At 68.8% G+C, this 56,068-nt stretch carries 53 protein-coding genes and 1 pseudogene (2 of these 54 running past the window's edge); 23 read left to right on the top strand and 31 right to left on the bottom strand.

Annotated elements, in window-relative coordinates; translation table 11 throughout:
* The 11 genes from BLV94_RS37955 to BLV94_RS37905 form a co-directional block, all read right to left on the bottom strand.
* Positions 1-1,587 carry the 5' portion of an FAD-dependent monooxygenase gene (locus tag BLV94_RS37955; RefSeq protein WP_072940322.1) on the bottom strand. Its footprint begins 360 nt before the window's first position, so the window shows 1,587 of its 1,947 coding nt (coding positions 1-1,587); it begins with the start codon at positions 1,585-1,587; the stop codon falls past the left edge of the window.
* A gap of 1 nt (position 1,588) precedes the next feature.
* Entirely contained in the window at positions 1,589-2,902 is a 1,314-nt protein-coding gene (locus BLV94_RS37950; RefSeq protein WP_072940320.1) for an MFS transporter, read from the bottom strand.
* Between the two features lie 134 nt (positions 2,903-3,036).
* Positions 3,037-3,948 carry a LysR substrate-binding domain-containing protein gene (locus BLV94_RS37945; protein WP_072940317.1) on the bottom strand — a complete coding sequence of 304 codons (912 nt, stop codon included), beginning with the start codon at positions 3,946-3,948 and terminating at the stop codon, positions 3,037-3,039.
* A 22-nt stretch (positions 3,949-3,970) separates the two neighbouring features.
* A complete protein-coding gene (locus tag BLV94_RS37940) occupies positions 3,971-4,798 on the bottom strand; it encodes a sugar phosphate isomerase/epimerase family protein (protein ID WP_072940314.1) in 828 nt (275 codons plus the stop codon).
* Positions 4,795-6,519 carry an FAD-dependent oxidoreductase gene (locus BLV94_RS37935; RefSeq protein ID WP_072940312.1) on the bottom strand — a complete coding sequence of 575 codons (1,725 nt, stop codon included), beginning with the start codon at positions 6,517-6,519 and terminating at the stop codon, positions 4,795-4,797. The genes BLV94_RS37940 and BLV94_RS37935 overlap by 4 nt, the downstream gene beginning before the upstream one ends.
* Positions 6,516-7,607: a Gfo/Idh/MocA family protein gene (locus BLV94_RS37930; RefSeq protein ID WP_072940309.1), complete on the bottom strand. Its 1,092-nt coding sequence runs from the start codon at positions 7,605-7,607 to the stop codon at positions 6,516-6,518. The genes BLV94_RS37935 and BLV94_RS37930 overlap by 4 nt, the downstream gene beginning before the upstream one ends.
* Entirely contained in the window at positions 7,607-8,404 is a 798-nt protein-coding gene (locus tag BLV94_RS37925) for an aldo/keto reductase (protein WP_072940306.1), read from the bottom strand. The genes BLV94_RS37930 and BLV94_RS37925 overlap by 1 nt, the downstream gene beginning before the upstream one ends.
* Positions 8,401-10,350 (bottom strand): oxidoreductase, encoded by a 1,950-nt coding sequence (locus tag BLV94_RS37920; protein WP_072940303.1) that lies wholly within the window; start codon positions 10,348-10,350, stop codon positions 8,401-8,403. The genes BLV94_RS37925 and BLV94_RS37920 overlap by 4 nt, the downstream gene beginning before the upstream one ends.
* A complete protein-coding gene (locus tag BLV94_RS37915; protein WP_072940300.1) occupies positions 10,347-11,249 on the bottom strand; it encodes a shikimate dehydrogenase in 903 nt (300 codons plus the stop codon). The genes BLV94_RS37920 and BLV94_RS37915 overlap by 4 nt, the downstream gene beginning before the upstream one ends.
* 24 nt (positions 11,250-11,273) lie before the next feature.
* The gene (locus BLV94_RS37910) at positions 11,274-12,638 is read right to left on the bottom strand and encodes an MFS transporter (RefSeq protein ID WP_072940297.1); all 1,365 of its coding nucleotides are present in this window, start codon (positions 12,636-12,638) and stop codon (positions 11,274-11,276) included.
* 152 nt (positions 12,639-12,790) lie between these two features.
* Positions 12,791-13,684: a LysR family transcriptional regulator gene (locus BLV94_RS37905; protein ID WP_072940294.1), complete on the bottom strand. Its 894-nt coding sequence runs from the start codon at positions 13,682-13,684 to the stop codon at positions 12,791-12,793.
* Positions 13,685-13,818: 134 nt separating this feature from the next.
* Here BLV94_RS37905 and BLV94_RS37900 point away from each other — a divergent pair, with 134 nt between their 5' ends.
* Complete coding sequence (locus tag BLV94_RS37900; RefSeq protein WP_072940292.1) at positions 13,819-14,511, top strand: SDR family NAD(P)-dependent oxidoreductase; 693 nt, start codon at positions 13,819-13,821, stop codon at positions 14,509-14,511.
* Positions 14,512-14,514: 3 nt separating this feature from the next.
* Here BLV94_RS37900 and BLV94_RS37895 read toward each other — a convergent pair whose 3' ends face one another.
* The 4 genes from BLV94_RS37895 to BLV94_RS37880 form a co-directional block, all read right to left on the bottom strand.
* Positions 14,515-15,228 carry a maleylpyruvate isomerase family mycothiol-dependent enzyme gene (locus tag BLV94_RS37895; RefSeq protein WP_072940289.1) on the bottom strand — a complete coding sequence of 238 codons (714 nt, stop codon included), beginning with the start codon at positions 15,226-15,228 and terminating at the stop codon, positions 14,515-14,517.
* A gap of 11 nt (positions 15,229-15,239) precedes the next feature.
* Positions 15,240-16,067 (bottom strand): fumarylacetoacetate hydrolase family protein, encoded by an 828-nt coding sequence (locus BLV94_RS37890; RefSeq protein WP_072940285.1) that lies wholly within the window; start codon positions 16,065-16,067, stop codon positions 15,240-15,242.
* 6 nt (positions 16,068-16,073) lie between these two features.
* Entirely contained in the window at positions 16,074-17,153 is a 1,080-nt protein-coding gene (locus BLV94_RS37885; RefSeq protein ID WP_072940283.1) for a cupin domain-containing protein, read from the bottom strand.
* Between the two features lie 64 nt (positions 17,154-17,217).
* Entirely contained in the window at positions 17,218-18,024 is an 807-nt protein-coding gene (locus tag BLV94_RS37880; RefSeq protein WP_072940280.1) for an IclR family transcriptional regulator, read from the bottom strand.
* Between the two features lie 48 nt (positions 18,025-18,072).
* Here BLV94_RS37880 and BLV94_RS37875 point away from each other — a divergent pair, with 48 nt between their 5' ends.
* From BLV94_RS37875 to BLV94_RS37865, 3 genes are all read left to right on the top strand, one after another.
* Complete coding sequence (locus BLV94_RS37875) at positions 18,073-19,302, top strand: MFS transporter (protein ID WP_072940277.1); 1,230 nt, start codon at positions 18,073-18,075, stop codon at positions 19,300-19,302.
* A 68-nt stretch (positions 19,303-19,370) separates the two neighbouring features.
* The gene (locus BLV94_RS37870) at positions 19,371-20,573 is read left to right on the top strand and encodes an FAD-dependent monooxygenase (RefSeq protein ID WP_072940274.1); all 1,203 of its coding nucleotides are present in this window, start codon (positions 19,371-19,373) and stop codon (positions 20,571-20,573) included.
* A 37-nt stretch (positions 20,574-20,610) separates the two neighbouring features.
* Positions 20,611-21,633, top strand: coding sequence for a magnesium transporter CorA family protein (locus BLV94_RS37865; protein ID WP_072940271.1), 1,023 nt, complete (start codon positions 20,611-20,613; stop codon positions 21,631-21,633).
* 5 nt (positions 21,634-21,638) lie between these two features.
* Here the strand turns inward: BLV94_RS37865 and BLV94_RS37860 are convergent, their stop codons facing one another.
* Positions 21,639-22,244, bottom strand: a complete 606-nt coding sequence (locus BLV94_RS37860) for a TetR/AcrR family transcriptional regulator (protein WP_072940269.1) — start codon at positions 22,242-22,244, stop codon at positions 21,639-21,641.
* Between the two features lie 83 nt (positions 22,245-22,327).
* On the opposite strand from BLV94_RS37860, the gene BLV94_RS37855 reads away from it, so the two are divergent.
* Both BLV94_RS37855 and BLV94_RS37850 read left to right on the top strand, forming a co-directional pair.
* Positions 22,328-23,263, top strand: a complete 936-nt coding sequence (locus tag BLV94_RS37855) for a patatin-like phospholipase family protein (protein ID WP_072940266.1) — start codon at positions 22,328-22,330, stop codon at positions 23,261-23,263.
* Positions 23,260-24,741 carry a flavin-containing monooxygenase gene (locus BLV94_RS37850; protein WP_072940263.1) on the top strand — a complete coding sequence of 494 codons (1,482 nt, stop codon included), beginning with the start codon at positions 23,260-23,262 and terminating at the stop codon, positions 24,739-24,741. Before BLV94_RS37855 ends, BLV94_RS37850 begins: the two co-directional genes overlap by 4 nt.
* Positions 24,742-24,851: 110 nt before the next feature.
* On the opposite strand, the gene BLV94_RS37845 is transcribed toward BLV94_RS37850, so the two are convergent.
* From BLV94_RS37845 to BLV94_RS37830, 4 genes are all read right to left on the bottom strand, one after another.
* Positions 24,852-26,033: a thiolase family protein gene (locus tag BLV94_RS37845; protein WP_072940260.1), complete on the bottom strand. Its 1,182-nt coding sequence runs from the start codon at positions 26,031-26,033 to the stop codon at positions 24,852-24,854.
* 93 nt (positions 26,034-26,126) lie between these two features.
* On the bottom strand, positions 26,127-27,683 hold the full coding sequence (locus BLV94_RS37840) for a GMC family oxidoreductase (protein ID WP_072940258.1): 1,557 nt from the start codon (positions 27,681-27,683) through the stop codon (positions 26,127-26,129).
* A complete protein-coding gene (locus BLV94_RS37835) occupies positions 27,680-29,239 on the bottom strand; it encodes an APC family permease (protein WP_072940255.1) in 1,560 nt (519 codons plus the stop codon). Before BLV94_RS37835 ends, BLV94_RS37840 begins: the two co-directional genes overlap by 4 nt.
* Positions 29,240-29,266: 27 nt before the next feature.
* Complete coding sequence (locus BLV94_RS37830) at positions 29,267-30,769, bottom strand: aldehyde dehydrogenase family protein (protein WP_072940252.1); 1,503 nt, start codon at positions 30,767-30,769, stop codon at positions 29,267-29,269.
* Between the two features lie 226 nt (positions 30,770-30,995).
* On the opposite strand from BLV94_RS37830, the gene BLV94_RS37825 reads away from it, so the two are divergent.
* On the top strand, positions 30,996-31,943 hold the full coding sequence (locus BLV94_RS37825; protein WP_072940250.1) for an aldo/keto reductase: 948 nt from the start codon (positions 30,996-30,998) through the stop codon (positions 31,941-31,943).
* A 2-nt stretch (positions 31,944-31,945) separates the two neighbouring features.
* Here BLV94_RS37825 and BLV94_RS37820 read toward each other — a convergent pair whose 3' ends face one another.
* Positions 31,946-32,863, bottom strand: coding sequence for a tyrosine-protein phosphatase (locus BLV94_RS37820; protein ID WP_072940247.1), 918 nt, complete (start codon positions 32,861-32,863; stop codon positions 31,946-31,948).
* Between the two features lie 224 nt (positions 32,864-33,087).
* Here BLV94_RS37820 and BLV94_RS37815 point away from each other — a divergent pair, with 224 nt between their 5' ends.
* The 4 genes from BLV94_RS37815 to BLV94_RS37800 are packed head-to-tail and all read left to right on the top strand — an operon-like array spanning position 33,088 to position 35,993.
* A complete protein-coding gene (locus tag BLV94_RS37815) occupies positions 33,088-33,864 on the top strand; it encodes an SDR family oxidoreductase (protein ID WP_072940244.1) in 777 nt (258 codons plus the stop codon).
* Between the two features lie 34 nt (positions 33,865-33,898).
* Complete coding sequence (locus BLV94_RS37810) at positions 33,899-34,690, top strand: SDR family NAD(P)-dependent oxidoreductase (protein WP_072940241.1); 792 nt, start codon at positions 33,899-33,901, stop codon at positions 34,688-34,690.
* A 45-nt stretch (positions 34,691-34,735) separates the two neighbouring features.
* A complete protein-coding gene (locus tag BLV94_RS37805) occupies positions 34,736-35,548 on the top strand; it encodes an SDR family NAD(P)-dependent oxidoreductase (RefSeq protein ID WP_072940238.1) in 813 nt (270 codons plus the stop codon).
* 34 nt (positions 35,549-35,582) lie between these two features.
* Positions 35,583-35,993 (top strand): hypothetical protein, encoded by a 411-nt coding sequence (locus BLV94_RS37800; protein WP_072940235.1) that lies wholly within the window; start codon positions 35,583-35,585, stop codon positions 35,991-35,993.
* A gap of 6 nt (positions 35,994-35,999) precedes the next feature.
* On the opposite strand, the gene BLV94_RS37795 is transcribed toward BLV94_RS37800, so the two are convergent.
* Complete coding sequence (locus BLV94_RS37795; RefSeq protein WP_072940232.1) at positions 36,000-36,611, bottom strand: maleylpyruvate isomerase family mycothiol-dependent enzyme; 612 nt, start codon at positions 36,609-36,611, stop codon at positions 36,000-36,002.
* Positions 36,612-36,737: 126 nt separating this feature from the next.
* Here BLV94_RS37795 and BLV94_RS37790 point away from each other — a divergent pair.
* A pseudogene (locus BLV94_RS37790) lies at positions 36,738-37,942 on the top strand (HNH endonuclease).
* Between the two features lie 23 nt (positions 37,943-37,965).
* Here the strand turns inward: BLV94_RS37790 and BLV94_RS37785 are convergent.
* Complete coding sequence (locus BLV94_RS37785; RefSeq protein ID WP_072940450.1) at positions 37,966-39,141, bottom strand: hypothetical protein; 1,176 nt, start codon at positions 39,139-39,141, stop codon at positions 37,966-37,968.
* 95 nt (positions 39,142-39,236) lie between these two features.
* Between BLV94_RS37785 and BLV94_RS50065 the strand changes: the two genes are divergently transcribed.
* On the top strand, positions 39,237-39,896 hold the full coding sequence (locus BLV94_RS50065; RefSeq protein WP_174705475.1) for a hypothetical protein: 660 nt from the start codon (positions 39,237-39,239) through the stop codon (positions 39,894-39,896).
* Between the two features lie 6 nt (positions 39,897-39,902).
* On the opposite strand, the gene BLV94_RS37775 is transcribed toward BLV94_RS50065, so the two are convergent.
* Both BLV94_RS37775 and BLV94_RS37770 read right to left on the bottom strand, forming a co-directional pair.
* Positions 39,903-41,138: a type II toxin-antitoxin system HipA family toxin gene (locus BLV94_RS37775; RefSeq protein ID WP_072940229.1), complete on the bottom strand. Its 1,236-nt coding sequence runs from the start codon at positions 41,136-41,138 to the stop codon at positions 39,903-39,905.
* Positions 41,138-41,386, bottom strand: coding sequence for a helix-turn-helix transcriptional regulator (locus BLV94_RS37770; protein WP_072940226.1), 249 nt, complete (start codon positions 41,384-41,386; stop codon positions 41,138-41,140). The genes BLV94_RS37775 and BLV94_RS37770 overlap by 1 nt, the downstream gene beginning before the upstream one ends.
* A gap of 199 nt (positions 41,387-41,585) precedes the next feature.
* Here BLV94_RS37770 and BLV94_RS37765 point away from each other — a divergent pair, with 199 nt between their 5' ends.
* Entirely contained in the window at positions 41,586-42,356 is a 771-nt protein-coding gene (locus BLV94_RS37765) for a deoxyribonuclease IV (RefSeq protein WP_072940223.1), read from the top strand.
* Here the strand turns inward: BLV94_RS37765 and BLV94_RS37760 are convergent.
* Positions 42,353-43,816, bottom strand: a complete 1,464-nt coding sequence (locus BLV94_RS37760) for a SulP family inorganic anion transporter (RefSeq protein ID WP_072940220.1) — start codon at positions 43,814-43,816, stop codon at positions 42,353-42,355. The genes BLV94_RS37765 and BLV94_RS37760 overlap by 4 nt on opposite strands.
* Positions 43,817-43,915: 99 nt before the next feature.
* On the opposite strand from BLV94_RS37760, the gene BLV94_RS37755 reads away from it, so the two are divergent.
* From BLV94_RS37755 to BLV94_RS37745, 3 genes are read left to right on the top strand one after another with little or no spacing between them, the layout of a single operon-like run.
* On the top strand, positions 43,916-44,704 hold the full coding sequence (locus BLV94_RS37755) for an amino acid ABC transporter substrate-binding protein (protein ID WP_072940217.1): 789 nt from the start codon (positions 43,916-43,918) through the stop codon (positions 44,702-44,704).
* A 10-nt stretch (positions 44,705-44,714) separates the two neighbouring features.
* Complete coding sequence (locus tag BLV94_RS37750) at positions 44,715-45,383, top strand: amino acid ABC transporter permease (RefSeq protein WP_072940214.1); 669 nt, start codon at positions 44,715-44,717, stop codon at positions 45,381-45,383.
* A complete protein-coding gene (locus BLV94_RS37745; protein ID WP_072940212.1) occupies positions 45,380-46,141 on the top strand; it encodes an amino acid ABC transporter ATP-binding protein in 762 nt (253 codons plus the stop codon). The genes BLV94_RS37750 and BLV94_RS37745 overlap by 4 nt, the downstream gene beginning before the upstream one ends.
* Positions 46,142-46,145: 4 nt before the next feature.
* Here the strand turns inward: BLV94_RS37745 and BLV94_RS37740 are convergent, their stop codons facing one another.
* A complete protein-coding gene (locus tag BLV94_RS37740; protein WP_072940209.1) occupies positions 46,146-46,640 on the bottom strand; it encodes a GNAT family N-acetyltransferase in 495 nt (164 codons plus the stop codon).
* A gap of 120 nt (positions 46,641-46,760) precedes the next feature.
* Here BLV94_RS37740 and BLV94_RS37735 point away from each other — a divergent pair, with 120 nt between their 5' ends.
* The gene (locus tag BLV94_RS37735; protein WP_072940206.1) at positions 46,761-48,008 is read left to right on the top strand and encodes a lipase family protein; all 1,248 of its coding nucleotides are present in this window, start codon (positions 46,761-46,763) and stop codon (positions 48,006-48,008) included.
* Positions 48,009-48,011: 3 nt separating this feature from the next.
* Here the strand turns inward: BLV94_RS37735 and BLV94_RS37730 are convergent, their stop codons facing one another.
* The 3 genes from BLV94_RS37730 to BLV94_RS37720 are packed head-to-tail and all read right to left on the bottom strand — an operon-like array spanning position 48,012 to position 51,194.
* Positions 48,012-48,863: a patatin-like phospholipase family protein gene (locus BLV94_RS37730; protein WP_072940204.1), complete on the bottom strand. Its 852-nt coding sequence runs from the start codon at positions 48,861-48,863 to the stop codon at positions 48,012-48,014.
* A gap of 17 nt (positions 48,864-48,880) precedes the next feature.
* Positions 48,881-50,680: an AMP-dependent synthetase/ligase gene (locus tag BLV94_RS37725; protein WP_072940202.1), complete on the bottom strand. Its 1,800-nt coding sequence runs from the start codon at positions 50,678-50,680 to the stop codon at positions 48,881-48,883.
* On the bottom strand, positions 50,673-51,194 hold the full coding sequence (locus BLV94_RS37720; RefSeq protein ID WP_083395797.1) for a MarR family winged helix-turn-helix transcriptional regulator: 522 nt from the start codon (positions 51,192-51,194) through the stop codon (positions 50,673-50,675). The genes BLV94_RS37725 and BLV94_RS37720 overlap by 8 nt, the downstream gene beginning before the upstream one ends.
* Before the next feature lie 193 nt (positions 51,195-51,387).
* Between BLV94_RS37720 and BLV94_RS37715 the strand changes: the two genes are divergently transcribed.
* Together BLV94_RS37715 and BLV94_RS37710 are read left to right on the top strand one after the other, a co-directional pair.
* On the top strand, positions 51,388-51,891 hold the full coding sequence (locus BLV94_RS37715) for a GNAT family N-acetyltransferase (RefSeq protein WP_072940199.1): 504 nt from the start codon (positions 51,388-51,390) through the stop codon (positions 51,889-51,891).
* Between the two features lie 69 nt (positions 51,892-51,960).
* Positions 51,961-52,317, top strand: coding sequence for an antibiotic biosynthesis monooxygenase (locus BLV94_RS37710; protein WP_072940196.1), 357 nt, complete (start codon positions 51,961-51,963; stop codon positions 52,315-52,317).
* 10 nt (positions 52,318-52,327) lie between these two features.
* On the opposite strand, the gene BLV94_RS37705 is transcribed toward BLV94_RS37710, so the two are convergent.
* Positions 52,328-52,843 (bottom strand): SRPBCC family protein, encoded by a 516-nt coding sequence (locus BLV94_RS37705; protein WP_072940193.1) that lies wholly within the window; start codon positions 52,841-52,843, stop codon positions 52,328-52,330.
* 127 nt (positions 52,844-52,970) lie between these two features.
* On the opposite strand from BLV94_RS37705, the gene BLV94_RS37700 reads away from it, so the two are divergent.
* The 3 genes in view from BLV94_RS37700 to BLV94_RS37690 are tightly spaced (each overlapping or abutting the next) and all read left to right on the top strand, a layout consistent with a single transcriptional unit that may run on beyond the window.
* Positions 52,971-54,287 (top strand): SWIM zinc finger family protein, encoded by a 1,317-nt coding sequence (locus tag BLV94_RS37700; protein ID WP_072940190.1) that lies wholly within the window; start codon positions 52,971-52,973, stop codon positions 54,285-54,287.
* Positions 54,284-55,759, top strand: a complete 1,476-nt coding sequence (locus BLV94_RS37695) for a DUF5691 domain-containing protein (RefSeq protein ID WP_072940185.1) — start codon at positions 54,284-54,286, stop codon at positions 55,757-55,759. Before BLV94_RS37700 ends, BLV94_RS37695 begins: the two co-directional genes overlap by 4 nt.
* Positions 55,756-56,068: the 5' portion of an ATP-binding protein gene (locus BLV94_RS37690; RefSeq protein ID WP_072940182.1), read on the top strand. 791 nt of this gene lie beyond the right edge of the window; the window shows 313 of its 1,104 coding nt (coding positions 1-313); it begins with the start codon at positions 55,756-55,758; its stop codon lies beyond the right edge, outside the window. Before BLV94_RS37695 ends, BLV94_RS37690 begins: the two co-directional genes overlap by 4 nt.

Below are 56,068 nucleotides of genomic sequence, written 5' to 3'. Positions count from 1 at the left end.
CCCCGCGGACGCGCCGAGGGCCGTCGCCAGCGTGCCGTCGGGGTCGTCGAGGACCGTCAGGTCGTCCGCCGCGTCCACCGCCACACCCGGCGCCGGGACGACGACCGCGCGCACCGACTCGGGCGCCAGCGCCATCGACATCGCAGCGGCGTGGGCGGCGACGACGTCGGCACCGGCGGCGTCGACCCCGATGCCCAGCACCGCGAAACCCGTTCCGCGGACACGGTTCAGCGAAGACTCCACCGATCCCCCGGCGGTGACGACCCGAACGCGGCGGTCCTCCATCGGATCCCCGGGCAGCACACCGGTCGTCCCCTCGGCCACCGGCCAGGTGAGCGGCGACAGGTGCGCGTGCGTGGCACTCGACTGCCGCGGGTTGATGAGGTGACCGAACTCCGGGCGGGTCGTGGCCAGCGCCAGGACGGCGTCACGGGTGGTGCGGTAGCCGTGGCTGCCGGGCGACATGATGAGCGTCGACTTGCCCGCGTTGTCGACGTTCTGCTGCCAGGCGCCGCGCCGCTCGGCCGAATATGCCTGCAGCAGTGCGTGGTCCGCCGTCCCGTTGACGACGGCAGCCAGGGTCCAGGCGAGGGTCTCGGCGTCCTCCATCCCGGAGTTCAGCCCGCGGACGCCGAAGATCGGAACCAGGTGGGCGGCGTCGCCGGCGAACAGGATCCGACCATGGGTGAAGTCGTCCAGTGCGAGCGCATGCGCGCGGTAGAAGCCGTGCCATTCGAGGGTCCACGGCACGTCGTTCTCGAGCCAGTCGAGGTGCCGGGTGATCCGGTCGCGGATGCGGTCTTCCTGCGTCTCGAGTTCGGCGTCGTCGGAACTGTCCAGTTGGTAGTCGATGCGCCAGATGTCGCGGGGCTGCCGATGCATGATGATCGTCGAGCCGGGGTTGCTCGGCGGGTCGAACCACACCATCCGCTCGGCGGGCAGCGCCGATTCCCAGTGGATGTCGGCGATGACGTAACTGCCCTCATAACTGTTTCCCTGCAACCGGATTCCCGCCAGTTCGCGCATCCGGCTGCGACCGCCGTCGGCGGCGACGACCCATCGTGCGCGGAGCCGGCGCACACCGAACGCGGTGTCGACGTCGAGGGTCACGTCCTCGTCCGACCGCAGGACCCCGGCGACACTCGACGACCAGTGGAACGTGATCAGCGGGTGCGCGAGCAGGGTGTCGGTCATGATCTGCTCGATCTCGGACTGCGACACGTTGACCATGGGCCCGCGGACGTCATGCTCGCCGTGCGCCATCTCGAAGTGCAGCACCTGCTCGTCGCGGTAGAAGCTGCGCCCTCCCACCCACGGGAGCACGATCTTCTCGAGTTCGGGTCCGAACCCGAGCCGGGCCGCGACCTCGAGGCTGTGCCGGGAGATACAGATGGCGCGGCTGCCGAACGACACCTGGTCGGCGGCTTCGAGCACGGTGACGGGGATGCCGCGCTGCGCGAGGCCGAGCGCGACACCCATGCCGACCGGGCCGGCGCCCACGACGACGACGGGCAGGGCCTCGTCGGTTGCGGTGGTCGACGCGAAGTCCGTCGCCGCGTATTTCCGGGGTTGGAAGTAGGTGGACATGTCAGGCTGCCTCCGTATTTCGTGTGATCTTGTTCGTTTCCGGCAGCATCAGGATCGAGCCCAGGCTGACGACCGCGATCACCACGAAGTACGCGCTGATCGCGACGGAGGTCCCGAAAGCCCCGAACAGCCACGTAGCCAGGAACGGTGCGAGCCCGCCGCCGAGGATGGCGCCGATCTGGTAGCCGAGCGACGCACCGCTGTAACGGATGTGGGCGGGGAAGAGTTCCGCGAACAGTGCCGACTGCGGCCCCGCGGTGGTGCCGAGCACCGCCGCCATCACGATCATCGCGAGCAGCATGACGGGAATCGACGCCGTGTCGATCAGCGGGAAGAACACCGCCGCGACGATCACCAGCGCGATCGAACTCCACGTGTACACGCGGCGCCGGCCGAGGACGTCGGACTTCCAGGCCGACACCGCCATGCCCGCCATCCAGACCGGGCACGCGACGATCAGCAGGGTGAGCATCGTGGCGCGGCTGTAGCCGAGTTCCGTGGTGCCGTACGTCAGGACGTACACCATGAACACGTAGGCGATGCCGTTGGTCGCGATGAACGTGCCCGCCGCGAGCAGCACCGTCCGCCAGTTCTTCGTCAGCACCTCGACGATCGGCATCTTCACGATCGTGTCGCTCTCCTTGGCCTCCGCGAACGCCGGGGACTCGAAGACGCCGAGGCGGATCCACATCGCGACGCCGACGAGCACGGCGCTCATCAGGAACGGCACCCGCCAGCCCCACGTCTGGAACGCGTCGTCGGACAGCAACTGGGTGACGGCGAGGAACACGACGTTCGCCATGATCACTCCGGCCGGAACGCCCATCTGCGGCGCGGCGCCGTACAGTCCGCGCTTGCCTTCCGGGGCGTGTTCGGTGGCCATGAGCACCGCGCCGCCCCATTCGCCGCCGACGCCGATGCCCTGCACGAACCGCAACGCCACCAGCAGGATGGGTGCGGCCACCCCGATGGCCTCGAAGTTCGGGAGCAGTCCGATGCCGACGGTCGCGGCGCCCATCATCGTCAGCGACAGCACCAGCATCGACTTGCGTCCGATGCGGTCACCGAAGTGACCCATGACGACGCCGCCGATGGGGCGGGCGACGAAGCCGACCGCGAAGGTGGCGAAGGCGGCCAGGGTTCCGGCGAACGTCGACGCGCCGGGGAAGAACTGCGGTCCGATCACCAGGGCTGCGGCGGTGCCGTAGATGAAGAAGTCGTACCACTCGATCGCGGTACCGACGAAGCTCGACAGGACTGCCCTGCGTGCTTCCTTGTGAGACACCGGCGGTGTCGCCTCGGTGATTGCCGTCATCGTCTGCCTTCCCGGTTCTGCTGCGCCACACTCATCGCGCTACGGAAAACAATGACCCCACTCACATACGTCTGAAAAGCGGGACTATCCCCACATGAATTGCAGAAAATCCGTGGAAGACACGAAGGCGCAGTTCAGGCCGTGACGAACCGGATGAACGCCCGCGCGACCCGGCTCAGCGTCGTTTCCTGATGCCACGCGACGACGACGGCCACCGACGCCGGTTTCGGTTCGGCGATCGGTTTCACGACGACGGGCAGGCCTTCGTACGTGACGTCCACCCGGGGCCGTTGCAGCAGCAGCGTCCACCCCAGGCCGCGCCCGACGAATGCCCGCGCCGTCTCGAAGTTCGCGGTGCGGTACGCCACCCGGGGCGCGAACCCGGCCTGCCGGCAGACGTCCATCGCATGGTTGGTGCTCGGCGGCGCGTCGAGGAGCACCATCGGGTGCTCCGCGAGATCCGCGAGGCGTACCGGCCCGTCGACGCCCGCCAGCGGATGTTCCGCCCCGAGCACCACCATCGGCTCCCGGGTCATCAGCGGCACGGTCTGCCAGTCCGGGGGCAGGTCGAGGTCGTAGACGATGGCGACGTCCAGTTCGCCGCCCTCGAGCTGCGTCCGCAACCGGTTCTGCGTGTCTTCCCGGAACTCCACCGACGCGCGCGGGTACTCGGTGGTGAACGCGTACAGCATCGACGGCAGGATCGTCGGGCCGAGTGCCGGGTAGCAACCGACGGCGATCGGCCCCGCGACGACCCCGCCCGCACCGGATGCGTCGGCCTGCAATTCCCCCGCCTGCTGCAACAGGGCGCGCGCCCGCGACAGCACCGCCTCCCCCGTCGGGGTCAGCTGCACACCGCGGGCCCGCCGGCGGACGCACAACTGCGCCTTCAGTGCCTTCTCCAGATCCGTCACCGCAGCGGACAACGCCGACTGCGACAGGTGCATCCGCTCGGCCGCACCACTGATCGTCCCGGTCTCCGCCACCGCGACGAACGCCGCCAGCTGGCGCATCGTGTACACGGGGACGTTGTCGGGGCGCGGCATGCAAGAACGGTAGCGCGGACGATCAGCCGCCGGTGGCCGCCGGAACCTGCGCGAGCACCTCCCGGGTGGCGGTGACCAGTCGCGCAAGCCACGCGTCCGTGCCGACGGCCCGCCGGAGCGGCTCGTTGGGGAGTTCGATGCTCACCGGCAGGCCTGCCGGCAACGTCGACCAGATGTCGGCGAGCGGGATACCACCAGCCCCGGGAACGAGGCGCTCCTCGCGCGCCTGACGGATCAGTTCGGCGTCGTCCGTGGGCGCGGGCACCGAGCCGTCGCACATCTGCGCGTAGTGCAGCCACTCCCGCGGGATCGCCGCGAGGTCGGCCGCAGTGGTGCTCGACCGTCCGACGTGCAGGGCGTCCACCAGCACGCTGCGGGCAGGCCCGTCGGCCTGCGACACGATCTCGACCGCGGCGGTCGCGTCGGGCACGGCCGTCCACGGCATGAACTCGAGGCTCGCGACGATGCCGTAGTTCGCGCACAGTTCCGCCAGCCGCGCGTAGGAGTCGGTGAGCCGCGAGCGGTCGCGGTCGTCGCCGCCGACGAGCACGGCCTTCGCGCCGAGCCGTGCGCCCGCCTCGAGCAGAGGAACGTACGACTCCGGAGCGAAATCGGTTCCCAGCCGGATGATTTCGAGGTCGAACACCTCGATCGGCGAGTCGTCGAGACGGCGCACCAGCGCGTCGAGCGCGGCCGGGTCCTCATGCAGCGGGTAGGCGGTGGTGCCGGGTGCGGCGGGCAGCAACCGGATGCCGATCGTGTCGAAACCGTGTTTCTCGGCGAGGTCCACCTGCTCGAGCGGCGCGGTGTCGAGCACCGTGAGCGCGGCAAGGCCGAGTGGGGCGGTCATCGCAGTTCTCCTGTCGTCGAGGCGAGGCGGCGACCGGTGAGGTAGCCGAAGGTCATGGCCGGGCCGAGGTTGATGCCGCCGGACGGGTAGTGACCGCCCATGACGCTGGACTGGTCGACGCCGACGGCGAACAGTCCGCCGATCGGCTGGTCGTCGTCGTTCAGCACCCGGGACGTCGAATCGGTGACCAGGCCCGCGAATGTGCCGAAGCTGCCGGGGACCACCTTGACCGCGTAGAACGGGCCCTCCTCGAGCGGTGCGAGGGCCGGGTTGGGCCAGGGGTTGTCGGCGTCTCCGGACCCGACGGTGAACGGTGTGGTGCCACGGCCGAATTCGGGGTCGACGCCGTCGCGGGCGCCCTCGTTGAACGCCGCGACCGACTTCTCCAGGCCGTCCGGGTCGACGCCGATCTTCTCGGCCAGTTCGCGGACCGTGCGGCCGCGGGTGAGGTAGCCCGACTTCAGGTACGGCCACGTGGGGATCGGCAGCGGCTTGGCCATGCCGAGCGGGAAGTACCGCAGGTACCGCTGGTCGGCGATCAGCCAGGAGCACACCTCCTCGCCGTCGGGCACCTGCTCGACCATCGCGAGCGTGTAGTCGTGGTAGCCGAGCCCCTCGTTGACGAAGCGTCGTCCGTCCGCGAGAACACCGATGGCGCCGGGCTTTCCGCGGTCGAGGATGTGCGGGAACACGCCCTCCTTGCCGTTGCGGTACCGGATGATCGACACCGGGCAGTACGCGACCGGGGAGGCGACCGAGTCGTCGAGTCGGCCGCCCGCGGATTCGCCGAGCGTGATGCCGTCGCCGGTGGTCGTGGACGGGGTCAGCGTCCAGTGCTCGTGTCCGGTGGGGGTGCGGGGGAACAGTTCGCGGCGCCGGTCGACGTCGTGGGAGAAGCCGCCGGTCGCGAGGACGACACCGCGTCGGGCGTGCACGGTGTAGGCGCCGTCCGGGCCCGCCAGCCGGACACCGGTGACTTTGCCCGCGGAGTCGGTGGTCAGTGCGGTGGCCGCCGTGCTCACGCGGATCTCGACGCCGGCGTCGAGCGCCGACCGCAGCAGCCTGCCGACGAGCGCGGTGCCGTTGACGAGTTGCTGCCCGCGACGCTTGGTGGCGAGGTCGAGTAGGTGGGTGGACACCCGTTTCGTGCAGTGGAGAAACGCCTTCGCCGACCGGGTCGAGTGCAGGAACGCCTGCAGGTCGGGGCCGGCCATGATGCCCATGCCGAGGAACGAGGTCTCGTAGAGTTGCCGCCGGAGCAGGGCCGCGACATCGGGTCCGAGTGTCCGCAGGCTCACCGGTTTCGGTCCGACCGAGCGGTGGCCCGTTCCGGCACCGGGTGTGTCGCCGTGGATGTCGGCGATCTTCGCGCCCGGAACGAACTGCAGCGCCGTCTTCTTCTCGAAGAACTCGACCATCTCGGGCGCGCCGTCGAGCAGGGCGTCCACCTTGGCGGCGTCGAAGTTCTCGCCGAGCCGGTGTTCGAGATACGTGCGCGGCGCCGAGCGGTCCTCGTTGACACCGTCCGCGTGCGCGAACAGATTCCGCGGCGTCCACATCCACCCGCCCGACCACGCCGTGGCGCCGCCGCACGTGTCCGCCTTCTCGACGACGAGGACGGACGCTCCCCCGTCGGCGGCGGCGACGGCGGCGGACAGGCCGCCCGCGCCGGAGCCGATGACGACGACGTCGTAGGCCGGGGTGGAAGGGTCGGGGGTCATGCGTTCTCCTTGGTGGTGACGGGGGCCGGGGCGGGCGTGAGGTCGACGACCCGGCCGGTGCGGGACGACTCGTAGACGGCGGCGACGATCGCGAGCGAGGCGCGGGCGTCGCGTCCGGTGACGGCAGGCGCCCGGCCGGTCAGGACGGCGTCCGCGAAGTCCTGCACCTGGAGGGTGTGGAAATCGGCGAGTCCGGCGTTGACCTCGGTGACGTCGAGATTGGCGCGGACGTCAGAGGTGAAGGGCGCCCGGAACTCGGTGTCGCCCGGCACGGTCCAGATCTCGTTGACACCCTCCTGCCCTTCCGGGAATTCGAGAACGCTCGCGACCGCACCGGTCTGTCCGAGCACGGTGACCCGGTTGCCGAGGTTGTGGTTGGCGCCGGTGGTCGCGGTGACGGTGGCGGTGCCGCCCGACGCGAACGACACGACCGCCGACGCGCTGTCCTCGGTCTCGATGTGCTCGCCGTGCGTGTGGGTGCGGATGAAGCCGCTCACCTGGACGGCCTCGCCCATGAACCACTGCAGCATGTCGATCTGGTGCACGGCCTGCGTCATGAGGACACCGCCGCCGTCGGTGTCCCACCGTCCGCGCCACGCGTCGGCGGAGTAGTAGGACGACGGGCGGTGCAGGATCACCGACGCCTCACCGAGTACCGGAACACCGATCCGGCCGTCGTCGATCGCATCCCGGATGCGGCGGGCGGCGGGCCAGAAGCGGCGCTGGAACAGCACCCCGAACGTGATGCCCGCGCGGTCCGCGGCCTCGACCATCCGGTCGGCGGCGGCGACGTCGACGGCGATCGGCTTCTCGCACAGCACGTGGATGCCCGCCTGCGCGGCCGCGACGACAACCTCCTCGTGGACGGGATGAGGCGTGCACACGGTGCACGCGTCGAGCCCGAGGGTGAACAGTTCCGCGACCGACCCGACGGCCCTCGTGATGCCGTGCGCCGCAGCGAATGTCCGGGCCCGTTCCAGGTCGGGGTCGCAGCACCCGACGACCTCGACGCCGGGCACCTGCTGCAAGGCCCGGGCGTGGTTGCCGGCGATCTTGCCGCAGCCGACGATGCCGATTCGTAGTGCCATCAGAAGTGCTCCTCGGTTTCGACGTCCCGGGCGGCGGACTCGCCGCGGTCGAGACGGTTCAGGGCGTCGACGTCCCCGGCCGTGAGCCGGACGTCGAGGGCAGCCAGGTTCTCGGCCTGACGTGCGGGATCGGCCGACCGGACGATCGGGACGACACCCTGCGCGCGATGCCAGGCCAGGACCACCTGCGCGGGCGAGTGGCCGAGGCGTTCGGCGATCGCGGTGACCGCGGGTGCGCCGAGCACGTCGCCGCGGCCGAGCGGACTCCACGACTGCGTGGACACCCCGAGTTCGTCGTTCGCGCGGCGGACGGGCAGCCGGGCGAGCGAGGGGTCCATCTGAATCTGGTTGACGGCCGGGGCCTTTCCGGTCTCGGCGACGACGCGGCGCAGGTGCGTGCCCAGGAAGTTGGAGACGCCCACGTGCCGCACCAGCCCGGCGTCCCGGCAGGCGAGCATCGCCTCGAACGCCGCGACGTATGTGTCGTGGCGTGGCAGCGGCCAGTGGATGAGGAACAGGTCGAGCCGATCGAGCCCGAGACTCTTCAGGCTGCGTTCGACGGCACCGCGGATGTCACCCGACACGTGATCGCTCCCGCGCAGTTTGGTGGTGACGAACAGTTCGTCGCGGGGCAGACCGCACTCCGCGAGGGCGGCGCCCACGGCGTCCTCGTTCCCGTAGATGGCGGCAGTGTCGATCAGCCGGTAGCCCGCCTCGATGCCGGACAGCACGGCCCGGGTGGCGTCCGGACCGGTCAGCGGCCAGGTCCCGAGACCGAGGGGCGGGATCGCCATCATGCGCTGACCACCTCGCGGGCCTCGGCGGCCGCCGTGATCTTCGCGGCGACGTCGGCCGCGGTCACCAGAGCGGTATGGATGGAGCCGCCGTCACCGCTCGCGTCACCGACCGGGTGGACGCCGAGCCGGGGTGCCAGCCCCCTCAGCGCGGCGAGCAGGTCGGCGCGGGGCTCGACGCCGTGCGAGATCAGCAGTTCACCGGGAGCGTCGACCACCCGCTCCTCGCCGCCGGTCGAGATCACCACCCGGTCTTCCTCGATCCGCGTCACGATCGACGACAGATGGGTGGTGAGGTTCTCGCTCGCGGCGAGCCGCGGCAGCAGCACGATCTTTCCGCGCCGGCCGACGTCGTGGGCGATGGTCTCCTGCGGGCCGATCATGACGACCGTCGTGCCGTGCTGGAGCAGGTCGTCGGCGACCGCGGCCGCTTCCCGGTCGGCGCCGAAGATCGTGATCGCCTCGGGGGCAGGGTCACCGGATGCCAGGAACTCCCGGACGTCGCGGACCCTGCGGGTGCCGGCCCCGGGGAGGTCGACCGCGGGTCCGCGGCCGCCGGTCGCGAGCACGATGGCGTCGAAATCCAGGCCGGCCAGTGCGGCGGCGTCGACCCGCGTGCCGGGGTGGCAGGTGACGTCGAGGTCGGTGAGTTCGGCGAGGTACCACTCGACGATCCGCGAATACTCGGGGTACTCGTGGAGCCGGGACGCCAGCGCGAAATCCCCACCGAGGCTGCCGCGTTCGTCGTAGAGGTCCACGCGGTGCCCGGCGAGGGCGAGGTCGCGGGCGGCCGCCATGCCGGACGGTCCGGCCCCGACCACCGCGACGCGCACGGGCACGTCCGCCGGCGTCGACGGCTGCTCGAGTTCGCGGCCCACCCACGGGTTGACCGAGCACGGGACGGGTCCGGCGGCGAGGCTGTCGATGCAGTAGTTGCAGGCGATGCACGGCCGGTACCGGCCGCCGTCCAGCGCGCGGTTCGGGAAGTCGGGGTCGGCGTGCAGCGTGCGGGCCATGCTCACGAAGTCGGCCTGCCCGGATTCGATGATCTGCGCGGCGATCTCGGGTGAGCTGATCCGGCCCGCGACGCCGACCGGGATGTCGAAGTCCCGCGTGTACTGCCGGGAGTAGGGGGCGAGGAGGCCGCGCGGCCACTCACCGGGCTGGATGATCCACTGCCCGGATTCGTAGTTGCCGGCGGAGACGTCGAGGAAGTCGAGGCGGTCGGTGTCGATCGCGTCGATGCGGGCGCGCGTCGTCTCGGCATCGAGTCCGCCGTCGATCGCCTCGAACGCCGAGAACCGCAGTCCGAGAGCGATACCCGGGGCCATGGTGCGGACGGCGTCGATGACGCGGTTGACGAACAGCGTCGGGTCGGCCCACTCGTCGTCGCGGTGGTTGTACGCCGGTGAGAGGAATTGGTGGATGAGGTAGCCGTGCCCGCCGTGCAACGAGATGACGTCGATTCCGGCTTGCTGACAGCGCGCGGCGGCCTCGCCGAAGCATTCGACGATGTGCTCGATGTCGTCGCCGTCGAGTTGCTCGGGCATGTCACCGCCGACCACCGCGCACGGAATCGGTGACGGTGCGACGGGGACGAATCCGCTGACGGCGCCCTGCGCGGTGCGGCCGCCGTGGTTGAGTTCGACACCCACCAGCGCGCCCTGCGCATGGATCGCGTCGGCCAGCTTCGCGATGCCCGGGAGGCGTTCGTCGACGTCGACGCCCATCTGCCGGATGCGGCCCTTGCCGTCGGCGCGCACGTAGCTGGCCTCGGTGAACACGACAGCCGCGCCGCCCGCCGCGCGGCGTTCGAGATACGCGATGTACTCGTCGGTCATCGTGCCGTCGACCTCGCAGTAGTTGCGTTCCATCGGGGCCGACACGAAGCGGTTGCGCAGTCGCACGTTGCCCAGGTCGAGGGGCGCGGCGAACGGGTGCGCGGTCATCGGGACTCCTCCAGGACGGTCGGGGCGGACTGCTCGGCGAGCAGGTCGCCGAGGTGGCGTCGCATGCGGTCGGGGTCGGGGGTGACGCCGGTGAGGAGGGCGAATGTGTCGGCCGCCTGCGCGACGAGCATCTGGCCGCCGTCGAGGACAGCGCAGCCGAGAGCGGATGCCGCCAGAACGAGTTCGGTGCGCAGCGGGCGGTAGACGATGTCGGCGACCCACAGCCCGGGATGGAGCGCGCCGGTGTCGAACGGCGTTCCCGGATATCCGACCATGCCGATCGGGGACGCGTTGACGACGCCGTCGCAGCGCGCCAGGTTCGCTTCGATCGCGTCGAGTCCGATGGTCGTGACCGTCGTCTGCGGGAACGCGGCCTCGAGGCGGGCGCAGACGTCCGCGGCACGGGACGGGTCGACGTCGGCGATCCGCAGGTCCCGCACCCCGGCGGCGGCGAGCGCGTAGGCGACGGCCGAACCGGCACCGCCGGCACCGGCGAGAACGACGCGTCCGAGCGCGGCGTCGGGCAGTCCGCGGCGCAGCGCCGAGAGGAATCCGCTGTGGTCGGTGTTGTGCCCGATCAGGCGGCCGTCGCGGACGACGACGGTGTTGACGGCACCGAGAAGACGTGCGTTGTCGGACAATTCGTCGAGGGACTCGACGATCGCCTGCTTGCACGGGTGGGTGATGTTGAACCCGGTGCAGCCTGCCGCGACGGCACGCCGCAGTGTGTCACCGGACCTGTCGACGGGGATGCCCTCAACGGCGACGTCGATCAGGTCGTAGCGGTAGTCGGGGAGGCCGAGCGCGGCGGCCTCGTGTTCGTGCAGCGCCGGGGACAGGGACGTGGCGATCCCTGCCCCGACGAGGCGGATCCGGTGCCGGGTGGATTCGGGGTGCATGAAGATCTCCTGCAGAGGTGTCGGTCAGGCGTCGTTGCGGACGAGCGCCTGCTCCCGCGTGCCGGCCGTCGTCGCGTCGGGTTCGCCCAACTGCTCGGTGGGGGTGCGGTAGGTCTCGGGACCGGTGAGCGCGGCGGCCGAGGACAGCAGGGCGAAGCCCAGGCACATCCAGGCGACCGGCGTCCAGTTCGCGGTGTCGCCCGCCGACAGCCACTGCGCGATGGCCGGGGTGAAACCGGCGACCAGCAGTCCGAGCATGAGGCTCACGGCCATTCCGGTGTACCGGACCTTGGCAGGGAACTGCTCGGGGAAGTACGCCGGGTACACGCCGTTGGGCATCGCGTAGAACAGGCCGATCAGGACGATGCCGGCCGCGAACACCATGGGCGCACTGCCGGTTCCGATGGCGTGGAAGAACACGAACACCATGCCTGCGGCGCCGACGGCGCCCGTCACGAACACCGGCTTGCGGCCGATCCGGTCGGCGAGGATGCCGAACAGTGGCTGGGTGAGCACCGCGACGAAATTGGCGGTGGCGATCGCCCACAGCATGGTGGAGCGTTCGAGCCCGGCGACCTGCACGGCGTACGCCAGCGCGAAGACGTTGACGATCGTGTTGATCATCGCGAATGTCGCGCTGAGGCTGATGCGGATCACGGTGCGCCAGTGCGAGCGGAACATCTCGACGACGGGAATGCCTGCCGTGTCGTCCTGTTCCTTCAGCTCCTCGAAGACTTCCGGCTCGTCGAGCTTGCGACGCAGCCAGACCGCGACGCCCGTCACGACGATGCTCAGCAGGAACGGCACCCGCCAGCCCCACGAGTAGAGCGCGTCGTCCGGCAGGGCCGCCACGGGAATGAACACCAGACTCGAGATGACGATGCCGAACATGATGCCGCTCATGGTGAAGGAGGTGAAGAATGCGCGGCGACCGTCGGGCGCGTGCTCGAGGGTCAACGCGGAAGATCCGGGAGATTCTCCGCCCGCGGACAGGCCCTGCAGCAACCGCAGGAGCACCAGGATGATGGGCGCGGCCATTCCGATCTGCTCGTACGTGGGAAGGCAGCCGACGACGACCGTCGCGATGCCCATGAGGAGCAGGCAGGCCAGTAGGGAATTCTTGCGGCCGTATCGATCGCCGAGGTGCCCCCACAGCACGGCGCCGAGCGGACGCGCGATGTACGCGACGCCGAGCGTGCCGATCGACAGCAACGTCGCCGTCGCTCCTCCGCCGGGGAAGAAGATCTTCGGGAAGACGAGCGCTGCCGCGGACCCGTAGATGAAGAAGTCGTAGTACTCGAGCGTGCTGCCGAGGAATCCCGAGACGGCGGCCCGGCGGGCGTTCTCGTTCGGTTGTCCCCCGGTGTCGCGTGTAGACGTGCTTGCCATGGTGTTCCTTTCGTCCCAGGATCCGGTGTCGCCGCGAGGCGTTCTTCGGAGGTGACTCACCTCACACGAAGTTCCGGACCGTGACGAGCGTGTCATGGCGGACTATGCGCAGTCCAGCGCAAAAAAAGTCTTAGATATAGATCGAAAACGTCCTAATCGGGAGTCGGCAGGATCTCCTCCGACACCGCGAGCGCCACCCGGAGCGCGTCGGAGACACGACGGGGCGACCAGGCGAGGCCGTGGTTCATGTAAATGGGCTCGCCGGTGAGGGGAACGAACACCGTGCCCGGGGGCGTGATCGCGGCGATGCCCGACGTCATCAGCGCCACGCCGACACCCGTCGCCACCAGCATCAGGATCATGTACGGGTCGGTGATCTCCTGAACGACGCGGGGACGGAACCCCGCATCGACGCAGGCGCGCATCGCCACCTCCTGCAACGCCGAACCGGCCGACAGCGGCGTCGTCACGAACCCGTCCTCGGCGAGGTCGCGCAGGTCGATCTCCGACTCCGACGCGAGCGGGTGATCCGCGGGCAGCACAGCACCGAACGGCTCCCGGCGGATCAGCCGCGTCGACACCGATGCCGTCTCGACGGGAAGCCCGACGAACGCGAGATCGAGTGCACCACTGTCCAGTTGGGTGATGGCGTCGCGGGTCATGATTCGCCCGACGAGGGTGAGTTCGATGTCGGGGTAGCGTTGCCGGAGCGCGCGGGTGAGCGGCGGCAGAGACAGATGGTTGAGCACACCGGTGAAGCCGATCTTGATGCGGCCGTACACACCCCCGGCGGACGCGCGGGTGGCCTGACGCGCGATGTCGACGCTCTCGAGAATGCGGTAGGCGTGTGGCAGGAACGTGTGGCCCGCCGACGTGAGCGCGACGCTGCGGGTGCTCCGCTCGAACAACGGCACGCCGATGTCCTTCTCGAGTTTGCGCACCGTCTGACTCAGCGGCGACTGCGCCATCTGGAGTCGCGCGGCGGCCCGGCCGAAATGCAGTTCTTCGGCGACGGCGACGAACGCCTGCAGCCAGCGAATCTCCATCGGATTCCCTTCGGCGAGTTTGACGAGTGTGGCTCAGCCCATATATTCCAATTCGTACACAGTGCGAAATAGATCATTCCGATTTCGCACATAGAACAAGACTAATGCGCACACAGTCGCGAGGAGAAACCACCATGGTCACGTATCCCGAGGGCGCGACCGCGCTCGTCACCGGCGGCGCGAGCGGAATCGGTGCGGCGTGCGCGAAACGCCTCGCCGGCGCCGGGGTCCGCGTCGTCACCGCGGACGTCGCCGCCGGGGCCGACGAGCGCCTCGACGTCACCGATGCCGACGCCGTCGAGAACCTCGCCGCACGCCTCGGCCGCGTCGACATCCTCGTCAACAGCGCCGGTGTGGTGGGACCGTCGGCGCCACTGGTCGACGTCGAACTCGAGGACTGGCGCCGCACGTTCCGCATCAACGTCGAGGGGACGTTCCTCGTGTGCCGCGCGTTCGTGCCCGCCATGACCGACGCCGGCTGGGGACGGGTCGTGAACATGGCGAGCATCGCGGCCAAGGATGGTAATCCCGGGCAGAGCGCCTACTCGGCGTCCAAGGCAGCGGTGATCGCGTTGACGAAATCGCTCGGCAAGGAGGTCGCGACGACCGGCGTCCTCGCCAATGTGGTCGCCCCGGCGGCGGTGGAGAGCCCGATGAACGCCGGCACCGACCCGGCGATCCTCGCGCGCTCGCAGAGTCTCACCCCGATGGCCCGGATGGGACGGCCCGAGGAGATCGCCGAACTCGTCGCATGGCTGTGCTCGGAGGCGCTCAGTTTCTCGACCGGTGCCGTCTACGACGCCAGCGGTGGCCGGGCGTCGTACTAGCGCTCACAACCAGTGCGGCGGCTCGGGGATGTCCGGGCCGAGCCCGACCGCGCCGCGGCCGGCGGCCCACCGCACCACTGCGGCGAGAGGGCCGGACACCTTGCCGGCGGGTGCCGAATCCGGCTGCACCGCAACCGGTTCACAGCCGTCGACCGTGAGCACGAGGCCCGCGCCGAGGTCCTTGCGACGCCACATGCCGGTGATGTCGGTGAGCAGCGACTCCAGCACGACGTCGGGGAAGTCGCCGAACCGGCCACCGTTCCCCAGGTCCACGGCATGGATCCACACCTCCCGGGTACGCATCCACGCCGTCTCCGACACCGGCACCGTACGGCCCTGCGCGGTCCGCACCTGCGCCTCCCACGCCGAGTCCGGCAGGTTCCGCCACTTCTCGTCCAACCGGGCGACGGTGTGGTCGAACAGGTTCCGCAACGCCGCCGCCGACAGGGTGGCGCCCTCGGCGATCTCCCGCCCCCGCTGCTCCGGCGACGCATACATCGGGGTCTCGATCCCGGTGGCCGCCCACTCCAGCAGCCGGCACAACGCGGCCGCGTTGTAGCCGACGTGCGCCACCAGGTGCGCACGCGACCACCCGGACAGCGCCGTCGGCTCGTGCAGTTGCTCATCGGTCAGCTCGGCAAGACGCTGCGCGAAATACGCCGTGCCGCGGCGCGCGACCAGCAGCCGCTCGGCCAGGGGAAGGTCGTGTAAACCCACTGGGTGCGTCCTTACTTGACGATCGTCTTGTTACGCACCGAACCGAGGCCCTCGATGGTGACCTCGACCGTCTGCCCGTCCTGAATGTAGAGACCGGGCTTGCGGGCGTGCCCGACGCCGCCCGGGGTTCCGGTGATCACCACATCACCCGGCTGCAGCGTCACGATGTGCGAGATGTACTCCACCAGCTTCGCCGGGGTGAACACCAGATCGTCGGTGGTGGTGGTCTGCACGACCTGCCCGTCGAGCTTCGTGACGAGTGCGCCGCCGAACGTGTAGGAGTCGGTGGTCGTCAGGAACGGCCCGAAACCGCTGGTCTTCTCGAACGTCTTGCCCTGATCCCACTGCAGCGTCCGGTACTGGTAGTCGCGCATCGTGTAATCGTTCATCACCGAGTACCCGGCGATATACTGCTCGGCGTCCGACTCGGACACCTGGTATGCCTGCCTGCCGACGACGAACGCCAACTCCCCTTCCCAGTCCAGCTGGGCGGCGGCGTAGGCGGGGACGATCACGTCGTCGTACGGGCCGGTCAGCGCCTCCCGGAACTTCGCGAACAGGGTCGGGAACTCGGGCAGCTCCCGGCCCATCTCCTGGATGTGGTTGGCGTAGTTCAACCCGACGCAGATGATCTTCCCCGGATTCGGGACCACCGGGGCGTAATCGGCGTCGTCGAGATTCACGGTGTCCCCGGACGCGTTCTCCGCGATCGACTTCCAGTCCGGGTCGTTCAACAGCACGGACAGATCCGGGTAGCCGTCGATGACGGTGGCGGCGGTGTCGGAATCGACACGGACGGCGACGGTCGCACCGGCGCGGCGCAGGGTGGCAAGCTTCATGAGATTTCAGGCTCCTTCGGAAATGTACGTGCGATGAAAGTGCAGGCGCTCGACGATGGGGGCGTCGGAGAACGCGAACAGGTCGAACTCGGTGTCGGCCTCGATCGACCACTCCGTCCAGGACGGGACCACCACCATGTCGCCCTTGCCGACGGTGCGGGTCTGCCCGCCGAGGACGAACCGGCCGGACCCCTCGAACACCTGGTAGACGGTCGATCCGACGTCGCGGCGGGGCCTGGTGCGGGCGCCGGCGCGCAGGCGGTGGAACTCGGCCCGGATGGTGGGCATCACGTCGCCGCCGGTGGTCGGGTTGGTGTAACGGACCGCGGCGTGACCGGGTTCGGTGGTCGCCGCGTAGCCCTCGTCCTCCAGCGCCAACTGCTCACGCAGCGCCGCGTCGGTGTGCTCCCACCGGTACGCCGCGATCGGCGACGACGTCTTCGCGTCCAACCCCACCAGCGGTCGCAGTCCCGGATGCGCCCACAACCGCTCCGAGCGGGACACGTCCGGGGTCGAATCGTCGGTGACGTTCTCGGACCCGAATTCGAAGAACCCGGTGTCGGTGTAGTGCACGAACGGGATGTCGAGGCCGTCGATCCAGGCCATCGGCCGATCGGTCTCGTTGTGGTGGCCGTGGAAATGCCAGCCCGGGGTGAGCAGGAAGTCGCCGCGTCGCATCGCGACCGGGTCCCCGTTGACGACCGTCCACACCCCCTCGCCCTCGACGACGAAGCGGAATGCGTTCTGCGCGTGCCGGTGCTCGGGGGCCACCTCCTTCGGGCCCAGGTACTGGATCGCCGCCCACAGCGTCGGCGTCACGTACGGAACCCCGCCCAAACCGGGGTTGGCCAGGGCGATCGCCCGCCGCTCCCCGCCCCGGCCGACCGGCACCAGATCCCCGGCCCGCTGCGCCAACGGGTACAGCGTCGACCACTTCCACACGAACGGCACCGCCCGCGACGTCGGCGTCATCGGCATCAGATCACCGAGCTGAGTCCACAACGGATTCAGGTGTTCGCTCTCGAAATCTTGGTAGAGCTGCTTCAGCTCCGGGTCGTCGTCGACGTGCGGTTCGGTAGCGGTCATGTCATCGACGCTAGGAGTGCCTGCCGCCCCGTCGATACAAAATTCTTGTGTGCAGAATCATCGGTCAGGGTTCGAGGTCCGCGATGTCCACCTCGAGTTCGCGGATCGCGTTCTTGATCTGCGACACCAGCGGGCCCTGCGAGTGCTGACGGAAGCGGGTGATCGGCACGGCCACGGTCAGCGCTCCGACGGCGGTTCGGGCCCGGTTCCGGATGGCGACACCGAATGCGGCGACGCCTTCCTCGGTCTGCTGCACGTTGACGGCGAACCCGACGGCGCGGGCGGCGGACAGTTCCCGGTAGAACTGCTCGAACTCGTCGGCAGGCAGACGGCGGTCGCCCCACTCGCGTTCGTCGTCGGCCAGATCCGCGGGCCGCAGGTACAGCTGCGCGAGGGTGTCCCTCGGTAGCTCCGCCAGCAAAATCCTTCCTCCTGCAGTCAATTCCGCATCGAGGACCTGCCCCTGGCGGTCGCCGACCCGCAAGATTCCCGCCGACTCGGCGGACGACAGGAAGCGGGCCTGGGTGCCGACGCGGATCACGAGGTTGACGGTCTCGCCGCACAGGATCGCGAGCGCCTCCATGTGGGGCCGGCAGAGGTCGTTGAATTCTCGGGTCCACCCCCGCTGTGCCGGGCCGGCCCCCATCGCCGCCCCGGGGTGGTACCGGCGTTTCTCGTCCTGAACGGCGAACCCCCGGTACACCAGCATCGCCATCAGCCGGTGCGCTGTCGACGGTGCGATGCCGAGTTCCTCGGCGGCGTCCTTGATCCGCAGCGCTCCGACGTCGCGCAGAATCTGCAGCAGGCGCAGCGCGTTGTCGACGGACTCCAACATGTACGCCGGCTTCTCGATGGTCTTCTTTTTCTGCACAGCAGAACTTTATTGCACGGGTGCTGTGCGCCGCATCACCCTCGATTCATGCCCCTCACCGCCACCACCGCGGCGCCGACGACGAACCGCGTCGGACTGGACCGCACCGCCACGATCGCCGTCGTCGTCTGCTGGCTCTTCGTGGTCTTCGACGGCTACGACCTCATCGTCTACGGCAACGTCATCCCGAGCCTCCAGAACGAATGGGGCATCAGCGCCGCGACCGCGGGCACTCTCGGCAGTCTCGCGTTCCTCGGGATGATGATCGGCGCCGTGCTCGCGGGCCGCCTCTCCGACGTCGTGGGACGCAAGCGGGCGGTGATCGGCTGCGCGATCGTCCTGTCCGTGTTCACCGCGCTGTGCGCGCTGGCGACCGGACCCGTCATGTTCGGCGCGTTGCGTCTGATCGCCGGGCTCGGCCTGGGCGGCCTGGTTCCGACGTCCAATGCGCTTGCCGCAGAACTGGTCCCCGCGAAGTGGCGCGCCGCGGTGGCCACGATGATGATGTCCGGGGTTCCCATCGGCGGCTCGATCGCTGCACTGCTCGGCATCCCCGTCATCCCGAACTGGGGCTGGCAGCCGATGTTCGCGTTCGCGCTCGTCCCACTGATCCTGCTGGTGCCGATCGCATGGAAGACGCTGCCCGACCACACTGCGGCGGTGACGTCGACGGAGGTGCGGCCGGCCACCGGCTTCAGCGCACTGCTCGGTACCCGATTCCGTTCCGTCAGCATCATGTTCGCGCTCGCCACGATGGTCACCCTGCTCGCCTGGTACGGCCTCGGCACGTGGCTGCCCAAACTCATGCAGGGCGAGGGCACCGACCTCGGCAGCGCGCTCACGTTCGCCCTCGCGCTCAACCTCGGCGCCGTCGCGGGCTCGTTCGTCACCGCCTGGGGCGGCGTCCGGTTCGGCACGATCCCCACCAGCATCGTCGCCGCGCTCCTCGCGGGCCTCGCGCTGCTGTCGTTGCTGACGAGCCCGCCGGTCGCGCTGGTCTACGTCATCTTCGTCCTCGCCGGCGTCGGGACCCACGGAACCCAGTGCCTCGTCATCGCCGCGGTCGCATCCCACTACCCCGATTATCTGCGCGGCACCGCCCTCGGCTGGGCGCTCGGCGTCGGCCGTGTCGGGGCCGTCGCGGCACCGCAGATCGGCGGCTTGCTGCTGGCCGCCGGGCTCGGCGCGGATTCCAACTTCATCCTCTTCGGTGTCAGCGCGCTCGTCGCCGCACTGCTGCTCACCGTGATCTGGCGCCGCTTCCCCTCCCCCACGTGAGTGCCGTCGTGTGCCCCGGCACGCTTTGCCACTCACCTGCCCCGAACGCTCGAAACGAAGGAACTGTCATGTCGAACCTGCAGGACGCACGCATCATCATCGCCGGAGGCGGGATCGGCGGCGCGGCCAACGCCCTCGCCCTCGCCAGGAAGGGCGCCAACGTCACCCTGTTCGAACGGGCCAACGAATTCGGCGAGGTCGGTGCCGGACTGCAGGTCGGGCCGCACGGCGCCCGCATCCTCGCCTCCTGGGGCGTGCTCGACGACGTTCTCTCCCGGGCCTTCCTGCCGAAGAACATCGTGTTCCGCGACGCGATCACCGCGGAGGTGCTCACCAAGATCGACCTCGGAGCGGAGTTCCGGGCCCGCTACGGCGGACCGTACTTCGTGACCCACCGCAGCGACCTGCACGCGACGCTCGTCGACGCCGCGCGGGCGGCGGGCGCCGAACTGCACACGGGCGTCACCGTCTCCGACGTGGTCACCGACGGCGACCGGGTGCACGTGAGCACCGACGACGGCCGCACCCACGAGGCCGACATCGCCCTCGGCATGGACGGCCTCAAATCCCGCCTGCGGGCGAAGATCTCGGACGACGAACCGGTGTCGTCCGGCTACGCCGCCTACCGCGGCACCACGCCGTACGACGAGGTCGACCTCGACGAGGACATCGAGGACGTGGTCGGGTACATCGGACCGGGATGCCACTTCATCCAGTACCCGCTGCGCGGCGGGCAGATGCTCAACCAGGTCGCGGTGTTCGAATCGCCCGGCTACAAGAACGGGGTCGAGAACTGGGGCGGCCCCGAGGAACTCGAGCAGGCCTATGCGCACTGCCACGAGAACGTCCGCCGCGGTATCGACTACCTGTGGAAGGACCGCTGGTGGCCGATGTACGACCGGGAGCCCATCGAGAACTGGGTGGACGGGCGGATGATCCTGCTCGGCGACGCCGCGCACCCCCCGCTGCAGTACCTGGCGTCGGGAGCGGTGATGGCGATCGAGGACGCGAAGTGCCTGGCCGACTATGCCGACGAGGACTTCTCCGCCGGTGGTGGCAACTCCGCGTGGCCGCAGATCCTGAAGGAGGTCAACACCGAACGCGCACCGCGCTGCAATCGCATCCTCACCACCGGACGCATGTGGGGCGAGTTGTGGCACCTCGGCGGCACCGCCCGCATCGCACGCAACGAACTGTTCCGCTCCCGGGACACGTCGAGCTACAAGTACACCGACTGGCTGTGGGGTTACTCGTCCGATCGCACGTCATAATCACCTCCCCGCCCGGAGGGTTCGGCAGACTGGGTGAGTGACCCTCAACCTGGTGAGAACCCGTGTGTGGCGTGATGGCGAGTGCGTGGGCAAGGATTTTCCGCTTGCCGACGTGTCCGAGAAGGTGCGGGACGAGAACGCGCTCGTGTGGGTCGATCTGTGCGACCCCGACCACGAGTGCCTGACCGAGCTGGCGAACGAATTGCTCCTCGATCCGAACGCCATCGAGGATGCCGTCGCCCGCGGTGAGCGACCGAAGGCGACGCGTTACGCCGGCCACGCATTCGTGACCGCGTACGCAACCTGGTTCGACGCCGACGACGTCAGCACGCTGGGCGTCCTCGACTCACGGCTTCGGCTCAGCCGCGTCTCGGCGTTCGTGCTGTCGAACGGGATCATCACGGTGCGGCGGGACGACCGGTTCGACATGTCGCAGGTGGTGGAGCGCTGGGAGGAGGACCCCGCGCTGCTCACACCGGGTTCGGGTGCACTCGCGCTCCTGCACGGCCTGCTCGACGCCGTCGTGGACGGCCAGTTCGAGACGATCGAGACGATCGACGACGCGATCGAAGCGCTCGAGGAGGGACTGTTCGACGAGTCCGCGCGGACCAAGGAGATTCAGCAGCGCACGTACCGGTTGCGTAAGGAACTGGTGCAACTGCGTCGCGTCGTGCTGCCGATGCGGGAGGTGGTGGGCGCCGTCATCCGGGGGCGTGCCGAATCCGAACACGATCGGTCGCCGGTTCTCGACAGCTTGTACACCGACCTCTACGACCATGTGACGCGTGCGGCCGAGTGGACGGAGTCGTTGCGTGACATGGTGGTGACCGTGTTCGAGACGAATCTGTCGCTGCAGGACGCCCGGCTCAACACCGTCATGAAGAAGCTCACCGGCTGGGCGGCCATCATCGCGGTCCCCACCGCGGTGACGGGGTGGTTCGGTCAGAACGTCCTGTTCCCTGGGGTCGGGCAGGTGTCGGGGACGATCGTCAGCACCGTCGTGATCGTGACGTCCGCGAGCCTGCTGTATGTCTTGTTCCGACGGCGCGACTGGCTCTGACGGATCTAGAGTTCGCTCGGCTGCGACACGGCCAGCAGCACCCGGAGGTTGTCGGTGACCACCCTGGCCGAGATGGTGGGATCGATGGCGCGCTGAATGCCCAGTCCGACACCGAGACTGAGGATGCTGCTGGCCGCGTCCTGCGCGGGCACGGGCAGGACGACCCCGAGTGAGTCGGTGAACGATTTCAGCAGCGTGACCGTGATCTCCCGCGCGACACCGAGGGTGGCGGTGAGGGCGTCGCGGAGTTCGGGGTCGTGACGGGACAGCACGATGAGTTCGAATTCCAGCATGGTCCATCCGACGTCGCCGAGCGTCTTCTCCGCCCAGGCCTGGAACGCCTCGAGTCGCTCCTCCATCGTCTCGCCGCCGCCGAGCGCCTCCGCGATCTCCTGCCCCTTGGTGGCGTGGATGAGCCCGAGCACCTCGAGGCACAGTTCCTTCTTGTTCTTGAAGTTGGAGTACACCGCGCCCTTGGAGTAGCCGGCCTCGTCGGCGACTTTCTCGAGTGAGGTGGCCGCGTACCCGTCGGCGAGGAAGAGGTCGCGCGCGGTCGCGACGAGATGCGCCCGCGTCCGCGCCTGACTCTCCGACCTGGTCAATCGCGCCATGCTCACCCTTTCTCCGAAGCCCCTGCGAGAATATTCTACTTTTCATATACCGCCGGTATCTGGTTTCTGATAGCTTTCTAGGTATGACTTCGAGTGACACACAAATCAGCCGCGGGCTGGTGCTCGGTTGCGGCGGCACGCTCGGCGCAGCCTGGACGGTGGCGGCCCTGGTCGCCGTGAGCGACGCCCTGGGATGGGATCCACGCGACGCCGACGTGCTCGTGGGCACGTCCGCGGGCGCCGAACTCGTCACCATGCTGGGCGGCGGGGCCTGCGTCGACGAACTGCTCGCGATGCAACTCGGTGGGGCCTCGCATCCGGCGCTCGACCGGCATCTCGCCGCCGCACCGGGACGGTTCCCGCCGCTCCCGGCGCCGGGCCTCGGTTCGCCCGGCCTGCTGCGCCGCGGACTGCCGCCCGTCACCGCCGCGAGCGGACTCCTTCCCCGCGGCCGCGGCGACACCGCCTGGCTCGACCGGCTCGCACAGCGGTTCACGGGCGCGCCCGGCTGGGTTCGCCACCCGGCGACATGGCTGGTGAGCATGGACTACGACACGGGCGAACGCGTCGCATTCGGCTCACCCGGCGCACCGGCCGCGACCCTGTCCGAAGCGCTGCGGGCGTCGTGGGCGATTCCCGGCTGGTTTCCCCCGGTCCCCATCGGGCCCCGCCGGTTCGTCGACGGCGGGGCGGCGTCCACCGCATCCGCCGACCTCGCGCTCCCCCTCGCACTCGACGAGGTGATCGTGCTGGCACCGATGGCATCGACCGGCCGCATCCCCGGCCGCCGGGCGGCCCGCATCGAACGCCGGATGCTGCGGAACTGGATGAGTGCGGGCCTGGACGCCGAAGTCGCGAGGCTGGAGGCGGCCGGTACGCGGGTGCTCCGGCTCGACGCGACCGCCGAGGACCTCGCCGTCATGGGCCCGAACTTCATGGACGGCCGGCGCCGGCTCGCCACCCTCGAACATTCCCTCGTCACCACCCGAGCCCAGCTCGCGAACGGAGTCCGCGCATGAACCACTACGACATCCTCATCGTCGGTGCCGGGATCTCCGGCATCGGGGCCGCCATCCGCCTGAAGCAGAGCGGGATCGACAACTTCGCCGTTCTCGAGAAGGGGGACGCGCTGGGCGGGACGTGGCGCGACAACACCTACCCGGGCTGCGCGTGCGACGTCCCCTCGGCCCTGTACTCCTATTCGTTCGCACCGAACCGGGAGTGGTCGCGGTTGTTCGCCGGGCAGGAGGAGATCCGCCGGTACATCGAGCGCACCGCCACCGATCACGGGGTACCCGCCCACGTGAAGTTCGGAACCGAGATGCAGCGCGCCGAGTGGAGCGAGCAGACGAGGCGCTGGACGGTGGACACGTCCGCGGGCACGTTCACCGCGAACGCCGTCATCGCCGCCGCCGGGCCGTGGAACGAACCGCTCGTTCCCGCGATTCCCGGTCTCGACACATTCACCGGCGAGGTCTTCCATTCCTCCCGCTGGAATCACGACTACGACCTCGCAGGCAAACGCGTGGCGGTCGTCGGAACCGGTGCGTCCGCGGTGCAATTCGTCCCGGCCATCCAGCCGAAGGTCGGGGAACTCCATCTGTATCAGCGGACCGCGCAATGGGTGCTGCCGAAACCCGACCACTCCCTGCCCGGCGTCGAGCGCACGATCCTGCGCCGCGTACCGGGCGCGATCCGCGCGTTGCGACGCCTCGAGTACGCGATCATGGAATCTCTCGGGCTCGGCTTCCGGCACCCGTGGATCCTGCGGGTGATCCAGCAGGTCGGCAAGGCGCAACTGCGTACCCAGGTGCGGGATCCGAAGCTGCGCAAGGCGTTGACGCCCGACTACACGCTCGGATGCAAGCGGCTGCTGCTGTCCAACACGTACTACCCCGCACTCACCCGCCCCAACGTCGAGGTGCACGCCACCGCCGTGCAGTCGGTGCGCGGCAACGTCGTCGTCGGCAGCGACGGCGCCGAACGGGAAGTGGACGCCATCATCTTCGGCACCGGCTTCCACATCCTCGACATGCCCATCGGGTCCAAGGTGTTCGACGGCGAGGGCCGCAGCCTCGACGACCACTGGAAGGGCAGCCCGCAGGCGTACCTCGGCACGACCGTCGCGGGCTTCCCCAATGCGTTCGTCCTCCTCGGACCGGCCCTGGGCACCGGCCACACGTCGGCGTTCATGATCCTCGAGGCACAACTCGAATACCTGATCCAGGCCGTCACCGCGGCCCGAAGCAACGGATGGACCAGGATGGAACCGCGCCGGGACGTGCAGGACGCGTTCAACGCCCAGGTCCAGGAAGCCCTGGCCACCACCGTCTACAACGCCGGTGGCTGCCAGAGCTACTTCCTCGACGTCAACGGCCGCAACAGCTTCAACTGGCCGTGGTCGACCGACCGCATGCGGCAGCGACTCGGCCGGTTCGACGAGGCGGCGTACGACGTGTCGCGTGAGCCGGCGACGGCTACAGCGACTTCGCGATAATTCCCTTCATCACCTCGTTGTCGCCCGCATCGATCTTCTGCACGCGGGCGTCGTCACCTGACGTGAGTGGCAAAGCGTGTGCGGGCACGCTTTGCCACTCACATGCGGGGTCAGATGCGCTTGAAGAGGGCGGCGAGGGCCTGGCCGCCGCCGATGCACATGGTGACGATGCCGAGTTCGAGGTCGCGGCGCACCATGTCCTTCGCGATCCGCAGACTCAGGATCGCCCCGGTCGCCCCGACCGGGTGACCCAACGCGATCGCCCCACCGTACGGGTTGGTCTTCTCCGGGCTGAGCTTCGCGTCCCGGATCACCGCGACCGCCTGCGACGCGAACGCCTCGTTCAACTCGATCACATCGATATCACCGGGGGTGGTGCCGGTCTGCTCGAACAGATTCTGCAACGCCAGCACGGGGGCGTATCCCATCAGCGCGGGGTCCATCGCCGCCGTCGCGACCGCCTCCAGCGTCACCAGCCCGGTCAGGCCCTTCTCCCGGGCGGCGGACTCGGTGGCCAGCACCAGCGCCGCGGCGCCGTCGTTGATCCCTGACGCGTTGCCGGCGGTCACCGAACCGCCCTCCTCGAACGCCGGCCGCAGCTTCGCCAGGGTTTCGAGGGTGGTGTCGGGCTTGGGATGCTCGTCGACGTCGACCGTCTTGGGACGCCGGCCCCCGATCTGCACCGGGGTGATCTCCTCCGCGAACGCCGCCCGCGCGGCGTCGGTGGCGGCGCGGCGCTGGGATTCGACGGCGAACTCGTCCTGCTGCTCCCGGCTGACGTCGTACGTGCGGGCCACGGCCTCGGCGGTGCGGCCCATATGCACCCCACCGAACGGGTCGGTCAGAATCGCGACCGTGCCGTCCACCAGTGCGCGGTCACCGAGCTTGTACCCGGAGCGCGCCGAGAAGTCGTAGAACGGCATCCGCGACATGCTCTCGTCGCCGCCGGCGAGGGCGAAGTTCACCCCACCCCACCGCATCTGCTGCGCCGCCGACCACACCGCCTGCAGACCGGACCCGCACAACCGGTTGACGGTATACGCCGGCGTCTTCTCCGGAAGTCCGGCGGCCAGCGCGACGCGGCGGGCGTTGTAGGCGTCCGGCCCGACCTGACCGATGCAGCCCATCACCACCTCGTCGATGTCGCCGCCCGGCACCCCGGCACGCTCCAGTGCGGCCTTGACGGCGGTGGCACCCAGTTCGTGGGCGGGCACGTCCTTGAACGCGCCCCCGAAGCTGCCGATCGGGGTCCTCGCGCCGTCGACGACGACGATCGGTTCGGGAGAATTCATGACGTGCCCTTCCGTCTCTCTGCCAGTACGGGGAGATAGTAGGACTTCAAAGTACCTGGCGGTTCACGCAGGGCCTCCCGCACGTCACCTGGGTCAGCGTCCGCGAATCAGATCGGCGCACTTCTCGGCCATCGTCATGACCGTGATGTTGGGGTTGACGTACGGCAGTTTCGGCATGGCGGACGCATCCACCACCCGCAGATTGCGCACCCCCTTCACCCGCAACTCCGGGTCGAGGACGGCCGCCGGGTCGGTGGCCGCACCCATCCGGGCGGTCCCGGCGGGGTGATACACCGTGTTGTGGGTGCGGTGCGCATAGTCGATCAGTTCGTCGTCGGTCTCCGCCTCCGGCCCGGGAGCCAGTTCCCTCCTGATCCAGCCCCGGAGCGGTTCCTGCTCGGCGATGCGGCGCGCCAGCCGGAACCCGGCGAGCATCACGGCCTCGTCGTGACCGTCGGGGTCGGTGAAATACCGGGGGTCCACTCGCGGACGATCCCGGAAGTCGCGGGAGCGGAGCCGCACCGTTCCGCGGGAGAGTCCCTGCGTGACGTTCGGGGTGAGGCAGAAACCGTTGTCCGTGGTGGGATAGCCCCATCGAAGGGTGTTCATGTCGAACGGCACGCTGCCGTAGTGCATCATCAGGTCCGGATGATTGAGCCCCTCCTCGGTGGTGGCGAACAGTCCGATCTCCCACCACTGCGTCGACTCGGTGACCATCGGCCGGGACGCCTCCCAGAACACGAGGCCCTCGACGTGATCGTCGAGGTTCTGCCCCACGCCGGGGGCGTCGACCCGGACGTGCACGCCCATCTCACGCAGGTGCACCGTGGGCCCGATACCCGAGAGCATCAGCAACTTTGGGGTGTCGATGGCCCCGGCGGTGACGATCACCTCGCGGCGCGCCGAGACGGTGTCGTACCCGGTGAGGTCGGGACGCTGGTAGCGCACCCCGGTCGCCGCCATCTCATCGTCGATGACGATCTCGGCGACCCAGCAGTCGGTGCGCACGTCGAGGTTGGGCCGGGACCCGAGAATCGGGTGCAGGTAGGCGTGCGACGTCGACATGCGGGTGCCGTCCTCGGACGCGTTGATCTGGAACCACCCCGCGCCGTCGAGGACGCTCGTGCCGCGGTTGAACTGCACGGTCGGCAGCCCGACCTTCGCCGCAGCCTCGAGCAGGGCGACGCCGCAGGGGTCCTTCGGGGGGACGTCACGCAACCGCACGGGACCGCTGCGGCCGTGCTGGTCGCCGGGGGCGTCGTTGTTCTCCACCCGCGCGACGAGCGGTAACACGTCCTTTGCGCCCCAGCCCGTCGCACCGGCTTCCGCCCAGTCGTCGAGCGTCTCGGCGGGTGGCCAGAACGCGATACACGAATTGTGCGACGAGCAGCCGCCGAGCACCTTGGCCCTGGCGTGCCGCATGAAGCTGTTGCCCCGCTCCTGCGGCTCGACCGGGTAGTCCCAGTCGTATCCGGAGTCCAGCAGGTGCATCCACTGCGACAACTCGAGGATGTTGCGGTCACCGACGTCGGACGGCCCCGCCTCCACGAGGCACACGGTCACCGACGGGTCCTCGCTGAGGCGGGCGGCGAGCACGCATCCCGCGGTTCCTCCGCCGGCGATCACGTAGTCGAACACGGTGTCCGTCATGGCAGTTCACTCTCCGCCTCGTCCTTCGTCGTCGCCGCGTGCGAGGCGAGGCAGCCGATGTGGTTGCGGCCCTTCACCGCGTACCAGAGGAGGCCGAGCCCGAGGATGATGCCGATGTAGACGAACGCACCCCACGTGTTGTACCAGGGGGTTCCGTAGACCTCGGGGCGTGGCCACGCCAGGTTGAGCGCCATTCCCACGCCCCACAGCACGGCGAAGATGTTCACCGGAAGCCCCCAGCGGCCCATCGTGAAGTAGCCGCTCTCGGCGAGTTCCTTCGGCGGCCACTGCCCCTGCAGTCGTTTCTTCAGCAGCGGACCGGTGACCATGAGGTACGCCAGGTAGATCATGATGATCGCGATCGACGTCAGCACCGTGAAGATCTGCGGCTGACCGATGTTGATGACGAGGATGAACGCCGCGAGCAGACCGATCACGATGGCCGGGACCACCGGCGTCTGATGCTTCGGGTTGACGTGGGCCAGGCGCTCCCCGAAGGGCAGGGCGTTGTCGCGGGCCATCGCGAACGTGAGCCGGATGGCCGCGGCGTGCACGGCGAGCGAACACACGGTTACCGCGACGACGATGCAGACCAGGAAGATCTTGCCGAGCGGTCCCCACATCACCTGCTCGACGATGTACTGCAGACCACCCTCGCTGCTGCCGATCAGCGGATCGTCGAGGTCGGGGGCCGCCATGACGGCGAACACCAGGATCGCCCCGCCGATCACGAAGGACGCGAGGATCGCCCGCAGGATCGCCTTGGGTGCCGTCCGCCGCGGGTCGACGGTTTCCTCGCCGAGCGAACTCGCGGTGTCGAAGCCGTACATCACGTACCCGGACGCGAGGGATGCCACGAGGAAGACGGTCAGATACCCGCCGGCCTCCCCGGCGCCGTACCCGTGGGTGGAGAAGAACACCTCCGGGCCGCGGGTGATGTTGGCGGCGAGGATGACGGCAATGAGGACCGCGGCGATCAATTCGACGAACACGCCGGTGCTGTTGATGAGGGCCATCAGCTTGACGCCGAATGCGTTGACCGCCGTGGTGAACGCGATCATGATGGTGCCGAGAATGACGGCGTTGGTCGCGAAGTCGTACTCACCGCTGCCGTCGCCGACGATCTGGAAACCGCTCCACAACCGCGGCAGGTTGAGTTGCAGCGCAAGCACGACCGCGGAGAGGGTCACGATCGACGCGGTGAGCATCAGCCAGCCCGACGACCAGCCCACGATCCTGCTGCCGAGCAGCTTGGCCCAGTTGTAGACCGAGCCGGCGACGGGATACTTGGCCGCGAGTTCCATGAAGCACAGGGCGACGGCCATCTGCCCGACGAACACCATCGGCCACGACCACAGATACGCCGGCCCCGCCGTGCCGAACCCGAAATAGAACAACTGGAACGTGCCGGTGAGAATCGAGATGTAGCTGACTCCCGCCGCGAAACTGGCGAACTTGCCCAGACTGCGGTCCAATTCTTGTTTGTACCCGAGTTCGCCGAGTCCACTGTCCCCCGGCTCATCTCCGTCACCCACTGCTCCGTGCCGAGTAGCCATCGTTCTCTCGCCTCTCCGTGCGCCGGACTAGCCGTTGTCGAACCACCCCGCCGCCGTGGGCGAGGTGTTGTGCCAGATGTGTTTGGTCTCCTGGTATTCCGCCAGACCGGCGGGGCCGAGTTCGCGCCCGTTCCCCGACATCTTGAAGCCGCCCCACTCGGCGGCCGCGGTGTAGTAGCCGAAGTCGTTGAGCCACACCGTTCCGTGGCGCAGGCCCCGCACCATGCGCTCGCCCCGGGCGCTGTCGGCGGTCCGGACGCCCGCGGCGAGGCCGTACTCGGTGTCGTTGCCCAGTCGCAGCGCCTCCTCTTCGGTGGTGAAACGCTCGACGGTGAGGATCGGCCCGAACGTCTCCTCTTGCACGAGGCGCATGGTGCGGTCGCAGTGGTCGAAGATGGTGGGCAGGTAGAAACTCCCGTTCGCCAACGCGGGATCCGACGGCCGGGCTCCCCCGGTCACCAGCCGGGCGCCCTCGGAGCGTCCGAGTTCCACGTACTTTTCGACCTTCTCCCGGTGGGCCTCGGATACCAGCGGACCCGTTCGGCTCGCCGGGTCGAGACCGTTGCCCATCCGGATCTTCTCCGCCCGGGCGGCGAGCGCGGCCACGAACCGGTCGGCGATGGATTCCTCGATGATCAGGCGGGTTCCCGCCGAGCACACCTGACCGGAGTGCAGGAACACTCCTGTGAGCACCTGGTCGACGGAGTCGTCTCCGTCGGCGTCGGCGAAGACGATGTGCGGATTCTTGCCACCGAGTTCCACGGCCACCTTGGTGACGTTCTTCGCCGCGGTCTCGAGGATGACGCGTCCGGTGGCCAGCCCGCCGGTGAAAGAGATGAAGTCGACGTCGGGGGTTCCCGTGAGGGCGGCGCCCAGGACGGCGCCGCTGCCCTGCACGAGGTTCACCACCCCGGCCGGAACACCGGCTTCGGCGATCAGCGCGGTGAACGCGATGGTGCTGAGCGGGGTCACCTCGCTCGGTTTGAGGACCATCGTGCACCCGGCCGCCAGTGCGGGCGCCACCTTCCACGAGATCTGCAGGAGAGGGTAGTTCCACGGTGCGATGAGCACGCACACACCGATCGGCTCGCGCACCACCCGGCTGATCACGTCGGGACGGCCGACGTCCACCAGACGGTCCGCCTCGACCGCGGCGAGTTGCGCGTAGTACCGGAACACCGACACCACGTCGTCGATGTCGATCCTGCTCTCCTCCAATGTCTTTCCGGTATCGAGCGTCTCGATGCGCGCCAAGGTCTCCTTGTCGCGTTCGAGCAGATCGGCGATCCGCGCGACGATGGCGGTGCGCTCGGCGACCGGCGTGTGCGGCCAGGTGCCCTCGTCGAACGCGGCGCGGGCCGCGGCGACAGCGCGGGCGGCGTCGTCCGGGGAGGCTTCGTCGACGGTGGCGACCACCGACCCGTCGGCCGGATTGATGCAGTCCCGGGTCTCGCCGGAGCTGGAGCGGATCCACCGCCCGTCGACGAACAGGCCCGTGTTCAGAAGGTCATCGATCGACTGGTCCCGCATCACTCAACTCCGTGTCTCGCCGGAACGAACGCACCCCCTCCACGGTATGCCGTCGGAGTCGCGGTGGGCGGGGTTCGCCCGACACATGTCCGATTCGCCTGGGAATCCGCGACCGGGAAGGGTGTGTCCGGTAGCCGGACGCGCGTGCGCCTAGCGGCTGCGATAGCGTCGTCAGGCGAACTCTTCGCACATTCCCGGACAGGACACACCTAGAAACGGAGCACCCGTGGTCGCGATCGGCAACTCGGATCTGGACATCTTTCCCCTGGCCCTCGGTGGCAACACCTTCGGCTGGACCAGTGACGAACCGACATCGTTCGACATCCTCGACGCGTTCGCCGCGGGCGGCGGCAACTTCGTCGACACGGCGGACTCGTACTCGGCGTTCGCCGACGGCAACTCCGGCGGCGAGTCCGAGACCGTCCTCGGCAATTGGATGGCGTCCCGCCGCAACCGGGACCACATCGTGATCGCCACCAAGGTCAGCCAGCACCCGGAGTTCAAGGGACTGGCCCCCGCCAACGTGCGGGCAGCGGCGGAGGCGTCCCTGAAGCGGCTGCACACCGACTACATCGACGTGTACTACGCACACTTCGACGACGCCGACACGCCCCTCGTGGACACCCTCGGCGCATTCGACAAACTGGTCCGCGACGGACTCGTCCGGCATGTCGCCATCTCCAACTACTCACCCGAGCGCATCCGCGAGTGGCTGTCGCTGACTGCCGAGCACGGTTTCGCCGCGCCGATCGCGCTGCAGCCGCATTACAACCTGGTGCACCGCCACGACTACGAGCCCGAGGTGGCCGCGATCGCCACCGAGAACGGCCTCGGCGTCTTCCCGTACTACTCGCTCGCGGCGGGTTTCCTCGCGGGCAAGTACCGCACCCAGGCCGACCTGGACGGTCAGCCTCGCCAGCGGATGGCCACCCGCTACTTCTCCGAGTCCGGCCTCGCCGTCGTCGACGCCCTGGCCGAGATCGCCGAAACGCACTCCGCCGAGATCTCCACCATCGCGCTCGCGTGGCTCCTCACCCGGCCCGGCATCACCGCACCGATCGCGAGCGCGAGCCGCCTCGAACAGCTTCCCGCCCTGCTCGACGCCCCGACCGTGACGCTGACCGCGTCCGAGATCAGCCGGCTCACGACCCTCTCGGACGCGATCGGGGCCTGACCTCAGCCCAGCAGCTTGCTCCGGAGCCGGTCGACCGTCGCCGAACTCAGACCCAGCCCGTCGGTGAGGTACCGGTCGACCGTGCCGTACTGCTCCGCGAGCCGGCCGAGCCCGGCCTCGAGGTAGCTGCGGTCCACACCCAGCAGCGGCTGGTAGATCTTCGCCACCGCCTCGCCGCGGCTGGCGGCGATCTGGTCGTACGTGACCTTCATCGACGCCGCGGTGTATTCGTTGGTGAGCAGATAGTCGTCGAAGATCGTGTCCTGCGAAACGCCGGCGATGGAGAGCAGCAGCGCGGACGCCCAGCCGGTGCGATCCTTGCCCGCGGTGCAGTGGAAGATCTGCGGTCCGTCGGTGTCGGCCAGTGACGTCAGGAGTTGCGCGAACCCGGCCCGGGTCGCCGCGTCGTCGACGAAGCTGCGGTTCATCTGCTGCATGAACGCGACGGCGTCGGCGGGCGACTTCAACTGCGCGACAGCGGCACCCAGGTCACCCGACAGGATCGGGATACCCTGATACCGCGGCCCGGCCGGGAGCCGGTCGGGTTTCGCCGCCACCTCTTCGACGGTCCGCACGTCGTACACCGCGGTCAGCCCGAGCCCGGTGAGGACGGCGAGATCCTGATCGCTCGGAACCAGCGCGTTCGAACGGTAGAACAGCCCCCGCGTGACGTGTCCCCCGCGGGGGGTCGCATACCCCCGGCCCGATCCCCCGACGTCGCGGAAGTTGTCGACCGACGCCAGTCGCGGCGTCTCGACGACCGGGCCCGCGCTCCCGAAATCGGACGAACCGAAATCCGGGAGGCTGATTCCGGGCAGCGAGAACGGGTCCGCCGACGCGAGCGCCGGCGCGCCGAGGCCCGCGAACAGGACGCTGCCGGTGATCAGCACCGCGGCGGTGGAAGTGACACGTCGAGACATGGGAAGCCTTTCGATGGTCTGTCGGGGAGATCCGCTCATCCGGCATGTCCGGAACGTCAGCGGGTAATCCACATCACAGTGGTCCGGCGTTTCCCGTGGCTACGAGTTGTTCCGATCACCGGGAGAACCCGTTTCCCGCGGAGGCCGACCACAGCAGACTCGGGCCGTCGGCAGCCGAGGTGCCCGACGAACGTGACTTTTCGACGACGAGGATGTGAGCTGAGATGACCGAGACCGCACAGCAACTGGCGGGGAAGGTTGTGATCGTGACCGGGGCGGCGCGGGGGCTCGGCGCAGCCTTCGCCCAGCGCATCGTCGACGAGGGCGGCAGCGTCGTCGTCGGTGACGTCCTCGACGACGACGGCCGCGCGACGGTCGACAAGCTGGGTGACCGGGCGCGGTACTGCCACCTCGACGTCACCGACCCGCAGCAGTGGCAGGCCGCGGTCGACGTGGCGACGAGCGACTTCGGACGCGTCGACGGCCTCGTCAACAATGCGGGCATCTCCACCGGCCAGTACATCGAGCACGAACCGCTCGAACACTTCCGGACGGTCCTCGACATCAACCTGACCGGCGTGTTCAACGGCCTGCAGGCCGTCATCGGCCCGATGCGCGCCGCCGGCGGCGGATCGATCGTCAACATCTCCTCGGCCGCCGGGCTGATGGGACTCGCCCTGACCGCCGGCTACGGCGCATCCAAGTGGGGCGTGCGCGGGCTCACGAAGATCGCCGCCGTGGAACTGGGCACCGACCGGATCCGCGTCAACTCCGTCCACCCCGGCATGACGTACACCCCGATGACCGCGGGTCTCGGAATCCAGCAGGGCGAGGGCAACTACCCGAACACCCCCATGGCAAGGGTCGGGGTACCCGAGGAGATCGCCGGCGCCGTCGGATTCCTGCTGTCCGACGCGGCCACGTACGTCACCGGGGCCGAACTGGCCGTCGACGGCGGCTGGACCGCCGGACCGACCGTGAAATATGTCATGGGCCAATGACATCGAATTCGGAACCACACGAGGAGCACAGACGATGAATCGATTCGACAACCGGCGGATCCTGGTGACCGGCGCTGCGTCGGGTATCGGCCAGGCCACCGCCCTCCGCCTGCTCGAGGAAGGCGGCACCGTCGTGGCAGCCGACGTCTCCGAGGACGGCCTCGCGCGGACGACGGAACTCGCCGAAGCGGCAGGCACGGCGGGGCGCCTCAGCGTCGCCGCCATCGACATCGGCGACGAGACGTCCGTCGTCGACGGTGTGAGCCGCAGCGTCGAGAACCTGGGCGGATTGGACGTGCTCGTGAACGCCGCGGGCATCCTCCGCGCCTCACACACCCACGAGACGCCCTTGGACCTGTGGAATCAGGTGATCGGGATCAACCTCACCGGCACCTTCCTCATGGTTCGCGAATGCTTGCCCGCGCTGCTGCGCAACGAGCGCAGCGTGGTCGTGAACTTCAGTTCCACGTCCGCCGCGTTCGCGCATCCCTACATGGCCGCGTACGCCGCGAGCAAGGGCGGCATCCAGTCGTTCACCCACGCGCTGGCCCTCGAATACGGCAAGCAGGGCCTGCGCGCAGTCGGTGTCGCCCCCGGCAGCATCAAGACCGGAATCACCGATGCCACCTCCGGATACGTGCCGTCCGACGCCGATTGGGGCCTGTTCTCCAAGCTGTCACCGATCCTCCCCACCACCCTGGAATCGGGTGGCGCGGCCATGGGCGGACCCGAGCAGGTCGCCGGAGTCGTCGCCATGCTCGCCTCCGACGACGGCGCGTTCGTCACCGGAACCGAGATCCGCATCGACGGCGGCACCCACGCCTGAGCGGTGAACCCTTGCGCCGGCGACGGCGGCACGTAGGTTGGACGCATGAGCCTCCCCACTCCTGCCGCCGATCGCACCGCGCTCGTCACCGGAGCCTCGTCCGGGATCGGCACGGCCCTCAGCCGTGAACTCAGCCGACGCGGCCATCAGGTGGTGCTCGTCGCCCGCCGGGCCGAGAAGTTGGAGGAATTGGCCACCGAACTGCGGGCCGCGGGCGGCCGGGCGCACGTGCTGGGCGCCGACCTCTCCGACCGCTCGACCCGGGCGACCCTGCTCGACCGGGTCGGCGAACTCGGACTGACCCTGGACATCCTCGTGAACAACGCCGGCCTGTCCACGCTCGGCCCGGTGGCCGCATCCGATCCGGACGCCGAGATGAACATGATCGAGGTCGACGTGACGGCCGTCGCCGACCTGTGCAGCCGCGCCCTGCCCGGCATGGTGCACCGGCGCCGGGGAGCGATTCTCAACGTCGCGTCCACCGGGGCGTTCCAACCGCTGCCCGGCCAGGCGGGGTACGGCGCCTGCAAGGCGTTCGTCCTCTCCTACACCGAAAGTCTGACCGGGGAATTGAAAGGCACCGGGGTCACCGCGACCGCACTCTGCCCCGGACCCGTGGACACCGGATTCGGCGAGACGGCAGGTTTCGCGAAGGAGGACGCGGAGGCCGCGCTGCCCAGCTTCATGTGGGAGAGCCCCGAATCCGTGGCCAAGACCGGTATCGACGGACTCGACAAGGGACAGATGGTCGCCATCCCCGGTTTCGCGAACCGGGCGGCGTCCGTCTTCGCACGCCTCGCGCCGAACAAGTTCCTCGTTCCCGTCCTCGCCAGCCGTCATCCCGGTTTGCGGCCGTAGGCGCCGCCCGTCGGTTTACTGTGGGCTGGTGGAGATGACTACCGCTACGCGCCGATTCGCCCAGATCACCGCGACCGTGGCTGTCGCCACCGCCGCCGTTCTCGGGTGCGCCGGTGTGGCCGCCGCCGACGAATGGCCGCCGATACCCACCGAGCCCAGTCCACTCGCGCCGTTCGACAACCAGAACTTCCTCACCCCGACCGATCTCGACTACTGGAATCCGTTCGTCAGCGCGAACCGCCTCACGTCGCCGTTCGGGACCGCCAACCGCATCGTCTGCACCGGATTCCACGGCGTGCTGCTCGATTGCTGGCAAGCCGACCAGAACGGGCAACCCCACAAACTCGTCAAACTGTCCCTGGACTTCCCCGGGTCGCTCGGCGCCTCGCTCCCCGGCGGAGGTCCCGGGCACTTCGTCTACCCGGGTTTCATTCCGGGCAGCTGAGACCGACTACAACGGGTCGCCCTCGACCCGTCCGGCCGGAAGCGTCCGGCCACAGATCGTGAGAGCGAGATCCTCTCCCGCTCCGCGCAATTCGGCACCCGACCCGTACGACCAGCCGAGGTCCGTGGCCCGCAGTCGGCGACCCTCGATGTCGACACCGAAATTCGAGTGCCCACCGCCCGCCGTGAGGTCGTTGAGGACGATGCGGATCGTCGCCTCGGGTACGCGTCGCGGCACCCCCAGCGGCACCGTGACGTCGAGGCCGTGGATCACCACATGGTTGAGCGCGCCGTGATAGCCGCCGCCCGGCGGAGTCCACGCGCGCATGGTGTCCGAACGCAGGTCGGCGACAAGATCAGACGTTGCCAATTCGGCGTCACTACGGGCGATCTCGTTGGACAGCCGGGTGAAATCGAACTCGCACTCGCGCAGGCGCGTCATGAACTGCTCCTCGGAGTAGCGCGCCGCCATCGTGACATGTGCGACCACTTCGCGAATCCGCCAGCCCTCGCACAGCGAAGGCGTGTCCCATTCCGCCTCCGAGATCCCGTCGAGGACGTCGGCCAGGGCCGAGAACTCGTTCGCGACCGCACGCTGCAGGACGGCATCATCGGTCATCGCAGTCAGCTCCCATCAGATGTGTTCTCCAGGATCACCGTAGACCGAAACCGCCGAGTATTGCGCCAGTCGAACATGATTGATAAAGTCGAACGTATATTCGAATGACCTCGGGGGAGGCTGGTCGTGGGGGATGTGGTGGCACCGGATCTGGAGGAGTTGCGGGCGTTCACGGCGCGGCTTCGTGTGGTTTCTGCGAGTGGTGATCCCGGGTTGGGGATCGAGTGGATCGACGCGGTGGAGTCGTTGAAGTCAGTGGGGTGCGCGGTGCAGGCGGTCGTCACCGACGATGTCGCCACGTGCATGCGGGAGGACCGCAAGGCCCGGCGGTTGCCGCGGGCGGAGTGGGACCGCGGTATCGGGTCACAGATTGCGTTGGCGCGCAGGGAGTCCCCGAACCGCGGCGGCCGGCATCTGGGGTTCGCTCGGGCGGTGGTGGATCGCCGGTTGTGTTCGGACCCGGACATTCTCGACGGCGTCGGGGACCGCGGCCTGGTCGCGAAGGCGAAGGCGCTCGCCGTGGAACTGGATGCGGCCGCGGTCGTGGCCCGGTACCGCAAGACGGTCTCGGAGCGGCGGGTCACGACGCGGCCGGCGCCGGATTCGATGGCGTATCTGAGTGTGCTGATGCCGATGGAACAGGCCGTGTGCCTACACGCCACATTGGGGCGGGGTGCGGACAGCCTCATCGCGACCGGGGACAGCGGTGGCCGCACCCGCAACCAGCTGATGGTGGACCTGTTGTTCGACCGCGGCACCGGGGCATCGGTCACCAATGGTGTGCCGGTGGCGGTGAACCTGGTGATCTCCGACGAAGCACTGCTGGCGGGTGAGAACGAGGCGGCGGATCTGGCGGGGTTCGGGCCGGTGCCGGCGGGGATCGCCCGGAAACTGGTCGCCGACGCCCTTGATAGCGATACCGCGGTGACCTTACGAAACGTGTACTCGTGCCCGGTGTCGGGGTCGTTGACGGCGATGGAGTCGCAGGCGCGGACGTTCCCGAAAAGCCTTGCGAAGTTGATCGATCTCCGTGACCGCACGTGCCGCACCCCGTGGTGTGATGCGCCGATCCGCCATCACGATCACATTCTCTCGCGCCGCAAGAAGGGGGCCACCACCGCACATAATGGGGGTTGTGCGCGGCGTGCAATTACGCGAAGGAGGGCGACGGCTGGACCGCGCGCCCCGTCAGGAGGCATGGCCGAACGCATCTCTTCGACCTCGGCACTCCGACGGGGCACCATTACCGGTCCGCGGCCCCGCGATTGCCGTCCGCGGCGCGGCGGTCGGAGATCGAAGCGATCCTCATCGCACACCTCCGTGCGTCATGAGGTGGTGGAGGTTAGCCCTTCGGTCATCCTCGTCCCCCCGACCACGATGTGAGTTCGGCGATGTCTCCGTGCAGGGCCGACTGGTACGTGAGCATCAGCTCCTCCACGCCGCCGAACTGGTCTCCGACGTTGTGGGTGTTCTCCGCCGACAATTCGCGGTCGCCGGAGCGTGCGATGAGTTCGTCGATGCGGCTGTCGAGGCTCATCGCCCGGTTGACGGCCAGCACGGACCGCAGCTGCACCTCGGCCCGGGACAGCAGGTCGCCGATCCTGGCGAGTGCGGCGACGCGGTCGACCAGTTGATCCCATACCGGCTTCAGCGCGTTGCTCCTGGCCTCGATCTGTTGACGCGCGCCGTCGGAATGGGTGGCGCGCAGCGCGTCGTCGAGTTCGATCCGGATTCCGCGCAGCGCGACGGTGTCGACGGCGATCTGGGTCAGTTCCTCGGCGAGGTCGAGTTGGTACCGCTGGATCGCGAAGTGCTCCGAATGCCAGACCGGGGAGCCGTCAATCCTGTCGAAGAGCATCCCCGCCAGGTAGAGCAGGGTGTCGTACGAGTCGGCGAATCTGTCGTTCTCGAGATCGGCGCCCTTGCCGATGGCGTCGGCGACACGTCGCCCGACCGCGGCCATCGGGGTGTTCTCCGCTGCGTGGACGAGGCGTTCCGCCGCGGTGCCTCGGGCGTAGTTGCCCGCGCGTTCGAGCGCGGTTCCGGCAATCGGCGCCGGTGTGCGTTGCAGCGCCCGGAACAGCGCCTCACGCTGATCGAGATCGAGATGGACCCCCTCGCGCCGATCCCGGCGCATCGCTCGGACACCGTTCCCGTAATGGGCGGGCGACATCACCACCGCAGACCGATAGGACTGCAGTTTGCGGCCGAGTTCGGTCGCACGGTATTTGAACAGCAGCTGCGCAGGTCCGGGACGCAGGCTGTCGGTGCGGCGCCCCATCTGGTGGTATTCGTCCGTGAGCAGACGCAGCGCTCCGAAGCCGCCGATCGACGGAATGGTGCGACCCGCGCGACGCCGGTTGGTGAGCACCTGCCGGGTGGGCGGATCGAGATGTCCGACAGCGATCAGTACGGCGGCGGCGTCCGACAGCGGGGCATGCGTGCCCGCGATCGTGGACCGTTCACACCAGTCGCGGACCTGGAAGGAGATGCGGGCACGACGCTCCTCGTACTGGGCGCTTTCCGACATCGGACCTCCTGGCAGTTCGCTGATCACCACTGTCCCAGAATTTCGTCGGACGCGCCGCGACCGATCGAGACGGGCGCGGTTCTAGGCTCTCCACCATGACCTACACGGTGCGTGCGGTACTTCTGTTCGCGGCGGTGGCAATGGTGGCAGGGGTAGCCGGTTGCGCCCGCTCCGTCGACGGCTCCCCCGAGACCGGCGCCGTCGCGGGGCCCGCGACCACATCCGCAACCACATCGGCTGTGACGACCGCCCCGAAGACCACCACCACCACCACGAGGTCCACAACGGGCACCACCACCGCAAGCGCACCCCCGTCGACGACCAAGACCACGACGAGCACCCCGGCCCCGGCCGACCCGCAGGCTTTCGCCGGCACCGCGGCGGGGAGTTACTACTTCACTACGCCGAGCACCAAGTTCCACTGCGCGATCCTGACGGGCGGCGACCTCCCGACCGCCGGCTGCCACGGCCCGATGCCGGCGTCGGCGCCGAAGGTCCCGGGCGCGGGTGCGTCCGGGACCGCGGTCACGCCCAACGCGATCGAGGTCACCGGCGGTCGCCCCGGTCAGTTCGCCAGTGCCGGCGACCCGCGGTTCTATCCCCTCGACGGATCGGCCGCCCCCGCACTGTCGTATGGACGTGCGTTGCAGGTGAACGACCTGACGTGTCTCGTCGACGAGGCCGCCGGGGTGACGTGCCGCAGCGACGCCGGTCACGGATTCACGCTCTCGGACAGCGCGTTCCGGGTGTGGTGAGCCGGTTCAGCCCAGTTCGTCCGAACGCCGTTCCATCAGTGTGCGCAGCAGCGTGTTCTCCTTCGAGGCGAAGCCGATCGACTCGATGTCTCCGATTCCACGCCCGATGCCCTTGCGGACGCCGTCGAGCATTCTGGTGACGGCGCGTTCGGGAACACCGAGCCTGCCCCCGCATTCGACGAAGTGCCTGCGGTTGAGTTTGTTCGCCTTGCCGTAGAAGTCGAGGGCCATCGGGTCGCGCCACCCGAGGTACGGCTGGGTGCAGAGCAGGTCGTAGGCGGGTGTGACGCTCCACAACCCCGATTCGGCGAGTTGCACCGAGAAGTTCTTGCCGTGCAGGTCGCCGTTGCCGATCGCGTACGAATAGGCCACCAGCCGAAGTAGTTCCAGGGTGGCGACCCGCGCCGAACCGCCGCCGCGCTCACACACGCCTGCGAGTGCGGTGATCACGTTCTCGGTCTTCAGCCGGTACTTGGCTGCGGGGAACATCCCCATCACCTGGCACGCATCCTCCTGCGGGGTGCGGATGACACGGCCGGACGCATCGACTCGCCGGTCGAAACGCGCGACGAGCAGGCCGGCATTGCCCTTGCCGTCGTGCACCAGTTGGTGGTCGGCGACGGGCAACCCGCACTGCGCGGCGAGTCCCATGAAGAAGTGCTCGTTCTCGACCAACTGCGGGTACCCCTGCGGGGGTGAGAGTTTGAGAATGGCCGGACCCTTCTCGGTCGCGATCGGTGTCGAGTACATCTGGGCCGACACCTTCGCCTGCACCCCGGGCAGCGAGGTGGGGTCCAGTTTCACGGCCTCGTGCCCCGACATGTGCTCGAACAGCGCCCGCAGGTCCTGTCGTTCGACCGCGTCGGGGTCGAACACGGGTGCCGTCTCGGGCGGCGGCACCCCGGCGGGCAGGACGCGCACGTCGCCGATCGTGTCGGCTCCGACCGCCATCAGGATCGTGAGGTGATCGTCCTCGGACGTCTTGGTGGCCGCGACCGCTCCCCGGAGCCGGATCCCCTCCGGGAGCAGACCCGCGAAGAACGGCGGGACGCTGCCCCCGCTGGCACGCACCTCGGCCGACGTGGTGGGGATCGTCCACGCGACCTGCGGGGCGCCGGGGTCCTGCAGGTAGGAGGGGTCGTAACGGAAGACGACGTCCCCTCCCTCCCGCACGAGAGTGCCCGCGAGGCGGTCACCCTTGTAGACGTCGGCCCGGTCGACGCCGCTGAGGTTCTCGACCATCAGACTGTCACCTCCACGCCCGCGCGAGTGACGAGCGCCAGGCGGCATCCCATGGCGTCTGCGACGGCGTCGACGAGATCCAGCTGGACTGTCCCGCGGCCCGATTCGATCGACTGCACACTCGACCTCGACACCCCGGCCAGGTCGGCGAGCTCGGCCTGCGTCAGCCCGAGCTGGTGTCGCCGTGCCACGAATCCGTCGGAGATCCCGCCGGTCTCGGTTCGCTCGCGGCGGCGTGGGGTAGCCATGGCAGCCTCCTGATCATGTCAATGCTTGTCGTCGGATGCTTAACGCCAGTGTGCGCCGATTCTGCCCCGAAGTCCATGCCTATGACTGCGAACGCAGGCTTAACGCTGGAAGTCGATGAAAACAAGCACACACCTCCCCTTTACGCTTGCGATCGCAAGCACAGGCATTGTCGCGGCACCCACCCCCTACCCTGGTTACATGCGCATAGGAGCACACGTCCGCCAGGACGAAGATCCGATCGGATACGGCGAACGGCTCGGCGCCGACGTCATTCAGATGTTCCTCACGGACCCGCAGAAATGGGAGAAGCCCCCGACGCATCCGCGGACCGACGAGATCCGCGACAGCCCCACCGACGTGGTCGTGCACTCGTCGTACGTGATCAACGTGGCCAGCCTCAACAACCGGCTCCGGATGCCCTCCCGCAACGCCGTCGCGCAGCAAGCCCAGGCCGCCGCCGACATCGGTGCGTTCGGACTGGTGGTCCACGGCGGGCACGTCCGCGACGGCGAGGACGTGAACGCGGGAATCATCAACTGGCGCAAACTGTTCGAACGCCAGGCCGACAAGGGCGGATTCCCCGTCCCCATCCTCATCGAGAACACCGCCGGCGGCGACTTCGCGATGGCGCGGCACTTCGACGCCATCGACCGGCTGTGGCAGGAGGTCGGCGATTTCGGCGCCGGCTTCTGCCTCGACACCTGCCACGCGTGGGCGGGCGGCGAGGATCTGGTGGGAGTCGTCGAACGCATCAAGGCCATCACTGGCCGCATCGACCTGGTGCACCTCAACAACTCCCGTGACGAGTTCGACTCGGCACGCGACCGGCACGCCAACCTCGCCGACGGAACCATCGACCCCGAACTGCTCGCCGAGGTCGTGCGGACCGCCGGCGCACCCGTCGTCCTCGAGACGCCGGAGGAGGGGCTGTCCGAGGACCTCGCGTATCTGCGGGAGACCGTCGGTTAGTCGCCCAGCCGGCCGGTCAGCCTGCGGTACCGCTCCTCGCTGACCGGATTCAGGCCCTCCACGGTGACGTCGGTGCCGCGGCTCGCGTACTTCGTGGTGATGCCGTCGAGCGCGGCCACGGTGGAGGCGTCCCAGATGGTGGCGCCCGACAGATCGATGACCACGCGGCCGGGGTCGTCCGCGTAGTCGAACGAGAACACGAGGTCGTTGGACGAGGCGAAGAACAGCTGACCGCTCACCCGGTACGTCTTCACGTCGCCGTCGAGTTCGCCGCGCACGTCCACCATGTGCGCCACCCGGCGCGCGAACAGCACCATCGCGACGAGCACACCGACACCCACGCCGATCGCGAGATTGTCCGTCGCGAGGGTGCCCGCGACGGTGCTGAGCATCACCAGCGTCTCGCTCAGCGGCATCCGCCGGAGTGTGCGGACGCTGTGCCAGTCGAAGGTCGTGGCGGCCACCAGCACCATCACGGCGACGAGCGCCGCCATCGGAATGGTTCCCACCACGTCGCCGAGACCGACCACGAGAATCAGCAGAAACGCACCCGACAGGAACGTCGACAGCCGGGTTCGCGCCCCACCGGTCTTGACGTTGATGATGGTCTGCCCGATCAGCGCGCACCCGCCCATGCCGCCGAAGAGCCCGGTCACGATGTTCGCGACGCCCTGCCCCCACGACTCACGCGTCTTGTCCGAATGCGTGTCGGTGACCGAGTCCACGAGTTTGGCGCTCATCAACGATTCAAGGAGTCCGACGACGGCCATCGCCAGCGCGAACGGCGCGATGATGCGCAGGGTGTCGACCGTGAGCGGAACGTCCGGCAGCCCGATGAGAGTCGGCAGGCCGTCGGGCAGTTCGCCCTGATCCCCGACGGTGGGCACCGCGACACCGGCGAGGACGGTGAACGCGGTGAGTCCGACGATCACGAGCAGCGGCGCGGGCACGGCCGTGGTCAGCCGGGGGATCCACACGAGCAGCGCGAGACCGGCGGCGAGGAGCGCGTACACCGCCCACGGCACGTTCGTCAGATACGGGAACTGGTGCACGAAGATGAGGATTCCCAGCGCATTGCAGAAGCCGACCATCACGCTGCGGGGCAGGAACCGCATGAGCCGCGCCACGCCGAGGACGGCGAGGACGATCTGCATCGCACCGCCGAGGAAGACCGCCGCAATGAGGTACTGCAACCCGTGCGACGCCATCAGCGGGGCGAGCACCAGCGACACCGAACCGGTAGCCGCGGAGATCATCGCGGGACGGCCGCCGGTGAACGCGATGGTCATCGCCATGATCGCGGCGGTGAACAACCCCACCCGCGGATCGACCCCCACGATGATGGAGAACGACAGGGCCTCCGGGATAAGCGCCATCGCCACGACGAGCGCGGACAACGACTCGATACGAAACACTGTCGGATGCAGCCACACCGGCCGTCGGAGAGCGAGAGAGGGCACGGTGAGACAATCCTTCTTCCTGAACGGGACTCGGAAGATCCTATCCGGGCGGCGTTCGACCAGTACGGTTAGCTGATCCGCCGACAGAGGAGGAACACCGTGCGACGCACACTTCCGGCCGCCCTGATCGCCGTCCTGACCGCGCTGTCGCTGGCGGGGTGTGGGAACTCCGATTCGGGGCCGGTCATCGACCAGGTACGCGAATCGGGCGTCCTGAAGGTCGGCACCGAGGGCACGTACACACCGTTCAGCTACCAGGGTCCCGACGGTCAGCTCACCGGGTACGACGTGGATGTCATCCGCGCGGTCGGCGACAAACTCGGCGTGTCCGTCGAGTTCACCCAGACCCCGTGGGACTCGATCTTCGCGGGCCTCGAGGCGAAACGCTACGACCTCGTCGCCAACCAGGTGACCGTCAACGACGAGCGCACCCAGAAGTACGACCTGTCGACGCCCTACACCTACTCCGAGGGTGTGATCGTCACCCGCGCCGACGACAACGCCATCACCTCGCTCGCCGACCTGAACGGCAAGACGACGGCGCAGTCCGCGACGAGCAACTGGGCGCAGGTGGCCAGGGACGCGGGCGCGAACGTCGAATCCGTCGAGGGCTTCGTGCAGGCCATCACGCTGCTCAAGGACGGCCGGGTGGACGCCACCGTCAACGACAATCTGGCCGTCGCCGAATACCAGAAGCAGACCGGCGACACCGGGGTGAAGATCGCCGCCGAGACCGGGGACACGAGCGAGCAGGCGTTCGCGGCCCGCAAGGACAGCGGCCTGATACCCGACATCGACAAGGCCCTGGACGAACTGCGCGCCGACGGAACGCTCGCACAGATCTCGCAGAAGTACTTCGGCACCGACGTGTCGGCACCGACCAACTGAGAGCCTGCCCGTGGACGACGCAACGGTCCAGCTGATCCTGGACAACCTGTGGCCGATGCTGAAGGCCACGATCACCATGACGATTCCCCTGACGATCATCAGCTTCACCATCGGTCTGGTGATCGCGTTGCTGGTGGCGCTCGCCCGGATCTCGTCGATCAGACCGCTGTCGATGCTGGCCCGCTTCTACGTCTCCATCATCCGCGGCACCCCGCTGCTGGTGCAGTTGTTCATCGTGTTCTACGCACTGCCGCAGTTCGGTGTGACGCTCGAACCGTTCCCGGCCGCGGTGATCGCGTTCAGCCTCAACGTCGGCGGCTACGCGGCCGAGGTGATCCGGGCGGCGATCCTGTCGATCCCCAAGGGACAGTGGGAAGCCGCGCAGACCATCGGCATGGGCTACACCACCACGCTGCAGCGGATCGTGCTGCCGCAGGCCACGCGGGTGGCCGTCCCGCCGCTGTCCAACACGCTGATCTCACTGGTGAAGGACACATCGCTGGCGTCGACGATCCTGGTGACCGAACTGCTGCGCGTCGCCCAGCTCGCGGCCGCACCGACGTTCGACTTCTTCGCCCTCTACGGCATCGCGGCGCTGTACTACTGGGTGATCTGTATCTTCTTGTCGGCCGTCCAGGTCCGGCTCGAAGCCCGACTCGACAGGTATGTGGCCCGATGACCGACACCCCTCCCCTGCTTCAGGTATCCGGCGTCGAGAAGTCGTTCGGCGACCATCACGTTCTGCGCGACATCAGCTTCGACGTCGGGGCGGGCACGGTGACCGTCATCATCGGACCGTCGGGCTCCGGCAAGACGACGGTGTTGCGGACCCTCAATGCCCTGGACGTGGCGGACCGCGGGGTGATCTCCATCGGTGACGAGTCGGTGGACTTCGGCGCCGAGGTGGGCCGGTCGGCGCTGGCCAGGTTCCGCGCGCAGAGCGGCATGGTGTTCCAGGCCCACAATCTGTTTCCGCACAAGACGGCGATCCAGAACGTCACCGAGGGCCCGATCGTGGTGCAGAAGCGGCCCAAGGCCGAGGCGCGTGCGGACGCGATGCGGTTGCTGACGCAGGTCGGTCTCGCGGAGAAGGCGGACCAGTACCCGTACGAGTTGTCGGGCGGTCAGCAGCAGAGGGTCGGTATCGCCCGCGCGCTCGCCCTGAAGCCGAAACTGATGCTGTTCGACGAGCCCACGTCCGCGCTCGACCCGGAACTGGTCGGCGAGGTGTTGCGGGTGATCCGGGATCTCGCGACCGAGGGCTGGACGATGGTGATCGTGACCCACGAGATCCGGTTCGCGCAGCAGGTGGCCGACCAGGTGCTGTTCGTCGACAACGGTGTCGTACTCGAACGCGGCACCCCGAAAGACGTACTCGTCAATCCGACCAGTCCACGACTACGACAGTTCCTTCACCGGATCCTCGACCCGCTGTGAACGGTCAGCGCAGCGATTTCTCCATCAGCACGACGCTCGGCCACTCCACGTCGAAGTCCCGGCGACCCACCAGGAAGAATCCCTGCTCCTCGTAGTAGTCGCGGAGCCGGGCGTTGGTTTCGACGCATTCGATCCGCACGACGGACGCGTCCTCGGAGCGGGCGTGCTCGTCGACCCACCGCAGCAACTGGGCGCCCAGTCCGGCGCTGGCGTGCCTGCGGTCGGTCATGACCCGGGCGACGTAGGCGGCCGGAATGTCGTCCTCGAGCCACACGTCCGGATCGGATCGCAGCACCCGGAGCGCCCCCACCACAATCCCCGCGAACAGCGCGACCCGCCATTCCCCGAACTCGATCTGCTCACGCACGTCGGCGAGCGAGACCTCACCGCGGGCGGGCGGATCGATTTCCCTGGCCAGGAGCCAATCCTCTGCGTCCCAGTGCATCTGAACGATGTCTTCAGCCTGCTCGAGTTCTGCCCGCTCCACGGTGACCGCCATGCACACACAGTAACCATCCCGCTGCGAAAACAAACCACCGCTGTAGCCGTGTCTATCTGCGACGATGTGACTGGAGTTACAGTTACATCCTGGGACAGTTACCTCAGGGCGGTGGTAGCGATGAACCTGTTTCGTGCGGTGGTCCTGATGACACTGTCCACGTGCGCGGCCGCGTATGTGTGCACCCACCCTCCGCGCGCGGCCGCCCAGCCCCTCGGGCCCGAATCCATTCTCCCGTCCCCCATCCTGGACGACGACTTCTTCGTGTGGCCGCCGAACGTCGCGGAGTTCGCGGCCGGCGAGATCATCCGCTCACGGGAAGTGACGCTCCGGGCGGTGCCGAACCCGCTGGTGCCGCACCGGGCCCACCAGATCATGGTGCGTTCCAACGATTCCAAGGACCGCCCCGTGCCGGTGACCGCGACGGTGCTGGTGCCGACGGCGGAGTGGACCGCGCCGGGTCCGAGACCGGTGGTCGACTACAACATGCCCATCGACTCGCTGGGCGCCCGGTGCACACCGTCTTACAAGATGGTGCACGACTGGCAGACCCTCGACCTGGACATCCCACCGGTGCTCTCGCTCTTCCTCGCGAAGAACTACGCGGTGCTCGTGCCCGACCACCAGGGACCACGGATGGCGTACAGCGCGGGGCGGATGGCAGGTCATGCCGTGCTCGACAGCATCCGCGGCATGAGGCGGCTTCCCGGCCTCGGGCTCTCGGACAGCCCGGTTCTCGCGACCGGATACAGCGGTGGTGCGATCGCCACCGGCTGGGCGGCGCAACTGCAGCCGACGTACGCACCGGACGTGCAACTCGCCGGTGCCGCCGCGGGCGGGACCCCCGCCGATTTCGGGTTGCTCCGCAGGACGATGAACGGCCAACTCGGTTCGGGTGTGTACCTGTCCGCCGTCCTCGGGCTCGCCCGCGAATACCCGGAGATGCTGATGCTGGCGAATCCGCTCGGTGTGGTGCTGGCGACGTCGCCGTTGAAGGACCAGTGCATCCTGGCCCTCGCACCGGCCGGGGTCGCCTCGCTGCCCGCCGAATTGTTCGCCGCCGTCCCCGACCCGTTCGGCAATCCCACAGCCCGAACGGTGGTCGCCGAGAACCGGATGGGCGCGCTCACCCCGACCGCGCCGGTGCTGCTGTATCACGGGTCGTCGCGAGTGTTCCTCGGCGACGAGTGGATTCCGGAGGACGGGGTGATCACACTGCAGCAGGAGTGGTGCCGCGGCGGCGCCGACGTCACCTACGCCCCGCAGTTCGGCGAGCACCTCACCGCCGCCGTGTTCGCGTTGCCCGAGGTGGTGCGCTGGATCGACGACCGGCTGGCCGGAGTGCCTGCGCCCACGGGGTGCCGCTGACGGCTACCCGTGCCCGTGCGGCAGCAGCAGATCGGCCTGCCCGACCCCGGCGACGCGTGCCTCGTCGAGCCACGTCGCGGTCTGCTCCCGTGCCCGCGTGATCAGTTCGTCGGCGTCGCCGAAATCGGCGGGACTCGTGTCGAGCGGGCACAGCGGGGGCACCACCCGGATGTCCGCGACGCTCTCGTACCGCTCGATGTCGAGGGCGAGCCGCTGATTGATCGCGAGCGTCACGCCGAGCAATCCCATGCCCAGCGCACTTCCGGGGACCTTCGACAGGGTGCAGGCATATCCGGTGGGAAGCACCCACACGGTCGTCGCCCCCAGTTCGATCGCATGGGAGATGGGGGTGTTGTTGACGACCCCGCCGTCCATCAGCGCCCGGCCGTCGATCACCACGGGTGGGAGGATGCCGGGCAGCGACGCGCTGGCGGTGACGGCGTCGACGGCAGGCCCCGTCGACAGCCGGACGTCCTTGCCGGTGAGCACGTCGACGGCGATGACGTGCAGCGGGATCGGCGCATCCTCCATCCGTTCGAACCGCAGATGCTGCGCCAGCAACTTCCTGATGGCGCGGTTGGAGACCAGGTGGTTGCGGAGCCCGACGAAACCGGTGAACCCGGTGAGCAATCCGGCGGGAAACACCGCGCTGCGGGTGAGACCGCGCCACAGGTCGGCCAGTTCGCGCAGGTCCGCGTCGGAGGAACCGCCGGCGAGCCAGGCGCCGTTGAGCGCACCGACGGACGTGCCGACGATGAGGTCCGGCCGAATTCCCCTGCCGATCAGGGTCTGCAGCATTCCGACCTCGATTGCCCCGAGGCTCGCCCCACCCGACAGAACGAAAGCTGTTGTCATGCCGCCACCGTAGCCGGTCAGCCCCGGCGGTACAGGCTCGCGATGTCGTCCGCGAAGCGCTCGGTCACCACGGGCCGCTTGATCTTCAGGGTGGCGGTCAGCTCCCCGCCGGCCTCCGTGAGGTCGCGGTCCAGCACGACGAACCGTTTGATCGACTCCGTGTGCGAGACGGTGGTGTTCGCGTCGTCCACGGCGTCCTGCAGGTCTCCGCGCAGTTCCTCGTCGTCACGCAGGTCCGCCACCGTGGCTTCGGACGGCTTGCCGTGCGCGGCCTTCCACTTGCCGAATTCCGGCGGATCCACGGTCAGCAGGGCCCCGATGAACGGGCGGCCGTCGCCCACCACCACCGCCTGCGAGACGAGGGGATGCGAGCGCAGCCGGTCCTCGAGCGGACCCGGTGACACGTTCTTGCCGCCGGCGGTGATCAGCAGATCCTTCTTCCGGCCGGTGATGGTGAGATAGCCGCCCTCGTCCAGGTCGCCGAGGTCGCCGGTGCGAAACCAGCCGTCGTCCAGCACTTCCCGGGTGGCGTGTTCGTTGCGCCAGTAGCCGCCGAACACGACGCCGCCGCGCAGTTCGATCTCGCCGTCCTCGGCGATGCGCACACTGTTGCCGCCCAGCGGCTGACCGACCGTCCCGATCCGCTGGGCGCCGGGGACGTTGACGCAGTGCGCGGCCGTCGATTCGGTGAGTCCGTAGCCCTCGTAGACCGGAACCCCGATGCCGCGGAAGAAATGGCCGAGCCTGGGCATGAGCGCCCCGCCACCCGAGATCGCCCACCAGCAGTCGCCGCCCAGGGCGGCACGGAGTTTCGCGTAGACGAGTTTGTCGGCGACCGCGTGCTCGAGCCGGAGCCGCAGCGGCGCACCGCCGGTGTCCTGGGCCTCGCTGTACGCCACCGCCGTGGACTCGGCGAAGTCGAAGATCCGCTTCTGCAGGCCTCCACCCGACGCCGCCTTGCGCGCCGCGCCGTCCCGCACCTTCTCGAACACGCGGGGAACACCGAGGATGGTGTTGGGCCGGAAACGTTCGAATTCACCCGTGACCGTGCCGAAGTCGGACCAGTGCGCCTGCGTCGCCCCGCCTTCGAACATCGCCAGCGACACCGCCCGCGCCAGCACGTGCGCCAGCGGAAGGAACGTCAGCACGCGGTTGCCCGGCCGGGCGACGTCGCCGATCGGCGCCGCGAGCAGCGACCGCACCTCCGACAGGAAGTTCCGGTGGGTGAGGATGCAGCCCTTGGGACGACCCGTGGTGCCGGACGTGTACACGAGTGAGGCGAGATCGTTGGCGGTCAGCGCCACCACCCGCTTGAACACCTCGGAATCGTCGATCGACAACCCGTCCGTGATGAGCGTGCCCACCGCGTCCTCGTCGATGGTGAGGATGCGCTTCAGCGTGTAGGGGATGCCGTCACCCTCGAAACTCGACGCGTGGGCCGGGGTCTCCACGAGCGTGGCCACGGCCCCCGAATCCTCGATGATCCACCGGATCTGGTCGTGCGAGGAGGAATCGTAGATCGGGACGGACGCCGCGCCCGCCGCCCAGATCGCGTAGTCGAGCAGCGACCATTCGAATCTGGTCGACGACAGCAGTGCCACCCGGTCGCCGGGGCGTACCCCGTTGGCGATCAGACCCTTCGCGACCCCGGTGACGAGTGCGCCGAAGTCCTTGGCCGTCACGTCGACCCACCCGCCGGACTCCGGACGCGTGTACATCACCCGATCCGGGTAGCTCTCGGCGTGCGCGAACACCCGGAGCACGGCGTTCTCGTGGTCCGACACGGTGAACGTCGGGGCGCTGGTGTACTCACGCACGGGTGCCGTCTCCGATGCTGTCGTCTGCGTCGCCGCCCTGGCGGAACTTACGGAGGTGCCGGGCGAACGCGGCGATCTCGGCGTCCGACCACGAGGCCACCCGGTCGCGGACTTCCTCCACCCGGCGGGCGTCGGCGCCGGCCAGCACCGCGACGCCGCCGTCGGTGAGGCTCAACGGGTGACCGCTGCGCAGCGGTCCCGGTTCGGCGTGCACCCAGCCCTCGTCGATGCAGCCCCGGAGTTGACGCGACACGGTGGAGCGGTGCACGCCGAACGCGTCCGAGATCTGGGTGGCCCGGCAACCCGGATTGCGGGCGACGAAGGAGAGCAGCGAATGTTGAGCGAACGTCGGGGATCCGACGGGAGGGCGGTCACCGGCGACCAGTTGACGGACGAGGCGGACGAGTTCGTCATGGACGGCCACCACGCCCGACGCGGGCGTTTCCTCCGGCTCGACCTCGTTGTGTTGCACACCGCAACTGTATCCGACCACCCTGGCGTCGACCACCCGCACCCCCGATTCCCGTTGCCCTTCGCTCGACTCACGTTCTGCCCATACTGCTACCGATGCGCCGGAAATTCATTCGGCCACAAACGTCACACGGTCACAATTGGAGAACGCTTTTCGCGCACCGCTACCGGCCGGACAACGGCCGGCGCCGGAAAATCCGTTGCGGCCTGCGGCCCGGCCGATGCACTGTGTGCGCATGCTGATCAGACGCGAGAATGCAGGCGACGTCGACGCGGTGGCCGAGGTGCACCGGCAGGCTTTCGACGGCGACGCTCCCGTCGAAGTCGGACTCGTGACCCGGTTGCGGTCGAGCGACGACTGGATTCCGCAACTGGCCCTCGTCGCCGACATCGACGGAACCGTCGTCGGCCACGTCTGCCTGACCCGCGCAACCGTCGACGCCACGGACGTACTCGCACTCGGCCCGATCGGCGTCCTCCCCGGTCTCCAGCGCGACGGGGTGGGTTCGGCGCTGATGCACGCCGTGCTCGGCGGCGCCGACGCCAGGGACGAACCGCTCGTCGCACTGCTCGGTCACCTCGACTACTACCCGCGGTTCGGCTTCGTCTCCGGAACGTCGGTCGGGATCGAGCCGGACCAGCCGTCCTGGTCGTCCCACTTCCAGGTACGCCGGCTCGCATGCTGGGATCCGTCCATCACCGGCACGTTCCGGTACGCCGTGCCCTTCTACGACCTGTGACGTCGAATCCGCTGGTAGTTTGAGGTGGAACATGTCACGGGGGTGAGCCGGAACCGAGGTAGGGAAACGATGGAGAACGCGGCCGACGGCGCCAGGGCAGGCGAGCCTGTGGATGCGTCCGTCACGACGACCATCGTCCGCCGGGTCCTCCGCGGCTGCGACGAGGAGTTCGCCGACTGGATTCAGACCGGGCTCGGACTCGCCCGTCTGTTCCCCGGATTCCTCGGCGGGGGGTGGCTCAAGGAGAGCAGCACCTCCGATGTCTGCGTGATCGTCCTGAAGTTCGAAACCCAAGCCGCACTCGACAACTGGTTGACGTCGTCGCTGAGGAACGGGTGGCTCAGGACCGGCGGCAACATCGCGGTCGAGGCGCCGAACGAGCCGGCGTCGAACGTGGAGAGCCTGTTCGAGCGTCCCCGGCTCTGACGAACCGCCGTCAGGCGGACTCCCCCGGGATCGGGGCCCCCGCCGGCATCCCCTCCCCCAGATAGGTCTGATAGAACGGCCGCCAGTCCGCGGACGCATCGCGGCCGTGACCTGACGTGTCCGCCCCGTCGAGGTGCCGGTCGAGGTCGGCGAGACAGACACTCCACCCGGCGGCGTTCCTGGCCGCCGTGTTGCGGACCTCGAGAACATTCACGAGCGTCAGTGCGCACCCGTCCGCGGTCGACTCGACCTCGAAGTGGATCTCGTCCCCGCCCCAGGTGAACGCCAGGGTGTACGGCGCGCCGTACACCAGGACCGTCCCCGTCTCGGGGTCGCTGTGCGGGTCCGGGAAGAATTCGATGTCGCCGCCGGCGTAGGTGTCGAGCCGGACCCGAGACGGAAACCAGTGCGCGAGTTCGTCCGGCTCCGACACGGCCTCCCACAGCCTCTGCACGGCGAACGGGTACGTGCACCGGAACCGCACGGCGGGACGACCCTTGAACTCGAAATACCTTCCGTGGATCACCGGCCCACTCCTCGCTGTCGCACCTGACGACAGCTTGACACGCGAGACCGGCGTCCACACCGAAGTTGGCGGACAATTCCGCGCACCCTCCTCCCTTTCTGTCGGACAACTCCCCTACGGTGGCGGAGTGACGTCGCCTTGGTCGGAGGGACAGGTCGCATCGGTGGCGCCCGATGCCGGCTCGCTCGCTGCCGCCGCAAAGCTGTCGGCCGCGTGGACGCAGACAGGCGGCAACGGCGACGCACTGTGGGGACTGTGCCAGGGCAGCGGCAAGAGCCCCTACCGATCGGTCGTCGACCTCACCGGTCCGGCGTACCACTGCTCGTGCCCGAGCCGGAAGTTTCCGTGCAAGCACACGCTCGGGCTGCTGCTGATCTGGTCGCAGGGCCGGGTTCCGGAGCAGTCCGAACCGCCCGAGTTCGCGAACGACTGGCTGAGCCGGCGGGCCGGGCGGGCCGTGCCCGCGGCGGCCACGAGGACGGCCGGTGCGAAGGCCACCGAACGCCGAGCGGAACGAGTGGCGGCGGGCCTCGACGAACTCGACCTGTGGCTCACCGACCAGATCCGGGGCGGGCTCGGCGCAGCCGACATCTCGGCTTCCGCGTTCGACGCCATCGCGGCCCGCATGGTCGACGCACAGGCGCCGGGCGTCGCGTCCACCCTGCGCCGACTTCCGATCGTCGTGGCCACCCGCGCCGACTGGCCGGACCGGTTGCTCCGCGAATACGCCAGGCTGCACCTTCTCGTCGTCGCCCATCGCCGTCTGCGCGAACTACCGGAACCGTTGCAGGCATCGGTGCGTTCGCACGTCGGCTACCCGGTGGCCACCGACAGCGTGCGCGCCGAACCGGGAGTCCGCGACCGGTGGATGGTCCTGGGTATGCAGACCACCGAGGAGAAGCGGCTCTTCACCCGCAAGGTGTGGTTGCTCGGCCGCGACCACGGTCGGCGCGCGATCCTCCTGGACTTCGCGCACGGCTCCGCCAACTTCTCTACGGTGATCCCGCCGCTCGGATCGCTCGTCGACGCCACCCTGCACTTCTACCCCGGCGCCGCGCCGCTGCGCGCCCAGTTCGGCGACACCCACGAGCCGCCCGAACCGTTCACGACGGTCGCACCGAGCGACATCGATACCGCACTCGACGACTTCGCCGCCGCGGTCGGAGCCGACCCGTGGATCCGCTCGTGGCCCGCCCTGCTCACCGGAGTCACCCCGGCATACGACGACGGAAGCTGGTTCGTCGTCGACGGGCAGGGACGCGCGCTGCCGCTGTCCGGCGAGGATCCGGTCCTGTGGCGACTGCTCGGAATGTCCGGCGGCAGTCCCGTCACCGTGTTCGGGGAGTGGACCAGCGACTCCCTCGTTCCCGTGTCGGTGTTCGATCGTGGCGACGTGTACCCGCTCGTGGCCGCCGCGCCGTCGACCGCGGGGAGTCGGCGATGAGCGAACTCCTTTCCGCCGCACTGCTCGGCACGGCACGTTCCACTCCCTCGTTCGAGGGTCTGGCCACCGGCGAACTGGCGCAGTCGGTCGGTGGTGACCCGGCGGAGACCCTGCTGGGCGCCGCCGCGCTCGAGAACGCGTACCGCGACGGCGGAGTCGCCGCCTCCACCCGCGTGCTGCCCGCGCCCGCCCAGGACGATCCGCGGCTGCAGTTGCCGCCCGCGTCCGCCGCGCACCTGATGCAGTTGCTCGCCGCCAAATCGTGGACACTCACCGAGTGGTTTGCGGTGGTCGCCGAGCGGGGATACCGCGCGCCCGATCATCTCGTCGCCGACCTGATGGCGGTGGCACGCACGAACGACATCCACCGCGAGAGCATCCTGCGATTGGCAGGCCCCCGCGGCCAGTGGCTCGCCGCCCAGAACCCGGACTGGTCGATGCTGGTCCGGCGGTCCGATCGCACCGACGTGTGGACGCACGGCGCGCACCAGGAACGGCTGCTCTGGCTCACGACGATGCGGGCGGTGAACCCGGCGATCGCGCTGGCCGAACTGCGTCGCACCTGGGATTCCGAACGGGGCGAGCACCGGGCGGCGTTCATCGCGTTCCTGGGCACGGGGCTCGGCGACGCCGACTCGGACCTGCTCGAGCACGCACTCGACGACCGGCGGAAAGAGGTGCGGCAGCAGGCGGTCCAGTTGCTGCGGCAGCTGCCGAACTCCGCGTACGCCGAGCGGATGGCCGCCCGGGCCCGCGCGTGGGTGCGGGTGGAGAAGAAGCCGTTGCGCACCCGCCTCGTGGTGAACATGCCGGGTTCCCTGGACGATTCGGCCCGTCGCGACGGAATCGAGGACGTCCACTTCAAGAACAAGGGAATCCGCAGCTGGTGGTTGCGGATGGTGGTCACCGCCGCCCCCTTGCCGGTGTGGGAAGGCATGATCGGCTCGGCCTCCGGCGCGTGGGAGATCCGGATCGAAGACCAGTGGCGGGAGGTGATGATGGAGGCGTGGACCAACGCCACCGTGCTCCAGCGCAATCCGCGCTGGGCGTCCGCCCTGCTGCACCGTGAGGGACGGACGACCGAACGTCGCGTGGTGCCGATCGTCCCCGCCCGCGAACGGCTCGCCTACATTCTGTCGGGCCACGCCGACAGCTACCTGCTGGGCGTCGACGGCGCCGCACTGTTCGAGGGGCTCCCCCACCCGTGGCCGCTGGACCTCGCCGAACGGGTGATCGCCCGCCTCGAGGACGTGGCCGGGCGGCACGCCGAGACCGGCAAGGACCTCGGTCAGTTCTCCCGGCACAGCCACTATTCGACCCTCCGCAGCGCGGAGACACACTTCCCGTTCGCTGCGGCGCCGCTGCTCCGGGCGGCCGCCGAACGCACCCGTGACCCGGGCTGGCAGCAGGCGTTCGCCACTGTCGCCGCCAACATCGACCATCGCAGAACAGTCCTGAAGGAGCTCGAGTGACCGAGATCGCGGCCGGCCCGGCCGACCTGCTACGACCCCACGCCGAGCAGGCCTACGCCGACGAACTCGCCGCCCTCGCCGCGCAGGACACCCGGCCCCGGCCACCGTCGTGGAAGTTGTCGCCGTGGGCGGTCGTGACGTACCTGCTCGGCGGCGAACTCGACGACGGCACGGTCATCACCCCCAAGTACGTCGGTCCCCGGCGGCTGATCGAGGTAGCGGTCGCGACGCTCGCCACCGACCGCGCACTGCTTCTGCTCGGCGTGCCCGGAACCGCCAAGACGTGGGTGTCCGAACACCTGTCGGCTG

Origin of the sequence: Rhodococcus koreensis, from assembly GCF_900105905.1 — a bacterium.
Classification (GTDB): Bacteria; Actinomycetota; Actinomycetes; order Mycobacteriales; family Mycobacteriaceae; genus Rhodococcus_F; species Rhodococcus_F koreensis.
This window is presented reverse-complemented; position numbering and strand designations above follow the sequence as displayed.

Excerpts from the sequence above, each read along its gene's own strand:
- BLV94_RS37950 (WP_072940320.1), bottom strand. The coding sequence starts at position 2,902 with ATGACGGCAATCACCGAGGCGACACCGCCGGTGTCTCACAAGGAAGCA.
- BLV94_RS37945 (WP_072940317.1), bottom strand. The coding sequence starts at position 3,948 with ATGCCGCGCCCCGACAACGTCCCCGTGTACACGATGCGCCAGCTGGCG.
- BLV94_RS37940 (WP_072940314.1), bottom strand. The coding sequence starts at position 4,798 with ATGACCGCCCCACTCGGCCTTGCCGCGCTCACGGTGCTCGACACCGCG.
- BLV94_RS37935 (WP_072940312.1), bottom strand. The coding sequence starts at position 6,519 with ATGACCCCCGACCCTTCCACCCCGGCCTACGACGTCGTCGTCATCGGC.
- BLV94_RS37930 (WP_072940309.1), bottom strand. The coding sequence starts at position 7,607 with ATGGCACTACGAATCGGCATCGTCGGCTGCGGCAAGATCGCCGGCAAC.
- BLV94_RS37925 (WP_072940306.1), bottom strand. The coding sequence starts at position 8,404 with ATGATGGCGATCCCGCCCCTCGGTCTCGGGACCTGGCCGCTGACCGGT.
- BLV94_RS37920 (WP_072940303.1), bottom strand. The coding sequence starts at position 10,350 with ATGACCGCGCACCCGTTCGCCGCGCCCCTCGACCTGGGCAACGTGCGA.
- BLV94_RS37915 (WP_072940300.1), bottom strand. The coding sequence starts at position 11,249 with ATGCACCCCGAATCCACCCGGCACCGGATCCGCCTCGTCGGGGCAGGG.
- BLV94_RS37910 (WP_072940297.1), bottom strand. The coding sequence starts at position 12,638 with ATGGCAAGCACGTCTACACGCGACACCGGGGGACAACCGAACGAGAAC.
- BLV94_RS37905 (WP_072940294.1), bottom strand. The coding sequence starts at position 13,684 with ATGGAGATTCGCTGGCTGCAGGCGTTCGTCGCCGTCGCCGAAGAACTG.
- BLV94_RS37900 (WP_072940292.1), top strand. The coding sequence starts at position 13,819 with ATGGTCACGTATCCCGAGGGCGCGACCGCGCTCGTCACCGGCGGCGCG.
- BLV94_RS37890 (WP_072940285.1), bottom strand. The coding sequence starts at position 16,067 with ATGAAGCTTGCCACCCTGCGCCGCGCCGGTGCGACCGTCGCCGTCCGT.
- BLV94_RS37885 (WP_072940283.1), bottom strand. The coding sequence starts at position 17,153 with ATGACCGCTACCGAACCGCACGTCGACGACGACCCGGAGCTGAAGCAG.
- BLV94_RS37875 (WP_072940277.1), top strand. The coding sequence starts at position 18,073 with ATGCCCCTCACCGCCACCACCGCGGCGCCGACGACGAACCGCGTCGGA.
- BLV94_RS37870 (WP_072940274.1), top strand. The coding sequence starts at position 19,371 with ATGTCGAACCTGCAGGACGCACGCATCATCATCGCCGGAGGCGGGATC.
- BLV94_RS37860 (WP_072940269.1), bottom strand. The coding sequence starts at position 22,244 with ATGGCGCGATTGACCAGGTCGGAGAGTCAGGCGCGGACGCGGGCGCAT.
- BLV94_RS37855 (WP_072940266.1), top strand. The coding sequence starts at position 22,328 with ATGACTTCGAGTGACACACAAATCAGCCGCGGGCTGGTGCTCGGTTGC.
- BLV94_RS37850 (WP_072940263.1), top strand. The coding sequence starts at position 23,260 with ATGAACCACTACGACATCCTCATCGTCGGTGCCGGGATCTCCGGCATC.
- BLV94_RS37845 (WP_072940260.1), bottom strand. The coding sequence starts at position 26,033 with ATGAATTCTCCCGAACCGATCGTCGTCGTCGACGGCGCGAGGACCCCG.
- BLV94_RS37840 (WP_072940258.1), bottom strand. The coding sequence starts at position 27,683 with ATGACGGACACCGTGTTCGACTACGTGATCGCCGGCGGAGGAACCGCG.
- BLV94_RS37835 (WP_072940255.1), bottom strand. The coding sequence starts at position 29,239 with ATGGCTACTCGGCACGGAGCAGTGGGTGACGGAGATGAGCCGGGGGAC.
- BLV94_RS37830 (WP_072940252.1), bottom strand. The coding sequence starts at position 30,769 with ATGCGGGACCAGTCGATCGATGACCTTCTGAACACGGGCCTGTTCGTC.
- BLV94_RS37820 (WP_072940247.1), bottom strand. The coding sequence starts at position 32,863 with ATGTCTCGACGTGTCACTTCCACCGCCGCGGTGCTGATCACCGGCAGC.
- BLV94_RS37815 (WP_072940244.1), top strand. The coding sequence starts at position 33,088 with ATGACCGAGACCGCACAGCAACTGGCGGGGAAGGTTGTGATCGTGACC.
- BLV94_RS37810 (WP_072940241.1), top strand. The coding sequence starts at position 33,899 with ATGAATCGATTCGACAACCGGCGGATCCTGGTGACCGGCGCTGCGTCG.
- BLV94_RS37805 (WP_072940238.1), top strand. The coding sequence starts at position 34,736 with ATGAGCCTCCCCACTCCTGCCGCCGATCGCACCGCGCTCGTCACCGGA.
- BLV94_RS37800 (WP_072940235.1), top strand. The coding sequence starts at position 35,583 with ATGACTACCGCTACGCGCCGATTCGCCCAGATCACCGCGACCGTGGCT.
- BLV94_RS37795 (WP_072940232.1), bottom strand. The coding sequence starts at position 36,611 with ATGACCGATGATGCCGTCCTGCAGCGTGCGGTCGCGAACGAGTTCTCG.
- BLV94_RS37785 (WP_072940450.1), bottom strand. The coding sequence starts at position 39,141 with ATGTCGGAAAGCGCCCAGTACGAGGAGCGTCGTGCCCGCATCTCCTTC.
- BLV94_RS50065 (WP_174705475.1), top strand. The coding sequence starts at position 39,237 with ATGACCTACACGGTGCGTGCGGTACTTCTGTTCGCGGCGGTGGCAATG.
- BLV94_RS37775 (WP_072940229.1), bottom strand. The coding sequence starts at position 41,138 with ATGGTCGAGAACCTCAGCGGCGTCGACCGGGCCGACGTCTACAAGGGT.
- BLV94_RS37770 (WP_072940226.1), bottom strand. The coding sequence starts at position 41,386 with ATGGCTACCCCACGCCGCCGCGAGCGAACCGAGACCGGCGGGATCTCC.
- BLV94_RS37765 (WP_072940223.1), top strand. The coding sequence starts at position 41,586 with ATGCGCATAGGAGCACACGTCCGCCAGGACGAAGATCCGATCGGATAC.
- BLV94_RS37745 (WP_072940212.1), top strand. The coding sequence starts at position 45,380 with ATGACCGACACCCCTCCCCTGCTTCAGGTATCCGGCGTCGAGAAGTCG.
- BLV94_RS37740 (WP_072940209.1), bottom strand. The coding sequence starts at position 46,640 with ATGGCGGTCACCGTGGAGCGGGCAGAACTCGAGCAGGCTGAAGACATC.
- BLV94_RS37735 (WP_072940206.1), top strand. The coding sequence starts at position 46,761 with ATGAACCTGTTTCGTGCGGTGGTCCTGATGACACTGTCCACGTGCGCG.
- BLV94_RS37730 (WP_072940204.1), bottom strand. The coding sequence starts at position 48,863 with ATGACAACAGCTTTCGTTCTGTCGGGTGGGGCGAGCCTCGGGGCAATC.
- BLV94_RS37715 (WP_072940199.1), top strand. The coding sequence starts at position 51,388 with ATGCTGATCAGACGCGAGAATGCAGGCGACGTCGACGCGGTGGCCGAG.
- BLV94_RS37710 (WP_072940196.1), top strand. The coding sequence starts at position 51,961 with ATGGAGAACGCGGCCGACGGCGCCAGGGCAGGCGAGCCTGTGGATGCG.
- BLV94_RS37695 (WP_072940185.1), top strand. The coding sequence starts at position 54,284 with ATGAGCGAACTCCTTTCCGCCGCACTGCTCGGCACGGCACGTTCCACT.